The sequence below is a fragment of the Methylocapsa sp. S129 genome (assembly GCF_009765995.1).
Taxonomy (GTDB): domain Bacteria; phylum Pseudomonadota; class Alphaproteobacteria; order Rhizobiales; family Beijerinckiaceae; genus Roseiarcus.
The window spans coordinates 506,628-561,174 of record NZ_LMUI01000042.1 but is presented as its reverse complement, the minus strand read 5'-3'; the positions used below and the strand labels follow the sequence as shown (position 1 = coordinate 561,174).

Genomic DNA, 54,547 nt, shown 5'->3' with positions numbered 1-54,547 from the left:
CGACGATGGTCGCGGTCTGGAACGATGCGATGATCAGGAAGGCGGCGGCGCCAGCCGCGGCGTGAAGGGCGAGCGTGCGTTTTCGATCCCACATGCGAGGGCTCCATTGCCAGACGGACAGTCGGGAGTTACATAGTATGCAATGCAACAACATAGCAAGCTATATTTATGACCCTCGCCCGTGAAGCCTCCGCCGGATACATGACCAATCTCGCCGCGCGACTGTTCGCGCGCGCCATCGACGACCGCCTTCGCCCCCTCGGGGTCAGTTCCGGCCATCTGCCGGTTTTCTTCGCTTTGGCCAATGGCGGCGCCCTCACGCAAACCGCTCTGGCGCAGGCGGCCGCCACCGAACAGCCGACCATGGCCGCCACTTTGTCGCGAATGGAGCGCGACGGCCTGATCCGGCGCCGGCCCGATCCGCGCGATGGCCGCAGCGCGCTGATCGTCCTGACGCCGGTGGCCCTCAAGAAGGTCAAGGCGGTGGAGAACGCCGTGCAATCGGTCAACGAAAAGGCGCTGGCCAAACTCGATGAAGGCGCGCGCGACGCCTTTCTCGAAGCGCTCGCGAAGGTTGTTCGCGCGTTGGATTCGGGCGACGAGCGCGTCGGGTCGTCGCCAAGCGATCGTGCAGCCAAGCCGTCACGCGCATGACGTGAATTGGACTTACGCCTCAACGCGAAAGGCGGTCGGTGAGGCGCCGTTCGCTTGAACTCGCAATGCGCCGGTTCGGGCCGGCCATTGCCACCGGCGCTGAAACTTGCGTATCTTTTAGCGGACCGACGATCATCCGGGTGTTGTCCACGCGACAGGCGGAAGGAGCGTATGATGGCCTACGAGCCGCATAAATGGGCCTTCGGGCTGATTCCATTGGGCTTGCTCTGGATCGTCGGGACCGCCGAAGTGGTCGGACCGGTCGAATCCGATCTCTCCACGCATAGCGCTGCGGCTTTGCCCGCTGACCTGCTGGACAAGGCCGCCCTCGCCGTCGCGGGCCGCGACGTTTCGCTCTCCGGCGCCGCCTTCGCCGCGGATGGCCCGTTGACCGCCGTCCAGGCGGTTCTTGCGACGCCCGGCGTCAGGCTGGTCAACCCCGGCGCGCTCACGCTGATCCCCGAAGCCAAGCCCTATGTCTGGTCGGCGACGCGCGAGGGCGCCAAAGTCGCGCTCGCCGGCTCCGTCCCCGATCCCGCCGCGCGGGCCGACTTACTGGATGCGGCGAAGGCGATCCCAAGCGCCGATGTCGCCGACGCCTCGGTCTATCAGCGTGGCGACACGAGCGGGCTGGCGGCGGACGGCGCCTTCGCGCTCGGCGTGCTCGGCAAGCTTTCGAGCGGCGTCGCGACATTCAGCGACGGAGCCCTGACCATCACGGGAAAGACCGGCGATTCGGCCGCCTTTGAGCAGACGATGGCGGCGCTGGGCAAATTGCCGGCGGGGGTCAAGCTCGCCAAGGCCGATATCGCCGCCCCGGTCGCCGCGCCCTTCGTATTTTCCGCTTCAAGCGCGGACGGCGCCCTCAAGCTGACGGGCGCGGCCCCTTCGATCGCCGCGCGCGACGCGCTGGCGGCGACGGCGAAAACTTTGTTCCCGAACGCGAAAATCGACAATGCCTTGACGATCGCCAGCGGTCTGCCCGCCGGCGTCGATTTCGCCGCGGGCGCTGGCTTCGCGCTGACCCAACTGAAGGGGCTCGAAACGGGCGAAACGCGTTTCAGCGACGCTGATTTTTCGATCAAGGGCCGCGCGGCCGCCGCCGCGGCGGCCGATGCGGTCGAGGCGGCCGTCGCCTCTCCGCCAGCGGGGCTGAAGCTCGCCTCGGTCGCCATCGAGCGTCCCCCGCCGCCCCCCGCGCCTCCTCCGGCGCCCCCCGCGCAACCAACACCCGATCAGGCGGCGGCCGCGCCTCCGGCGCCTGCGCAACCCGCCGCCGATCAGGCCGCGGCCTCCCCTGCCCCATCAGCGCAAACCGCCGCCGCCCAGCCAGCCGCCTCTCCGCTCGCCTCGGGGCCGCCGCTCGACGTCAACGCCTGTCAGGAGGGGTTCAAGCAGCAACTCACCGGAACGCACATCGAATTCGAAACGGGCAAAGCGAATATTTCGCACGCCTCCGACGCCTTGCTGAACAATCTGGCGGGGATCGCGTTGCGCTGCGCGACCGGCCAGATCGAAATTTCCGGCCATACCGACAATACCGGAGGCGACGCCGAAAACGTGGCGCTGTCCAAAGCGCGCGCCGAGGCGGTGGTGAGTTTTCTCGTGCGCGCCGGCGTCGCGGCGAACCGCCTGAGCGCGGCCGGCTATGGATCGTCGAAGCCGGTCGCCTCCAACGATACCGAAGAAGGGCGCGCCCAGAACCGCCGCATCGAGTTTTCGGTCAAGGAATAGGGACGCCGAAAGCGCTCAAGGTCGATTGAACGTTTGGGAACAGGCGCCGGCGATCCGGCGCGGGAGCGGACGCCATGATTTACGATTTTTCGTTCCTTTGGATCTGGCTCCTGCTGGCGCTGATCGTCGGCCTCGTCGTCGGCTGGATCACCAACGCACGCGGGCCGCAAGGCCGCTGGTTTTTCGGCTGGTTCCGTCTCGCCTTGATCGTCTTCGTCATCGGCCTGCTGGTCGCCTGGCTGCATTGGCTGCCAGGACGCCTGGGCTTCTGGCTGGAGACCGCGTTGTTTTTCTTCGCGGCCTATATCGTCGGCTGCCTGATCGGCGGCTTCGTCAAGGCCAGCGTCGCGACGGAAGCCGAGCCCGCTACCGCGCCCCAACCCGTCGCGCCGGCTCCCGACAGCATTCGCGCGGCCGTGTCTCAACCGACCGTCGCGCCGACCCCGGTCCAGCCCATCGCAACGCCGACGCCACAGCCCGCTCCTGCGTTCTCCGACAGCGTATCCTCGCCCCATCCGACAGCCACGCCGACCCCGGTTCCGGAACCCGTCGCAACGCCGGTCCCACAGCCTGTCCCCGTCGTCGCAGCGGCGGCCTCAGCCGTGGCGGGCGCCGACCCTTCCGAGCCAGCCGCTATGGGGCCCGTGGAGGGTGAGGAAAAGCATGGCGGCAGCCGGCCGCCCGGCCTTGTCGGTCCGCGCGGCGGCAAGGCGGACGACCTCAAGCGGATCAAGGGCATCGGGCCGCAGAACGAGGGGCGCCTGCATGCGCTCGGCGTCTGGCATTTCGCGCAGATCGCCGCCTGGACGCCCGACAACGTCCACTGGGTCGGCAGCTATCTCGCCTTTCCCGGCCGCATCGACCGCGAGGAATGGATTGCCCAGGCCACCGCGCTCGCCGCTGGCGCCGAAACCGCCTTTTCGAAACGCGTCGAGGCCGGCGGCGTCGCCTCCAAGCATGACGACGGCTCGGCGGGTCAGTCCAACATCGCTGATCTCTCCAACATCAAGCCGCGCCATTAGCGCATAATGATTTATGGTCGAAACGGTCGAGTGTGATCCATCGTTTCGCATCAGGCTCTAGCGAATAGAATTCAACATCTGGCTCCAGCCGGTCGTGTGTGTGCTCACGCCCGCCTCAAGAAGACATAAGAGCAGATCGCCGCCGACAAGGCCCCGACGCCCCCCACAGACAGCCAGATATGGGGGCCAAATCCAGCAGCGGCGTCGCCGTGCGGATGCGGCAACACATATTCGTCGAGCCCATAGACGATCAGCGTGCTGAGCGCGGCGCCGATGAGGATGGAAGCGGCGATGCACGAGGCTCTGCCGAATGCGCGCTTCGACATGATTTCGATCGCCGCTCCCGCCCCGAAGGCCGCCGGGCCGCCGATGGGATAGGCGGCGGCGAAGATGATCGCGGCGTCGACCAGCAAAGCGGGAACCATCTCCATCAACGAGATGCGATGGTCCTGTTCGAAGAATTCGCGGAAAGCGACGCTCGCCAGAAGGAGACCTACGGCTATCGCCGCTCCGACAGGCGGACCGACAAACGCGAACCAAACAGCGGACTTCCAAATCGACCGCGACATCGATGGCGTACTTTCTGTTCAAACGACGGACGACGGATCGCCGACACGACGCAATGGCGGCCCGCTCCGAACGCAGGCGTCTGACTGGCTTACGGTCTCAGGCGTCTTGATTTCGTGGTCGTTTTTGCCGACACTCATTTTGCAATGCCTCACCCGGAGACTTCGCCATGGATGAATTGATCGCGCGTTTGACCGCCGCCGCCAACATCGGCGAGGACGCCGCCAAGAAGGCCGTCGGGATTATTTTCGGCTTCGTCGAGAAGGAAGCGCCACAGCTTCAATTGGACAAGCTTCTTGCGGCGATTCCAGGCGTCGACGATCTCGTCGCGGCGGCCGCCGCTTCCGCCGGCTCGGCTGGCGGGCTGTTTGGAAAAATCGGCGGCATGCTGGGCGGCGCTGGCGGCGATCTCGTGGCGGCCTTCGGTCGCCTGGAGAGCGAGGCGGGGCTCGACACAGGCCAGGTCGAAACCGTCGGCAAGGAGATATTCGCGTTTCTGCGCGCCAAGCTCGGCGACGACGCCGTCTCCAAGATTTTGTCGGCCGTCCCCGGCCTGAACAAATTCGCCTGAATTCGACCCGGCGCGCCGAACGCGCGCCGCTGTCGATCACGAAAAGATTATCGCCCGCTGCGCGTGTTTGCGCGGCGCGGCGATACAAGGCGCGGCGCCGGTCATTGTCAGATCGCCAATTCCTTGCAATCCTTCGCCGGCCGCCCTCGGACAGGGCCGGTCTATGTTCAGTCACAACGGGAGGGGTTCATGATCCGCAGCATTATCGTCGCGGCGGCGCTCGCGGTCAGCGTCCAGGCGGCCGTCCCGCAGAATCTCGACGTGATCAAAGAGCGCAAGCAGACGATGAAGGATAATGGCGCGGCGGCCGGCGCCACGGCCAAGATGCTGAAGGGCGATGCGCCCTTCGATTTGGCCACGGTCCAAAAGTCGCTCAACACGTTCATCAGCGCGTCTAAGAAGATGCCCTCGTTGTTTCCGGACGATTCAAAAACCGGAGGGGATACGAGGGCTTTGCCGGCGGTTTGGGCCGACAAGGCCGACGTGGACGCGCGTTTCGCAAAATTTGGGCAGGATGCGACGGACGCCCTGGCGGCGATCAAGGACGAGGCGAGCTTCAAAGCGTCTTTTCCGCCCATCTTCAAAGATTGCGGCGGCTGCCATGAGAAATATCGGGCGGCTCAAAACTGAGCGTGCTGCGAAGGGCGGCTTGCGAGACGGTTGAGATGAAGCCGTAGCGCCCGACGACGCGGGATCGCCGATGCCTGTCAGATCCACCCTGCTCGTTCTGGCTGCGCTCGCCGCGGTCGCGGCCTGTGCGCTCTGGCAGCTTACAGAACCGCGGGCCGCCTTTTCGCGCGACCAATGGCAGAGCTACGAACAAGGCGGCGACGCGGCGCGCGGCCGCATCGTCTTCGAGGCGGGCGGATGCGCGTCTTGTCACGCGACGCCGGGGCAGCCCGATCGGTTGAAGCTGGGCGGCGGCCTTCAGTTGAAATCGCCGTTCGGCAGCTTCACCGTTCCCAATATATCGCCCCATCCTGACGACGGGATCGGCGCGTGGAAGGTCGTCGATCTCGCCAATGCGATGCTGACCGGCGTGTCGCCATCACGCACGCATTATTATCCCGCCTTTCCCTACACATCGTTCCAGCGCGTGAAAATCGAAGACGTCAGGGATCTCATGACGTTCTTGCGGACGCTCGCGCCTGTCTCCGGCAAGGCTGGGGATCACGACCTTTCGTTCCCGTTCAACATCCGGCGCGGTTTGGGGCTTTGGAAGCTGCTGTTTCTCGACGGCAAGCCGCTCAAGGCCGATCCGGCGAAAACTTTGCAATGGAATCGCGGCCGCTATCTCGTCGAGGGCCTCGGCCATTGCGCCGAATGCCATTCGCCGCGCAATATACTCGGCGCCGTTGTCGCCGACCGGCGCTTTGCCGGCGGTCCCAATCTGGAGGGCAAGGGGAGAGTTCCCAATATCACGCCGGATGCGTCAGGACTCGGCCCATGGTCGCAAAAAGACATCGCCGAACTGCTGACCAGCGGCCTCACGCCCGATGGCGATTCGGTGGGCGGCGCCATGGCCGAGGTCATCCGGAACACCGCCGAATTGCCGCCGTCGGACCGCGAGGCGATCGCCGAATACTTGAAATCGCTGCCGCCGCGACAAACAAGTCCGCCTGAAAAGAAAGGATCAGGCGGATGAGTCGACCGCTAGGCGAGGCGGAGACGAGGATATTCAGGCCGGCGCAAGCCTTTTGACGTAAAAGGGTGGGCGGACGACAGAGGGCGGCAAGCCCACCCGCGTGCAACCGAAGGTTCGATCATGTCGCTTGCGGGCAGCGTGCGCTCAAGCGTCGCCGACAGCGCGTTTGAGATCAGGCGCCGAGAGAAGCGCGACGCCGACGCTCTCTTCCGCATGTTCGATCAGCCTCAGTGCCGGCAAGGCATGGTCCTGGAGCCGTTCAGCTCCGCCAGTGCGGTTCAAGCCTGGTTCGACAGCAATGGTTCCGACAATTATGAGACGGTTGCGACCATCAACGACACAGCGATCGCATTTGCCGGCTTGTTTCCCGGCCGGGGCAGCCAAAGTCACGTCGGAGGGCTGAGTCTCTTCGTTCACGACCAATTTCAGGGCCGCGGGCTTGGCGCGCTATTGATGACGGCGATCATCGCTACGGCCGATCTATTGCTCGGCCTGCGCCGCATCCAATTGACCGTCTTTTGCGACAATGAACGCGCGATCTCTCTCTATCGCAAATTCGGCTTCGAAATCGAGGGACGCCATAGCGGCTTCGCGCGTCGCGGCCATCAATTGCTCGACGCCTTCACGATGGCCAGAATCGCAGCCGGCGGACCGGCCCGGCGCCTCGACGCCGAACTACTTACCCGCGATCTCAGCGATTTGATCTCTCTTTCCCGGCGCCGTTTCAGACTCGCGTCATGAAGGACAACGTCCGCCTCTTCTCGCCGATCCAGGATCGCCCGTCGGCCGCCTTCGTCTCGGGAACAAAGACCTTGTCGAAGGAAACGCCGATATCATCGTCTTTTTTCCAGACGATATGAGCGCTGCGCGCGATCCCAGCGCGGTCGATCGTCAGTTGGAAGGGATTGGGTAGAAGGCGACCGCCCAGCACGCGCACCGCCGCCCCTTCGTCGGAAATGTTGCGCACCAGGATTTCGATCGGCTCAATCGCGGGGTCGATTGCGATTTGCGCGCCATAGCAAACGCGCCGCCGCGCGCTCGCGCGCTCCTTCATTTCCGGCGCCATCTTCGCCTCGGCGTATGGTTAGCAATGTGCTAGCGGCAGGCTATGCGCTGGCTCTAAAATAACAAAATGTATTTTAACGAAATGGTTACCATGCGGGCCGCGCCGGTTACGACTCCCGTCGCGTCGATCTCATAGGCGGCGGCCCACAAGCCATTGCGAGGATAGGGCGAATGGCATAATTTCGCGCCTGAATCCTCGCGCGAGTAGCCCGGAATTTCAATGATCTTTCTTAACCGCGAAAGACGCCTCGGGGCGGCCTTTCTCGTGAATGACGATATGGGCGCTCAGCGGTCCATCGCGAGTGAGCAGGGCTTCGCCCGAGGCCCAACTGATGGCGACGACCGCGCCGCCGCGCGACAGGACGGCATGCGTTTCGCTGATATAATCGCCGCGCCAGTAAATCCCGATGAGGTCATCGCCGGCGAAGATAATCTGCGCGCCTTGCCCCTGCTCCCAATGTCCCGCCCACTCGCCGTTCCAGCTCGATGATTGCTGCGCGTTGGCCGCCGGCAAGCCAGCAACTGCAAAACTGGCGATCAGGCTAAGACAAAGGAATCCGATCGCGACGCGCTTCATGGCCAACTCCCGCTTTCCAGCCTGTCCGTCCGACTGGCGGAAAGGTTTTACGGGATTGCACGCGCGCGAAAAACCAGGGCGGTGCGGAGCCCGTCACGTCCCTTTAGGCGTCGCCCGCTTCATCAGCGCATTCTCCATCCGCTCCGCCATTTCGCGTAAATACGGATTATGCGCTTCCCTGCCCGCGCGCCCCGCGTCGAGTTCGCTCTGGAAGCCGTCGCGCAAGGGCCAATGTTCGGCGAGCAGTTCGAAACCGGATTCTTCGATCGCCGCGATCGCATGGCTCAGTTGTTTCTCGGACCGGCCGACCTTGGAGAGCACGATGACGATGCGCCCCTCCGCGCCCTGCTTGGCGAGCTTGCGCGCGAGCGCAAGGGTCGGCCGTAGATCGTCGCTCGAGGTTCCTGTCGGCAAGAAGACGACATCGCTGTCCTCAGCGAGCTCCTTGGTCATTTCGTCGGCGAGGCCGCGCGTGTCGGCGACGATGACGTCGATCTCCTCCTCGCTCTTGTGAAGCTTCTTGAGGCTTTTGAACGGCCGCGCGTCGATCTCCGGCTCCACGCTATTGCGCATCCGCGTCGCGTTCCATTCGACGCAAGTGAGCTGTTCGAGATCGAAATCGGCCAGCAAGGTCTTGTGGCCGCGATGCGCGGCGCCCACCGCCAGCAAGCGCGCCAGCGTACTCTTGCCGACGCCGCCTTTCTGACTGACGAAGCTGATCAGACGCTTTTGCTTGTGCGCTTTGGTCATGATTTCCCCCACCGCTTGCAACAGCTAATACCAAAGCGCGGCGTTGAGCAATCGCAAGCCAAATCAGAGCGACGAACGTTTGTGCGAACCTTGCGAATCAACTAGTTTTAGAAGGCAGATCGAGGATGATTGCCCGTGTGGGTTTTGAAAAGCGCCTTTTTGGCAGCGCTGTCGTTTGCGGCTCCCACGAAAGATCGGTCTTTCGCTGAATTTCCTGGTTGTCCGCAGCCGCGGTTCGAGAAGCTGCAATACGCCCAGCCGCAATATGCGCAGCCGCGATACGCGCAACCGCAGTTCGCCCAGCCACAGTTCGCGCAGCCGCGATACGCGCAACCGCAATTCGCCCAGCCGCAATCCGCCGAGCCGAGCTTCGCACAGCCCCAATATGCGGAGCCGCAATACGCTCAGCCCCAGTATGCGCAGCCGCAATATGCTCAACCACAATATGCGCAGCCGCAATACGCCCAGCCGCAATACGCGCAGCCCTAATAGCGCCCCATCGCGCGCGGTCGCGATTCCTCTGAGGTCAAGGCGCCGCCTTATCCAATCAATGGAACTGAACGGTGGGTGAGGAATTGTCGCGCGCGCTGTTTGCCTCAGCTCCGCGCGTCCGCCACGCGCAGGCTCTCCATCAGCCGCCGATGGCCGGCCGGGATCGGCGTCGGGCGTTGCGTAGAGCGGGCGACATAGACATGGGTGTAGCGCCCCTGTGCGGCGGCAAGCGGCGCGCCTGCCTTGAACGCCGCCAAGACGTAGCGCACCGACGTGCGCCCGAGTTCTTCGACCGCGACGCCGATCTCGATCGCGTCGGGAAAAGCAAGGCTGGAGAAATAGACGCAATTGTTTTCGACAACGAGGCCGATCACATCGCTCTTGGCGGGATCGAGCAGGCCGGCTTCGATCAGAATGGCGTTCACCGCCGCGTCGAAAAAGAAATAATAGGCGGCGTTGTTGATGTGGCCATAGGGATCATTGTCCGACCAGCGCGTCGAGACCGGCACGAAGCGGGCGAAGGCCGCCCGCCCCAACGGCGCCGGCCTCTCCGCCCGCGCGCGCGTCATGATGCCGCCTCGACGTCAGGCCGCGGGGCCGCGCAGGCTCGCGACGGCGCGCCAGGCTGCGGCGACGAGCGCCCAAGCCAGCAAGGTTTTCAGCACCGTCGCCGCCACAAACGGGACGATGCCGCCGAGCCACGCCTTCTCCGGCCCGACCAGAACGGCGAGCCACGCAAAGCCAAACGCGAAAATGACAAGATGGCCAAGAACCATCACGGCGAGCAGGCGGCTGAGCGAACGATCCCAGCCGCGCTCCGCCAGCCAGCCGACCAGCGCCGCCGCGACGAGGAAGCCTAAGAGATAGCCGCCCGTCGGACCCGCCATATAGGCCGGACCGGCGCTCAACCCGGCGAACACCTGCAGGCCCATCAGGCCCTCGGCGAGATAGAGCAGGACGGTCGCGGCCGCGAGGCGCGCGCCGAACGCGGCGCCGAGCGCAAGGACCACCAGCGTCTGCAACGTCATCGGCACGGGATAGAACGGCACCTGCGCCTTGGCCGACAAAGCGAGCGCAAGCGCCCCGCCGATCGCCAGCGCTGCAAAACGAGCGATGCGCGAGGCCGTCTGTTGCGGCCAAAGCATTGCAGCAAGGGTTGGGCGCCGATTGTCGTTCATAATCCCTCCGTTAAGCCTGCGCGCGGATGTAAAAAGCGCCGCGCGATCGATCGCGCGAAGTCGCTCTTTTCGCGGTCTATGCGGTATAGAGGAGCCGTCCGCGTGGAACAAGCCGCCGCGGGCAGGCAGCGATGAAACCGTAAGAGGCCCGATGAGCGCGCCGCAGGATGACGAATTGATCTTCGAGGGGCCGTTGGACACATCGAGCGGCCGGTTGGCGCGCGTCTCTCCCCTGGTGCGCCGCCTTATCGCCAATAATCCCTCGCCGTTCACGTCGACGGGAACCTGCAGCTATCTCATCGGCGACGCACAACTCGCGATCGTCGACCCCGGTCCGCTCGACGAGGCCCATATTGAAGCATTGCTGCAAGCGGCGAACGGCGCAGAGGTGACCCATATCTTCGTCACCCATACGCATCGCGATCATTCGCCGGCGGCGGCGCGCCTCAAGGCGGCGACGGGCGCGCCCATCCTCGGCGCCCAGCCCTATCAGCCCCGCCAGGGCTCTACGGGCGCGCTCAAGGGGCTCGACGCCTCGCATGATCTGACCTATGCGCCCGATCACGTGCTGGAAGACGGCGCCGTTGTCAAAGGGCGCGGCTATACGATTGAGGCCGTCGCGACGCCGGGCCATGCCGCCAACCATCTGGCCTTCGCGCTGCGCGAGGAGAAGGCTTTGTTCTCGGGCGATCACGTCATGGCCTGGTCGACGTCGATCGTCGCGCCGCCCGACGGTTCGATGGGCGATTACATGGCCTCGCTCGACAAATTGCGCGCGCGCGACGAGACGATCTTCTGGCCCGGTCACGGCGGCCCCGTGCGCGAGCCGCAGCGCTGGATGCGCGCGCTCGCCCATCATCGCCGCCAGCGCGAAGCCTCGATCCTCACGCGCATCGAGGCGGGCGATACGGATGTTTCGCAGATCGTCGCCAGGGTCTACGACAACCTCAATCCGGCGCTGGTCGGCGCGGCGACTTTGTCGACGCTCGCCCATCTCGAAGACCTCGTCGCGAGGGGGCTTGTCGCGATGCAGGGCGAACTCGGGCCCGCGGCGCAATTCCACCGTATCACGCGATGAAAACGATCGCCGCGCGATCGCCCGCGCAGACGATCACTTCTCCTGCGCCAGCTCCTGCACCGCATCCGCGAATTTCTGGATGCGCTGGGCGTTGGCGCCAAAGTCGTGGCGCCAGATTCGCGAGGTCGAGCGGATGTCGATGCGCGTCTGGTTGGCCAGCGGTTTGATGCGGATGGCGATGTCGTCGACAAAGCCCAGGAACAGGGATTTGTCGCTCGCATCGATATGACCGACCCCTTCGCGCACGCTGGGCGCGATCGCGTCGACGATGCGCCAGCCGCGCGCCTTGGCCGCCTCGAGCGCGAGCTGATAGGCCTCGTTCGTCTCCATATCGACGAGGATGGGCTGGATTTTGGGATAGGCGCGCTGTTGCGCCTCGCGCGCCTCCGGGCTCGCCTCGGGCGGCGTGCGCCCGCCTCTCGCCTCCAGCGCCTTGACCGAACGCAGAAAGCTCGGCGGCGTCTCCAGATCGGTCGAGACGTCGTTGATGGCGGGCAGCGATATCGCCCGCCAGGACAGCCAAGCGGGATAGGCGAGCAATCCCAGCGCGAGAGCCAGCCCGACAAACGCGATTCCCGCCCCGCGCCGGCCCGTGCGCCAGATGACGATCGCCGCCGTCGCCGACAGCAGTCCCGCCAGACAGGCCAGAACGAGCGAAGCGCCAAGCACCGCCAGCGCCCCGGCCGGCTCGACCGCGCCGGCGCGCGACAGTCCCGCGCCCGTCGCCGCCACTGCGAGCGCGAAAACAGCAAGCCGCCGGCTCCAGATCGCCGCACGGGAATAGGGCTCTTCAAGGATCAGGCGTCGCATGAGTTCAATCAGCCGGGGCGCCTTTGTTCAACGACGCCGGGCGGCGCGTCAATGGCGAACGCGGCGCTTCGACGCATTGCGCCAAGGTTCTCCTGTCAGGTGCGGCGCACGCGACGGACATCGCGCGCCTTGACGATCGAGAGGAACCGTTCGCGGATCGTCGAAAATAGTCCGGGCGGCAGCATTCCATAGGCGACCGAAGCGTCGCTCGCGCCCGGCAATCGCCGCAGATCAGGGCCGGGCCAGATAAAGTCGTTCCATTCGGAAAGCACGACCCAGGAACGCGCATCGTCGAGCCGCAGCCGCTCCTTGACCTTGGCCGGAATCTCAACGGCCAGACTTCGATCGTCTGGCGGAACATGGGTTATGGGCAGCGCCAGGATGCGGATATCGCCATTTTCATCCGTGCGCAGAGCGGCGATGATCGCGCAGGGACGATCCTTTTGACCTTCGTCGCGGCCCTGCACATGCTCGCGATGCCAGAGATAGCTGTAGCGGATGACGAGGCCGGGAACCGGTTTTGGAAGCGCCGCCACCGATCACTTGAGCTCGGCGTCGAGATGGGCGAATTCATCAGCGACCTTGGCTTCGCGCACAGCTTCGATCCATTCCTCGGGAAGTTCCGTCGTCAGGCCAACCTGCCTGTCGCGCCGTTTCAGGCGCGCCCATTCCTCGGCCGCCATGACGACGAGCGAATCGCGCCCATGTTTAGTGATGATGACGGGTTCGTGTCGGGCTTTGTCGCTCAGCATTCCAAAGGCCTGCTGAAACTCACTCGCCGTCACTTTGGTGGCAGGCATGCCATAATCTCCGTTTCGGACATTATATCCAAAATGGAGATTAATTCAAGAATCCAGAGGCTATTCCCTCACGCCGTCGGCAAGCGATAATCCTTGAACGTCTCGCGCAGCTTCATCTTATTGATCTTGCCCGTCGCGGTATGGGGGATTTCCTTCACGAGCTGCATATCGTCGGGCAGCCACCATTTGGCGACGCGGCTTTGCAGGAAATTAATGACGTCGTCGCGCTGCGGCGTGCGCCCCTCCTTGGGTACGACGACGAGCAGCGGGCGCTCGTCCCATTTGGGATGGGCGATGCCGATGACCGCGGCCTCCTGGATGTCGGGATGGCCGACCGCGAAATTTTCAATGTCGATCGAGGAAATCCATTCGCCGCCCGATTTGATGACATCCTTGGCGCGGTCGGTGATCTGCATATAGCCGTTGGGATCGATGGTCGCGACATCGCCGGTGTCGAAGAAGCCGTTCTCGTCGAGAATGTCGCCGCCATCGCCCTTGAAATAGGCGCTGGAGACGGCGAAGCCCGCGACCTTGAGCCGGCCGAACTTCTTGCCGTCCCAGGGAAGTTCGTTGTCCTCGTCGTCGGTGATTTTCATCTCGACGCCGAACGGCGCCCAGCCCTGCTTCTCCTTGAGCGCCAGAAGCGTCTCGCGCGGCAGGCCGGCGACGACCGGTTTGATCGATCCCGTCGAACCGACCGGGCTCATCTCGGTCATGCCCCAGGCGTGGCGCACCTCGATGCCGTAATCGACTTCGAAGGCGCGGATCATCGCCGGCGGGCAGGCCGAACCGCCGATCCCGACCAGCTTCAACGTCGTCGGCCGCTTGTTCTCCTGCCGCAGATATTGCAGCAGCATCAGCCAGACGGTCGGCACCGCCGCCGTCATCGTCACCTTCTCGCTTTCCAGCAATTCATAGACCGAGGCGCCGTCGAGCTTGGCGCCGGGCATCACCAATTTGGCGCCGCGCATCGGGCAGGAGAAAGCAAGCGACCAGGAATTGGCGTGGAACATCGGCACGATCGGCAAGACCGAATCGGCAGACTCGATGTGCAGCCCATCGCCATTGGTGCTGGCCATCGAATGCAGGACATTCGAGCGATGAGAATAGAGGACGCCTTTGGGATTGCCCGTTGTGCCCGAGGTGTAGCAAAGCCCGGCGGCGGTGCGCTCTTCGAACTCGGCCCAGCGGAAGTCGCCGTCGGCCTCGGCGAGCCATTCCTCGTAAGGAACCGCATTGCGCAACTTGGTCGCCGGCATATGCGCGGCGTCGGTGAGGACGACATAACGCTCGACGCTCGGCAGCTTGTCGGCGAGCGCCTCCAGCAGCGGCACGAAGGTCAGGTCGACGAAGACGATGCGGTCTTCGGCGTGATTGATGATCCAGGCGATCTGCTCGGGAAACAGGCGCGGATTGACCGTGTGATAGATCGCGCCAAGGCCGACAATCCCGTACCAGGCTTCCAGATGCCGATAGCCGTTCCAGGCGAGCGTCGCGACGCGATCGCCAAGACGGACGCCGTCGCGCTTGAGGCGCTGCGCGACGCGCAGCGAGCGATCGCGAATCTGGCGATAATTGCTGCGATGCATCGGCCCTTCGATGGTGCGCGACACCACCTCGCGGCCGCCATGCTGGATCGCCGCGAAGTCGATGATCTTGTGCAGCAGCAGCGGCCAGTCCTGCATCAACCCGAGCATAACATCCTCCCTTGTCGCCTGCGTCGTCGTTGCAGGTGCGCGTTCCCTCCCCCCTTGTGGGGGAGGGTTAGGGAGGGGGGGTCAGGCCGGACTATCAAGCAAAGAGCGCTCCGCCCTTCTTGATAGGTCAGCGCGACCCCCCTCCCCATCCCTCCCCCACAAGGGGGGGAGGGGGCGTATCTCTTCCGACGCAGAACCCTTTGCAAATCTGTCGTGGCTCCAAGCATGGCGCCCGGCGCCCGGCTTGGCAAATTGCCGGACGCGCCATGTGTCGATAGCATGAACGCGCGAGGCCGCAAGGGATTCGCTGGGGAAAAAGGCGTTGCTTATGGCCGATCAGACAGGCGCGAGCGACCCGTTGCGGGTCTGGTTCCGATTGATGCGGCTGGAGACCCGCATGCGCACCGCCGTCGCCGAAGGCCTGCGCCAGATCGGTCTGTCGGTGCCGCAATGCGACGTGCTGACGACGCTGACCGAACAGGAGGGCGTGAGCCAGCAGGATCTGGCCAAGCGCCTCTATGTCACCAAAGGCAATATATCCGGATTGATCGATCGCCTCGTCGCGGCGGGCCTCGTCGAGCGCCGCGCGATCGCCGCCGACAAGCGCCAGCATGCGGTTTTTCTCACTCTGGCGGGCCGCGCTTCGGCCGAACAGGCGATCGCCTGCCAGCGCCGCTTCGTCGCCCGCACGATCGGCCGCCTGCCGGCGGAGGATTTATCGTCGCTGGAGCGCCTGCTGGTGGCGACGCGCGATCTCGTGCGCGCGCCGGGGGAGTGAGGCCGCCATGCCGACAAGCCCAAAGGGCGCCAAACGCCAATCCGCTGGGAGCGGCGCCCCCGCCTACGACGTCAGCGCCATCGCCGGCTGGCTGGTCGACGGCGCGCGCTCGGCGTCGAAATCCGAGGACGTGCTCACCGAAATGTGCGTCCGCCTCAGCGCCTGCGGCCTGCCTTTGTGGCGGGTGGCGGTCTATGTCAACACGCTGCATCCGCAGATCCTGGCGCGCCGCTTTCTCTGGCGCCCGGGCGCCAATGCCGGCGTCGACGAGGCGCCTTTCGCATTTGCGACCAATGTCGGCTATCGCGACAGCCCCATCGTCCGCATCAGGACGACCGGCGAGGCGATCCGCCGCACGCTCGCCGACCCCCATTGCCCGATGGATTTCGAAGTCCTGAAGGAGCTGCGCGAGGAAGGGGTGACGGATTATCTGGCCGCGCCGCTGCGCTTCACCAATGGCGAAATCCATTCGGCCTCTTTCACGACACGGCAGGCGGGCGGCTTCTCGCAGGCTCAGATCGACGCGCTCGAGGCGATCCTGCCGCCGCTCGCGCGGGTCGCCGAAGTGCGCGCGCTGCGGCGCACCGCCGTCAATCTTCTGGACGCCTATGTCGGGCATGACGCTGGCGAACGGATTCTGGCGGGGCGTATCCGGCGCGGCGACACCGAGACGATCCGCGCCGCGATCTGGCTCTCCGATATGCGCGGCTTCACCAGGCTCGCCGACACGATCGCGCCGCAGGCTTTGATCGAGCGGCTCAATCTGTTCTTCGACTGCCTCGTGCCGGCGATCGAGGCGGAAGGGGGCGAAGTGCTCAAATTCATGGGCGACGGCCTGCTCGCGATTTTCCGCTTCGCCGATGAGACCGGGGTCGACGTGGCCTGCGCCCGCGCCTTGCGCGCGGGCCGGCAAGCGCAAGCGGCGATCGAGGCGCTGCCCGCGACGAGCGATGACGAAAACCAAGCGCGCCTGCGTTTCGGCCTCGCTCTGCATCTGGGCGAGGCGCTTTATGGCAATATCGGCGGCGGCGGCCGTCTTGATTTTACCTGCATCGGCCCGGCGATCAACATGGCGGCGCGCTTGGAGAAGATCGCCTCGAAGCTCGGCCGCGTGATCGTCGCGTCCACGGCTTTCGCGCAGCGCCTGCCCGATGATTTCACGGCCCTGGGCGATTTTGAGCTCGCGGGGTTTCGCAGCGCGCAGACGGTGTATGGGCTGCGGGAGGATGGCGCGGGCGCGTGAATTTCTGACCGCGTACCGCGAATGGCGGTTGTATTTCCACCAGAGATGCCGATAATTCCCTCGATTCTGGGGGATCCTTATCGGCGGCGCCGCGTATCAGCATGCGCGCTTCCGGTCATGCCGTAAACAATCAGGGAAAGCATATGAACATCCGTGTCGATGCGATTCAGCGCGCGAGCCGCGCATGATGACGGCTGTCCTCGCCTTTTTGTCGGTCGGCGGATCGGTGTTGTTCGCCATTGTCGGCGTCCTCGTCGGACGCCGATTTGTTCACCATCATGTCGCCGAGGGCCACAACGACGTGCTGGTGCCGTTGTTCCTGACCGCCGGCGTGATTTACGCGGTGCTGTTGGGCTTCATGGTCGTCGGCGAATGGGAGAGCTATGATTCCGCCAAGGCGAACACCGCGGAGGAAGCCGCCCTGCTCGTGCCGCTGTATCGACAGAGCAAAGTCATGGCCCCGGACAAGGGCGATGAGATGCGCAAGACAATCCGTGAATATTCAGAGGACGTCGTCAAGGGCTGGGATGGCTTCGTGGCGGGCGAGAGAAACCGCAAGGCTGGTCACGACGTCCAGGAGATGTTCAGGATTTTGGGCGCATTGACCGCGGACGCCAAGCCGCAGGAAGCGATCGCGGCCCAGCTCCTGACGACGGTCAATCAAATGCTTCTCGACCGCAACAAGCGCTATATGCAGGCTGGGGAATCGTTGTCGTGGATCATGTGGGCGGCCGCCATTGGCGGGGGCGCCGTGACGGTGAGCATGAGCTTCATCCTCTACATGGATAGGAGGTGGCCGCATGTGTTCGCAACGAGCGTCATGGCGGTGCTGATCGGTTCGTTGTTGTTCACCATGGCGGTGCTGAGCAGACCGTTCGTCGGCCCACTGGCGATTGACCCACAGCCCTTCGAGAGATCATCCGCCGTTTTCGACGACGTTGACAACGGCTATTAGGAGAAGGCGATGCGCGTAACCTGCTTGAACACTCTTGCAGAGGGAAGTGAAGATCTCGGCGTCGTCTACGCCTCGGTTGAAGGCGTCAACGAGAATTCCTTTCATGAATGTCTTGAGGAACTGACCCACAAGGCCAAGGCGCTTGGGGCGACGGGCTTGATCGCGCTGCAACTGGTGCAGAGTCAGTTTCAGTGGAACCAACGCACCAGCCTGCTGGCGACGGCGATCAAATAAAGCCAATCGGCAATGCGGCGCCTGCGCGACGCCGCCGGTTCAGGCGCCCGACGGTCGGCTGGCCGCCTAAAAGAGATTGCCTCGCGCCATTGGCGCGCGCTGACGATAGCGCGCGAAGCCAGCCGCAGGATGGACTTCATAGGACTTTACAAAATACAAAATGGAGGGCGGAATCCTTCATTGTTCGCTCGGCGGAGCTGGCGCGACGCCCATCGTGCGTGCGCCGCATCTCAAAAGAATCCGCCGGGCGCCGATCAAAGCTCGGCCGCGAGGCCGGTCGCTGCAAGACGCCGGACGAACCGTCCGTTCAAAGAAGCGAGGGAATGCCGATGTGCAAGACTTGCGAACTCGAGGGCGCGGCTCGATGCGCGCGACCGTCACGCCGTGTTTTTTTGGCTTCGTTCTCCGCCGCCGCGGCCACCTTGCCCGTGGCGGGCGCCGCATGGGCGAAAGACGCCGCGCCGCCGCCCAAGCCGCAAAACGCCGTTTCGCCCGATGGCGCTCTGGAATTGCTGCACAAGGGCAATGATCGCTATGTCGACGGCGTGTCGAAGAGGCACGATTTCAAGAATGAACGCGAGGCGCTGACCGCCGGACAGAACCCTTACGCCGCCATCCTGAGCTGTGCCGATTCACGCATTGCGCCCGAATATGCTTTCGACAGCGGGAGGGGCGATCTGTTCGTCTGCCGGGTCGCGGGGAATTTCGCCAATGACGACACAATCGCCAGTTTCGAATATGCCGTCGCCAATCTGAACGTGCCGCTGATCATGGTGCTCGGTCACGATAGCTGCGGCGCCATCAGCGCGACAATCAAGTCGCTCAACGACAAGTCGACGCTGCCGGGCCATCTCCCTTCGCTCGTTGCGCGCCTCGCCTCAGCGGTGAAGGCGGGGGCCGAACATGCCGGCGATCCGTTCGCCAACGCGATTCGGCAGAACGTCATCGACACGGTCGCCGCCCTTAAATCGGCCACGCCGATCCTCGACGCGGCGGTCGCCCAACAGAAGTTGAAGATTGTCGGCGGAATCTATCGGCTTGCCACCGGCCGCATCGAAATGGTGGCTTGAATCGCCGCCATGCGCACTCATGAACGATCAACGTCCAGAATCCTGGACATCGGATAATCCGGTATCCCGAATTTGAAGGGCGCCGGCGCGTCCTCGATATAGCCGGCGGCGCGATAGAAGCGCCGCGCGGTTCCGGTGCTCGTCAATCTGCAGCGCGCATTGCCGCGCTCGCGCGCGCGCTCTTCAAGCGCCTTCAGCATGGCCCGGCTGATCCCGCGAAATCTGGCGTCGGGCGAAACATAGTTCAGATTGATCTCGCCCGTATCCGTGACGCAGCCCACGGCGAGGATGACGTCGCCCTCGACGGCGACGAGCACGCAATTGCTTGGCCGCGCGATCCAGGCGAGGAAATTTTCCGGCGTTTTGTTGCCGAGCCAGCGCGCCAGCATCGCAGCATCGTTTTGGTGATCGGCGACGCAAAGCTCAGCGATCGACCGCCGCATGACCACGCAGGCCGCCGCTGCATCGTCGTCCGTGGCGTTCCGGATTTCCATCGTTGCATGTTGCCATTCGCGCATGAACCCTCGCAACGGAAATCGGCTGCGCCGATGGATGCTGCGCCCTCGATCGGAGCCGATCGGCCCGACGACCTCGTCATCGCAATAGAAAAGCCTTATTGAGCGGCGAGGACGAAATCAGCTTTCCTCAAAAAACACGCAACAGGGAGCCCTATCCGTGCCCATCGTGAGCAATCGTCGCGCCTTCCTCGCCGGTTTGACTGCAATCCTAACGTCCGCTCGGGCGCAAGCGGCCGAACCGGTCTCCGCGGATGCGGTGAAACGCGCCAATGATGAGATCGCTGCGCTGGAGGCGCGCGAGGGCGGCCGCCTCGGGGTCGCCGTGCTCGATAGCGCCAGCGGCCTCTCCCTCGCCCATCGCGCGGAAGAGCGTTTTCCGATGTGCAGCACGTTCAAACTGCTCGCCGCCGCCGCCGTGCTGAGCCGGGTCGATGCGGGAAGCGAACAACTCGACCGGAAAGTCCCCTATGGAGCCGCCGACCTGCTCGAATATGCGCCGGTAACCAAGGCGCATCTCGCCGACGGCGGCATGAGCGTCGGCGACCTCTGCGCCGCGGCGATCGACTGGAGCGACAACACCGCCGCCAATTTGCTGCTTCAGATCATCGGCGGTCCGGCGGGATTCACTGGATATGCCCGCTCGCTCGGCGATTCGGTCACCCGTCTCGACCGCAATGAGCCGACTTTGAATACGTCCATTCCCGGCGATGAGCGCGATACGACGACGCCGCTCGCCATGGCGCGCGCGATGCAAGCCGTGTTGCTCGACAAGAAACTTTCCGAGGCTTCCCGTCGCCAGCTCGAAGCCTGGCTGATGGGCGACAAGGTCGGCGACAAGCGAATCCGCGCAGGACTGCCGCCATCATGGCGCATCGGCGACAAGACGGGCAGCGGCGACAATGGATCGACGAATGCGATCGCGATCATCTGGCCCCCCGATCGCGCGCCTCTCCTTGCGACCGTCTATTACACCGGCTCGACGGCGTCGGTCGACGCGCGCAATGGCGTGCATAAGGACATCGGCGCGATCATCGCCAAGACGTTCTAGCGGCGCCCTAGCTGCTTGCCGCCAGCCCTGCGAAAAACGCCGGCAGCGCGCCAATGTCCTCGACGATATGATCGGCGTGCGGCGCCAGTTCTTCGCGCGGCGCGGGGCCGCTCAGCACCGCCACCGCCAGGGCGCCGGCGGCGCGCGCGGCGTGGAGATCATGGATGGAATCGCCGACCATCGCGATCCTGCGCGGCTCCATGCCCAGATGCCGCGCGAAGGCGAGCACCATCCCGGGCTCGGGCTTGCCGCCATGGCCGGAATCGTAGCCCGCGATGAATTCGATATGCAGCAGGCCCAGAGCCTCCACATGGCGGCGCGCGCTCGCCTCCGAATCATTGGTGGCGACGCCCAGGCGCAGGCCCTGCGCGCTCAACGCGGCGAGCGCTTCGAGCGGGCTCCCGATCGGCGCCAGCGCCTTGAGCGACTCGACCGCGCTCAGCGAATCGATCTCCTGTCTCAGCGCCGCATAATCGTCGCGCCCGATCGCCTGCCCCCAGATCTCGCCATATTGCGCCGAAGAGCCCGCGATGATCGGCGAGGTCGGGCGAAAGCGTTTCTCCTCCAGCGAAAAATGCAGGGCGTCGGCCTGGGCGCGCATGGCGCTCTCGTCGCCCTTGGCCAGAGCTTGGATGACGGCATGAAAGGCGGGGCCCCATGTTCCGTCGAAATCGATAAGCGTTCCATCCTTGTCAAACAGGACGGCGGCGATGGACATGGGGCTCTTTCGTCAGAGGCGGCGGAGGCGATGCGATAGCAATTCCGCGATCCGCCGTCGAGCGACGCGACCCTTCTCCCGAGAATCGGGAGAAGGTGGCCCGACGAAGTCGGGTCGGATGAGGGCCTATCGGCGTGATGGCGCGAAAAGGGATGCGACGATCGGGGTCGAGTCCAGGGCAACCGCCCTCATCCCACGGCGAATGCGAAGCATTCGTCCGGATGCTTCGCATGACACCTTCTCCCGCTCGCGGGAGAAGGGATCCGCGCGCCTTTGTGAACAACCCTCGACATTGCACCCGCGCCAATCTACGGAGCCCCCCATGGATGACCTGCTTCTCCTTCCCGCGACGCGCCTGCGCGAGAAATTGCGCGCGCGCGAGATCTCTACCGTCGAACTGACGCAGGCCTCGTTGGCGCGCATTGATGCGGTCAATCCTGCGCTCAACGCGCTCATCGCGCTTGATCCCCAGGCGGCGCTCACCGCGGCGGCCGAATCCGACCAGCGCCTTGCGCGCGGCGAGGGGCGCGCGCTGGAAGGCCTGCCGGTCAGCGTCAAGGACGCCTTCAACGTCGCGGGCTTTACCGCCAGCGCCGGCGCGCCGGCGCTTAAGGAGCGGCGCCCGGAAGCCGACGCTCCCGCCGTCGCCAGGCTGCGCGCCGCCGGCGCGATCATCCTGGGCAAATCGAATACGCCGGTCTTCGCCAGTGATTTTCAGACCTATAATCCGATCTATGGCGTGACGAACCATCCGCGCGATCCCGCTTTTTCGCCCGGGGGCTCTTCAGGCGGCGCGGCGGCGGCGATCGCCAGCGGCATGTCGGCGCTGGAGCTTGGCTCCGATCTCGGCGGCTCCTTGCGCTGGCCCGCCCATGCCTGCGGCATCTTTGGCCATAAATCGACCTGGGGCCTCGTCTCGACGCATGGCTCCGTTCCGCCCCCGCCTCACAAGATTCTGCTGCGCGACGCCGATTGCCTTGTCGCCGGCCCGCTGGGGCGATCGGCGGAGGATCTCGCGCTGATGCTCGACGTCATCGCCGGCCCGCGCGTCGGGCCGCGCCGGACCGCGCTGAAGCCGGCGCGGCGGCGCGAGGCGAAAGGCTTGCGCGTCGCGCTTTGGGCGAACGATCCCTTCGCCGCGACCGATTCCAGCGTCCGCGCCGCGGTTGAAGAAGCGGCGCGCCGGCTCGCGGCGCTGGGCGCCGAGATCGACGAGACGGCGCGGCCCGGCTTCAGTTTCGCCGAAGCGTTCGAGCTTTTCGCGCTCTATAATCACGGGATCATCGCCTATGGCCTGCCCGTCAAGCTGCGCAACCGGCTCGCCGCGACCGTCTCGCAATATGCCAAAGGCGGTCTGTCGCATCAGGCGCTGCAGGCGCGCGGCGCTTGGCTGACGCCGGGCGATTACCGCGACATGGAGCTTCGACGCCGCGCCTTGCAGCGCCATTGGGCGCGGTTCTTCGAGCGCTTCGACATCGTGCTCTGCCCGCCGGCGCCGGTCGGCGCGATAAGGCACGATCATCGCCCCGACGTTCATCAGCGCACGCTCGACGTCGACGGAATCGCGCGGCCCTATCTCGATTTCCTGCACTGGTCGGCTTTATCAAGCGGTCCCGGCCTGCCCGCGACCGCCGCGCCGGTCGGCTTGGGCCCCGACGGCATGCCGCGCGGCGTTCAGATCATCGCCGCGATGGACGAGGATCTGACCGCCATCGCCGCCGCCGCGATGATCGCGCCATCGGCGGCGCCACGGCCTTAAGCGCGTCTTAACTCCATTCGTCCAATTTGAAGCGGTCTCGCGCCAAGCGAGGCGGTTAATCGTCGCGTTCCCGCGTTTTTAGAGAGCGTTTCCATGCGTCAGGACCTTCCCGCCGATCCCCCGATCCTTCAGCAGCGCGCCGGTCAGAGCAAGCTGCTGTCCCGTATTTATCGCGATGTCGGCCTGGCCGCCGTCGCCGCCGAGCTCGATCTGCAGCTCAATGCGCTTGAACCGGAAATGGCCGACGCTGTTCAACGGGGTGCTTGCGTGCTGCTGGCGCCGCATCGCACAATCCTTGCGGCTTAGCGGTCCGCACTCTATAGACGGGGCTCCGGGGGCGCTCTCAAACGCCAGGCGTTTCAGATGTTTATGGTTAATCGGCGCCGTTTTTTAACGGGCGCTGGCGCTCTGGCCGCCGGCATGGCTGGCCTTGGCGGCTATGCGACCGCCTATGAGGCGGGCATGCGGCTCGACCTGACCTCCTACGACCTGTCCTCGTCCCATTGGCCCGCCGATCTCCCGATCAAAATCGCCGTCATCTCGGATATTCACGCCTGCGAGCCCTGGATGCCCGCCGAAAGGATCGGCGCGATCGTCGATCTGGCCAATGCGCAGAAGCCCGACCTCACGGTGCTGCTTGGCGATTTCGTCGGCACGCAGCATTTTGTCACCCGCTATGTCGCGCCCGGCGCCTGGGCCGAGCAACTCGCCCGACTCGAAGCGCCGCTCGGCGTCTACGCCGTGCTCGGCAATCACGATTGGTGGTCTGCGGCCATGCCGACCGATCCGCCCGACAATGCGCAAAGCGTGCGCAAAGCGCTTGCCGGCGCGCATATACCCGTTCTTGAAAACGCCGCCGTCTCGCTCAGCCTCAAGGGCCGCCCGTTCTGGCTCGTCGGCCTCGGCGATCAGCTCGCGTTTCGCTATGGGCGGCGCCATGCCTGGGGCACCGACGATCTGCGGGGCGCCCTGCGCGAGATCAAGGACGACGCTCCCGCGATCCTGCTCGCGCATGAGCCGTTCATATTTCCCAAAGTACCTGATCGGGTCGCGCTGACGCTCTGCGGCCACACCCATGGCGGACAGGTCAACCTGCCGTTTATCGGTGCGCCTTTCGTGCCGACCAAGCGGGGCGTCAAACGCTATGTCTATGGGCTCTACCAGGAGGGGGAGCGCCAGCTCATCGTGTCGGGCGGCCTTGGCACGTCGAACCTTCCGGTACGCTTCAATCGCCCGCCGGAAGTCCTATCCGTCGCCCTGCGCGGCGCGTAGAGCCTGTTGCGCTTCGATTGAAGCGCAACAGGCTCTAGATCCCTTGAAAACGCGCGCGATTTGCGAAAAACCTGCATCCACTTTTTCGCCGCGCGCTGGGGCGCCTGAGCGCCCCGGCGCCGCGTCAATCAGGCGCCTTCGACCGAAAAATCAATCTCGATATTGTCGCGCGTCGCGTGCGAATAGGGGCAGATCTTTTCGTGCGCCTCTTTGACGAATGCGTCCAGTTCCGCCGTCGGCAGCGAATGATCGACGACATTCATCTTGACGGCGATGCCAAAGCCGCCGGCGTCGCGCGGACCGACGGAAACGGAGCAGGTCACTTTGGCTTTCGCCGCATCCTTCTTGTGGCTCTTGGCGACGAAGTCGAGCGCGCCGCCAAAACAGGCGGCATAGCCGGTCGCAAAGAGATGTTCGGGGGTTGTCGTGCCGGGCTTGCCGGGGCCGCCCATTTCCTTGGGAACCGACAGGTTGACGCTGACGCTTCCGTCGGTCGTCTCGCTATGGCCATTGCGTCCGCCGACGCAGCTCGCGGTCGCGGTGACGAGAGGCTTGATCTTGGAAATCATGACGGCTCCGAGGTTTGAGAGAGGAGCCGGATATAAACGCCCGTGAGCGAACGGCCAAGGGCGCGATGGGAAAGTCCGTCTTCAATCGGATCGTTGGGGCGATGAAGAACGGGCGACGAAAGCATCCAGCGCGGCGATCTCCGCCTGCCCATCGGCCTGGGCGGCGACCCAATGCCGGCAAAGCGCCGCCATCCCTTCGTAAATATGCCGGGCGGCGGGATCGTCGCCCAGGAATTCAGCGATCTCGTCCATCTCGGCGGCCCAGCGGTAAATTTTCGGATACATGTCCGGTATCGACCGGGCGAGGCGGCCCAAAAGCTGCGGCTGGCTTTCCGATAATTCCGCGTGCAGCGCCTCGGCGGCTCCGGCGCGCGTCGCGCCAAGAATCATCGCGGCGGCCAGAAGCGTGACGCCCTTGTTGATCCCGGCATAGGACATTTTGAGCGCGGAGGCGCCGCCAACCGGCGCCGTCATCACCCGCACCTTCAGGCCGAAATCGGCGAGCCTCGCCAAAGCCTGGGCCGGTTCGCCGGAAAAATAGAAGGTGGGATCGCTAGCTGGCCCTGGCGGCGACCCGATGATGCCGCCATCGACAAAGGGAGCGCCGGTAGGCGCGATGACGGACGCAATTCGCCTGACGGTCTCGACATTGACGGCGTTGCAATCGGCGAAAATTGGCTTGCGCCGGGCGCGCGACAGCGGCCCCGCGAAACGCTCCGCTAGCGCAACCGCCTCGGCAGGCGGCACGATCGACAAGATAACATCGGCCTCGACAATGGCGCCGTCATCGACGCCGACCATGCCGGTGGCCTCCGCCCGGCGGATCGTCTCAGCGCTTCGCCCGGCCAGCGACGTCAGCACTGTCGCGCCGCGTTCGCTCAAGCGGTGCGCCACGGCGGCGCCCATAGCGCCGGGCGCAATGATGGCGATTGCCGACATCATGAAGCGGCCTCAAGAAAATCTAGACGAAGCCGACCGCCCGACCTGTTATTTGACGACGACTTTCGTGCCGATATGGACGCGATTGTAGAGGTCGATCACATCAAGGTCGCGCATGCGAATGCAGCCGGAGGAAACGCTCTGGCCGATCTCGCTGGGCTCATTCGTGCCATGAATGCGATAGAGCGTGTCGCGATTGCCCTGATAGAGATACAGAGCGCGCGCGCTCAGCGGATTGTCATAGGCGCCGGCCAACGGACCGTGGGCGCGATAGGCCTGAAATTCCGGCCAGCGCTCCATGATCGAGGCCGTCGGCATCCAGGTCGGCCATTCGACCATGCGCCCGACCGTCGCCTCCCCGGTCCAGCCATAGGCTTCGGCGCCGGTGGCCACACGATATTCGATCGCCTGCTTGCCCGGCAGCACAAAATAGAGATTGCGCGCGGTCGTATCGATCACGATCGTTCCGGGAGCCTCCCCGGTCGGGTCGGAGACCTGATAGCGCGCGATCGGGATTCTCGCCTCATCGGGCGGCGCCAGGGCCATCATTTCCCTGTCGCGCGCGGTGAGCTTCGGATCAGGCACGCTTGTGCCGATCAGCGTATTTTGGCATCCCCCCAGGAGCGCGCCAGACAATAACACGGCGGCAATCGCCAAAGATTTCAGAGCCATCACAGTCTCACTCAATTCTCGATAAGGTTTCGATTACCATAACGCCGGTTTCGTTAATCGATTCTTGCGCGAATGGATTCGAGGCTAGATTGTGGCGTTCATGCCACCGAACCGCCGAATTGTGAACCCCGAAATTACCGTTTCGTTCCACGTCTCGCAAACAATTGACCAGCGTGTCGTCACGGCAACGCGCTATTACGGGACGATGCCTAATGGGCCGGACAGAATCGCCGCGAACGCCGCCGGCGCGCTTGCGCGGCGCCTGAAGCCTGTCTATAACGCAGCAACGTCGCCTCATAAAGCGTCGTCGTCGGAGTGTAGCGCAGCCTGGTAGCGCACCTCGTTCGGGACGAGGGGGTCGGAGGTTCGATTCCTCTCACTCCGACCAAATATTTCAATAAATTAGCGCCGCCGATCCCGAGAGCGTGGCCGTCTCGCCCGCTCTCCGGAGCGTTCGGGCTGGCGGTGCGCCGCCCGAGCAGAAGCAACCGGCACGGTCGCGATCCCGCGGAGACGCTTGATTAAGCATCCCGGCGCATCCTGCGGCGATGTTGAAACCTATCGACGCCGAAGCCCTGCTCGCTCTTCTCCCCGCCGCGCCCGATTTGAGCGCCAAAGTGAGCGCGTGGTTGCGTCATCTGGGCGTCGAGCGGCGGCTTTCGCCTCACTCGCTGGACGCCTATGGCCGCGATGTCAGGCAATTCCTCGGCTTTCTCGCCGCACGATTTGAGGCGCCGCCGACCATCGCCGATTTCGTGAGTCTCGCGCCCGCGGATTTGCGCGCCTTTCTCGCGCGCCGCCGCGCCGACGGGATCGAGGGCCGCTCGCTGATGCGTGCTCTGGCGTCGCTGCGCTCGCTCGCGCGCTACCTTGAGCGCGAGGGCGCCGGCCGCGCCTCGGTTTTTTCCGCGATCCGCGCGCCGCGCCTCGCGCGCAGCCTGCCCAAGCCGCTGGGCGCGGCCGACGCCATAGCGATGACCCAGACGCAAACCCGCGAGGGGGAGCTGCGCGATCCTTGGATCCTGGCGCGCGACGCGGCCGTTCTCGCTTTGCTCTATGGCGCGGGTCTGCGCATCGCCGAAGCTTTATCGATCCGCCGCAAGGATGCGCCGGTCGGCTCCATCGACAGCGTGACGATCGTCGGCAAGGGCCGCAAGACCCGTTCGGCGCCGGTGATTAAGCGCGTGCGCGACGAGATCGAAAACTACCTCAAGCTTTGCCCGTATGCGCTCAAGCCCGAAGGGCCGCTTTTCGTCGGCGCCAAGGGCGGTCCGCTGTCCCCGCGCATCATCCAGCTCACGGTCGAGCGCCTGCGCGGCGCGCTCGGCCTGCCCGACAGCGCGACGCCGCATGCGCTGCGCCACTCTTTCGCCACGCATCTCTTGGGGCGCGGCGGCGATCTGCGCACGATCCAGGAATTGCTGGGCCACGCCTCGCTTTCGACCACGCAGATCTACACCGCCGTCGATGGCAAGCGATTGATGGAAGCCTATCGCGCCGCCCATCCCCGCGCCCGATCGACCGCGCCCTAACTCTGGCGCGCGTTGAGCCGCGCCCAGTAGCCGCGCGCCCAATCGCGCAAGGCGCGCATTTCCCGCAGGACCGCCGCCTTGTAGGGCTCGACGAGCGCATGGGCATAATCGTGGAAAGCGAGAAATTTCTCATAGACCCAGACGAACCATGGCATCGACAGCAGCTTGTCGCGGGTCAGGTCAAAAGCCACCGCGACAAGGCCGACGCCGGCGAACTGCATCACGATCCACCCCAGCGCGCCTAGAATAGGGTGGCCGACCGCGATCAACCAGATCGCGACAACCTTGAACGGCTCGACAATCGCCAGCGGAATCAAGAAGATAATCAGCGCGACGGGCGCCGGCATCAGCGCGATGAAGGCGGCGATGCGGGCCTTCAGCCGCGTCCAGGGAATGAGGGCGATGATTTGCCGCCCCAGCGCGACGCATCCCTGCCAGACCCAGGCCTCGACAAGGAAGCCGATCGCCAGGAGGAGCATCAGGGGTCTTGGCGGAGGTCGTTTTTCCATTTCGGATCCTCAGCAGTGTATCTGCACGGTCACTATGTCCAATCGATGAACGCAGGCGGCCACAATCTTGTCTTTACCGTCCGTCCCGCCCCATTGCCGCCATCAACGCACGCTTAACCATGCGCGTCATTGACGTGAATGCAATGCATCGCGGCAACAATTCAGCAAGGTTGACGGAACCTTCTCTTAACCGTTCGCGCCTAAGGCTCAGCCCGGGTGGCGTTGTTGTCAGGAGTATCATCATGCACGGTTTGACGAGCGCGCGCGCGTTCAAATTCGGGGCGGCCCTGTTGATCGGCCTCGCCCTTGGCGCCTGCGCCAAAAACAACGCGGATGGCGCGGACGCCCTCAACGGCGCCGCGGCCGGAGCGCCCGGCAGCTACCAGGATTTCGCCAGCAATGTCGGCGACCGCGTGTTCTTCGAGACCGACCAGACCGAATTGACCCCCACCGGGCAAGCGACGCTCGACAAGCAGGCCGCCTGGCTCAATCAATATGGGCGCTACACCTTCACGGTCGAGGGCCATGCCGACGAACGCGGCACGCGCGAATATAATTTCGCCCTCGGCGCCCGCCGCGCCGAATCGACCAAGAACTATCTTGTCGCCAAGGGCGTATCAGCGGCGCGCATCAAGACAATCAGCTATGGCAAGGAGCGGCCCGTCGCCGTCTGCAACGACATTTCGTGCTGGTCGCAAAACCGCCGCGCCGTCACCGTTCTCGCCGGCGCCCCGACCTCGTAAGCGATGGGGCCGCCCACGGCCCCTGTGGAACCGGCGCGCGACCCGTCTATCGAGCCGGTCCGCCCCGCCTTGGCCAAAGCTTCGCCAAATTTTTGGCTGAAGCGGCGCTCTATGCTAGGGAGCGCGTTGATAGCGCCTGGCCCCGCCAGGCGCCTGTCCAATAGGGGCTGAAGGTTTGACTTTATCCGTTTCATGGCAGGGCTTAGGTTTGGCCGCCGCGATCCTCGCTATCTCAGGCGCATCGAGCCCTCGCGCCGACGAGATCGGCGCGACGCGCGCGCCGCTCATGCAGATGGCGCAATCCAGCCTGCCGCCGGGCGACATTCCGGGCGCTTCGGACCAGGGCTCGGACGCCGGCGCTCTGGTTGTGCGCATGGACAGGCTTGAGAACCAGTTGCGCGCCGCCAACGGCGCGATCGAGGAATTGCAGAACCAGCAGCACAGGCTGGAAGAGCAGTTGAAGCGTTTTCAGGAAGATGTGGAATTCCGGCTGAATGGCGGCAAGGGCGCGGCCCCGATTGCGGAAGCGCCGGCCCCCGCCAAACCAGTCAGACGTTCTGACGCCTTCGATCCTGGCGCCGATCCAAGCGCCGCTGGCGCGCCCCGTCCGTTAGGGACGACGCCGCCAAGCGCACCGCTGGCCGCCGCTCCCTCCTCTCCCAGCGCGCCGCTCGAATTGTCGCGCAACAACGCCAGCCCAACCCTCCCCGTTGGCCCCCTCGCCAACGCCGAGCCTGCGGTCATCCCGGGCATCGATGCGCCGCCCGACGATCCGCGCATGCAATATAATGCGGCTTTGGAAGCCTATCGCGTCGGGCAATACGAGCAGGCCGAGCAACAATTGCGCGCCTTCCTCGCCAAAAACGCCGGCAACCGGCTGACGGCCGATGCGATTTTCTACCTCGGCGAGAGCTTTCTCAAGCGATCGCGGCCGCGTGAGGCGGCCGAACAATATCTCAAACTATCGACCGACTATGCAAAATCGCCGCGTGCGCCTGAAGGCATGTTGCGCCTTGGCCAATCGCTGGCGGCGCTCGGCAACAACGATCAGGCTTGCGCGACTTTCGGCGAAATCGGCCGCCGTTATCCGACCGCGGCGGGCGGCGTGAAAAAAGGCGTCGAGCTCGAGATGCAAAAGGACCATTGTTGAGAAGAAAGGCGCCTCAGATCGGCGCGGCGATTTCGCCGGCGCGGATCGATGAGCTGTTTGCGCCATTTGCAAATGCCCACAGCCTGCTTCTCGCGGTATCGGGCGGTCCCGATTCAACAGCGCTGCTGATGATGGCGGCGCTTTGGGCCAAAGGGGCCCGGCGCCCAAGAGTCGAAGTCGCCACCGTCGACCACGCAATGCGGGCCGGTTCGCGCGAGGAAGCGGAAGCCGTCGGAGCGCTGTCGCGACGCCTCGGCCTGACCCATCATTTGCTCCAATGGCGGGGCCCCAAGCCGCGCAGCCGGATTCAGGAGCGCGCCCGCGAGGCGCGCTATCAATTGCTCGGCGCCTGCGCGCGGGAAATCAGGGCGGACTTTCTCGTCACCGCTCATCATGCCGACGACCAAGCCGAAACCGTGCTGTTTCGCCTGATTCGCGGCTCCGGCATTGGCGGCCTCAGGGGCATGGAAAGCGTCGCCGCAAAAGGGAGGTTGACGCTCGCACGGCCCCTGCTCGGCCTGCGTAAAGCCGAGCTCGTCGCTTTCTGCCAAGCCGGCGGCGAAGAATACGCGCGCGATCCTTCGAACGCCGATCCGCGTTTTGCGCGAACGCACCTGCGTCAATTGGCGGATTTGCTGGCGGCCGAAGGCCTGGGCGTCGATGAAATCGCGCGCCTGTCGCGCCGCGCTGCGCGCATGGAGGCGGCCGTCGCCATCCAGGCGCAGGCGGCGGCGGAGCGCCTGGGCTGGACCAACGCGCAGCCGACGCGCGACGCCAAGGCGCTGCTCGATGAGCCGCAGGAGATCGTCCAACGCCTGCTGACGGCGGAAATTGCGCGGATCGCAGGCAAGGAGCCGCGGCAAATTCGCCTCGACGCGATCGAGACATTGGCGCAGGCGTTGCGGAATGCGCGCGCTGAGAACAAGGCCTTGCGCGCCAATGTCGGCGGCGCCAGCGTTCATCTGAGCGCCAAAGGCGCGCTGAGCGTCAGCCCCGAGGCGCCGCGCCGGGCGCGCGCGGAACGTAAAGAAAATTTGGCGGGCGACGCGCGGACCACCGGTTTGGCGGCGACAAATTTTTGAGGCGCCGCGGCTGAAGATTGTCCAGTTTTTTTCGTCGGCGCATTTGGCGGGACAAGTCGCGCTGATAGGGTGACGCCGCCGCCAAACGGCGACCCTCAGTTTGCGAGCCCACATGCCAGACATAACTCCGAAAACACTTCCCGGCGAGACGATGTCGGGCGGCATGGCGATCGCTTCGGCGCTGATCGCCAATGGCGTCGACACAGTCTTTGGCCTTCCCGGCGCGCAAATGTATCCGTTTTTCGACGCGCTCCAGCAAAGAAGCGATCGCATCCGCACAATCGGCGCGCGCCACGAACAGGCTTGCGGCTATATGGCGTTTGGCTATGCCCGCTCGACGGGGCGTCCGGGCGTCTTCTCGGTCGTGCCGGGTCCAGGCGTTCTCAACGCAAGCGCAGCTTTATGCACGGCGCTCGGCTGCAACGCGCCGGTGCTGTGCGTGACGGGCCAGGTGCCGACGCCATTTATTGGACGCGGGCGCGGCCATCTGCATGAATTGCCCGATCAGCTCGCCACATTGCGCGGATTCGTCAAATGGGCGGCGCGGATCGAACGGGCGGCGGACGCGCCGCGCGTGATCGACGAAGCGTTCCGGCAAATGCTATCCGGCCGTCCCGGTCCCGTCGCCGTCGAAATGGCGTGGGACGTCATGGCGGGATCCGAATTCGTCACGCCGCTGCCCAGGGCCAGGATCGAACCGGCGCTGGCGCCGTCGCCGCAAGACATTGAAGCCGCCGCGCACGCGCTCGTCGCCGCGCGCCAGCCGATGATCATGGTCGGCGGCGGCGCGCAGCATGCGAGCGAGGCGGTGCTGGCGCTGGCGGAAGAACTCGGCGCGCCGGTCGCCGCCTTCCGTGGCGGGCGCGGCATCGTTGCGGAGGACCATGCCCTCGGCCTTTCCTCCTACGCCGCCTTCCGGCTCTGGCCGCAAGTCGACGTTCTGATCGGCATCGGCTCGCGGCTCGAAATGCCTTATATGCGCTGGTCGGGCATGATGAAGCTGATCGATCGTCCGCCGGCGCCGCCCCATCTCATCCGCATCGACATCGACGCGAGCGAAATGCATCGCCTCGCGCCGCATACGCCTGTCGTCGCCGATTCCGCCGTCGGCGCCCGGGCCCTGCTCGACGCGGTCAAAAGACTGCGCGCGCAAAAAACCGACAGCATGGCCCGCCCCGACCGCGCGCCGATCTCTACAGCGAAAGCGGAGGCCGCGAGCGCCATCCGCAAAGTCCAGCCGCAGATGGATTACCTCGACGTCATCCGCGCGGCGCTGCCGCGCGACGGGCTGCTTGCCGAAGAGTTGAGCCAGGTCGGATTCGCCTCTTACTTCGGCTATCCCGTCTACGAACCGCGCACCTACGTATCCTGCGGTTACCAGGGCACGCTCGGGTTCGGCTTCCAGACTGCGCTCGGCGTTAAGGCGGCCCATCCGGGCAAGCCTGTCGTCTCGATCACCGGCGATGGCGGCTTCATGTTCGGCGTGCAGGAACTCGCCACCGCCGCGCAATATAATATCGGCCTCGTCACGCTCCTCTTCAACAACAATGCCTTTGGCAATGTCTTGCGCGACCAGCGCATCGGTTTTGGCAATCGTGTGATTGGCGCGGCGCTCGAAAATCCCGATTTTATGCTGCTGGCCAGGGCCTTCGGCGTCGAGGGCCATCGCGTAGCGTCGCCCGCCGCTCTGGCGCCGGTGCTGGAGCAGGCGCTCAAAAGCGACAGACCCGTGCTCATCGAGATCGTCGTCGCGCAGGGCAGCGAAGTCTCGCCCTGGGAATTCATCCACCCGACGCGCTGAACCGTCACCCCAAGGCGCAGCAAACAGGCCGCTCATATGATCATCCGCGGCTGCGGATCTTTGTCCGCATGCGCGGCGACGAAACATCGTCGTCAACGCGCGGCGACATCGGCTTCTGACGACACGCCGCCGGCGCGGCGAAGCAGGAGCGCCGATAACATGCGCCGCGTCGGCTCCTCGAACCAGAGTGTCAGACAAACCGCTGCGACCAATGTCGCGAGCAATGCGACGCCGATCACGAATGGCGAAGCGGTCGAATCTCCCCGCGCATTTGCCAGAGTCGTGACGAGGCTGAAAATCGGCCAATGCAGACAATAGAGCGGATAGGAAAGCCAGCCCAGCAAGCTGCAGAAGCGCGCCGGACCTCCGCCAACCTCGATGCGCGCGCCCACGAGAACAATGAACGGCGCGAGGAGAAGGCCGAGGGGATAGGCGAGGATGAAGGGTTGCGAGAATAGCCAGATCAGCAAGACGGAGAGAGCCAGGGCTTGGAACAAGCCAGACGCGCGAGATATCTTAAGCTCGCCTAACGCGCCCTCTCGATGGCGCAGCGCCTCATGGACCGCCACGCCGGCGAAAAACCCATAAAGAACGCGCGGCGCGCCGCCCCAAAAGTTGCTGGCGGCCCAGCCTGGCTGTGCGCCGAACGTCATCATGTAGGCGAGATAGGCGAGCAGCGAGGCGGCGACCAACGCAACAAGGTATTTGCGGCCTAACGAGGCGCAGTAGGCAAATACGATATTGACCGCCAGTTCGAAAAACAGCGACCAGGCGGCGACATTCTCCGGAAACAACGCTCCCCGCGCCCGATAACCGAATGTGACGATCGTTCGGTCGTTAAACCAGGGCAGAAATATGAGATTGTTCCGCAGCGCGCCGAACAGATCAGCGGCTGAATAATCCGTCTCGTTGGCCGCCGACTTGAGGCAAAGCGCAACGAAACCGATCGCAAGTCCCGCGAAGTAAAGCGGATAGAGCCGGATAAATCGGCGCAGCATGAATTGGCTTGCTGGCATGCCCTCGCTCAGCCGGCGCTGATAAGTGCGCGCCAGGATAAAACCGCTGAGGCAAAAGAACAGGTCGACGGCAAAATAGCCCATCCTTGCGATCGGAAAGGCGCCTCCCAATGTAAAATGGTAAAGGAGGACGGCAATCGCCGCGAGGCCGCGGACGCCGTCGAGAAAGACAAGGCGCTGGGTGTCGGCGCCCCGTTCGGCCGCCTGCTTCAAATATTCGCTCCCATGCGCTGAACGGCGGGACCTCGCCGGCCGAAGCATCCTCAAGTCCGTCCTAGATAGCGGGGATTGCATAACGAAGCGCTAAGCTCCCCTATCTGATTGGGGCGCTTGAATCGGAATTCCCCGGATTGCCGCCCGTCAGCCGCCTTTCAAATCGAACGCCGCGCGCGACTCAAACGCTGGCCGGTCAACCTCCGCGACGTATTTCACTGCGCGGCATGTGTTTTGCTGGCCTGAGTCGTCGCCTGAAGCGAAGGTCGATCGACGAAAAACGCCGCGCTCCTCAAGACGGCCTTATCTTCACTCCAAATTCAGACAAATGCGCTTCCCTTGGCAATTGGGCCGCGTGCGCTTAAATGGTGGTTTGCAGCAACTGGAGCCGCCGCGAGGCGTCGGGCTTCGACAGGCTGCGGTGGGATGGCTATGAACCCTAATTTTCGGAATTTCGCGCTTTGGGTGATTATTTTCCTTCTTGTGCTCGCCTTGGTGACTCTGTTCCAGAGTCCGGGGCAGAAAACGCCGAGCAGCGAAATCACCTTTAGCCAGCTCCTGTCCGAGGTCGATCAAGGCAATGTTCGTGAAGTGACGATCGCCGGCGCCGACATTTCCGGCCGCTTCACCGACAATCGCCCCTTCATGACCTACGCGCCCAGCGACCCTTCGCTGGTCGATACGCTCTACAAAAAGAAGGTCTCGATCACCGCCAAGCCGCCCTCCGACGGCAATTCGTGGCTGATGACCCTGCTGGTCAACGGCCTGCCGCTGATCGCGTTTCTTGGCGTGTGGATATTCCTGTCGCGCCAGATGCAGGGCGCGGGCGGCAAGGCGATGGGTTTTGGCAAATCCAAGGCCAAACTGCTCAACGAGGCGCATGGCCGCGTGACGTTCGAGGACGTCGCGGGCGTCGACGAGGCGAAGGAAGATTTGCAGGAGATCGTCGAATTCCTGCGCGATCCCCAGAAATTTCAGCGTCTGGGCGGGCGGATTCCGCGCGGCGTTCTGCTTGTGGGCCCTCCCGGCACGGGCAAGACCCTGACCGCCCGCGCGGTGGCCGGGGAAGCCAACGTCCCCTTCTTCACGATTTCGGGTTCCGACTTCGTCGAAATGTTCGTCGGCGTCGGCGCGAGCCGCGTGCGCGACATGTTCGAGCAGGCGAAAAAGAACGCGCCCTGCATCATTTTCATCGACGAAATCGACGCGGTCGGCCGCCATCGCGGCGCGGGCCTGGGCGGCGGCAATGACGAGCGCGAACAGACGCTCAATCAATTGCTCGTCGAGATGGACGGCTTCGAGCAGAACGAGGGCATCATCATCATCGCGGCGACCAACCGTCCCGATGTTCTCGATCCCGCTTTGCTGCGGCCGGGCCGTTTCGACCGCCAGGTCGTGATCTCCAATCCCGATTTCATCGGCCGCGAAAAGATCCTCAAGGTTCATGTGCGCAAAGTGCCCCTGGCCCCCGACGTCGATCTCAAGATCGTCGCGCGCGGCACGCCGGGATTCTCCGGCGCCGACTTGATGAACCTTGTCAACGAATCGGCCTTGCTCGCCGCGCGTCGCGGCAAGCGCGTCGTCACGCGCGCGGAATTTGAGGATGCGCGCGACAAGATCCTGATGGGCGCGGAACGCCGCACCCTGATGATGACCGAGGACGAAAAGAAGCTGACCGCCTATCACGAGGCGGGCCACGCGCTTGTCTCCGTGACTATGCCGGCGAGCGTTCCCATCCATAAGGCGACGATCATTCCGCGCGGACGCTCGCTCGGCATGGTGCAGTCGCTGCCCGAGCGCGATCAGATTTCGCAGAGCTTCGAGCAATTGACCGCACTGCTCGCGATGTCGATGGGCGGGCGCGTCGCCGAAGAGCTGGTGTTCGGCAAGGACAAAGTGACGTCGGGCGCCGCCAGCGACATTCAGCAGGTGACCAAGATCGCCCGCGCGATGGTCACGCGCCTCGGTTTCTCGGAGAAACTCGGCACCGTCATGTATGGCGAAAATCAGGAAGAAGTGTTCCTGGGCTATTCGATGGGCCGCACGCAGAACATTTCGGAAGCGACCGCCAATACGATCGACGCGGAGGTGCGCCGTCTCGTGCAGCAGGGCTACGACACCGCGACGCGCATTCTCACCGAGCGGCGTGACGACCTGGAGACGCTGGCCAAGGCGTTGATGGAATTTGAGACCTTGTCGGGCGACGAACTTGTCGGTCTGTTGCAAGGCGTGCGGCCGGTGCGCGACACCGGCGACAAGGAGCCGCCGGCCGCCCCGCGCGCCGCCGTTCCCGCCTCCGGCAAGAGCCGGCCGGCAATGGGCCCGGACGCGGGCGGCCTGGAGCCTCAGCCGCAAACGTGAAGAGAACAGTCGTCGTCCATTGCGGGCGGCGCGCGTCAGAAAAAAGCGGCGGGGCTTGTCCCCGCCGCTTTTTTTTTGGGCGGGTTTGTCGGCGTTGCTTCGACCGGCTTCAGGAATGAACCGAATATCGCCGCGGCGCCCTCCAGACCACCCCCGCCACCACCGACATAGACTTGCGGCAGCCTGAGATTGGCGACGAGTTCGGGGTGGCCGGCGAGCAATTCGAGAAAGAGCTTGAGCTGCTGCAGCTTCAGGACGCTGTCCTTACCGAGCACCTCGGCCTGCGCCGTTTGGCCCGCCGCCTGTTCCTCCAGGTAGAGACGCTCGGCGTGACCTTCGGCCTGCCTGCGATCCTGCGCGAGCAAGGCGACCTTCACCGCGGTCTGCGCCGTCACGATGTCGCGCTGCTGGTCAGCGGTGGCGCGCGCCTGCTCGGTCTTTTGACGCTGCTCTTGCGCCGTCTGTTCCTGAATGTAGGCCGCGCGCAATTGGCCGGCCAATTGCTCACGCTGGCGTGCGAGCAGGAGTTCCGGCGGTATTGCTGATTCGCCCAGGCGGATCTCCTTGATGTCGACGCCGGCGCGGCGGCCGTCGATTTGCGCACGCTCCAGAATCGCCTGTTCAAGAATCGTACGATTTTCGATGGTGTCGAGCACGCGGGTCGGGCGCGTGACATCGATGAGCGCGCCCTTATCGTCGCGTTCCTTCACGAGAATCGAGCCGCCATAGACGTTGCGGACAAGCGAGCGGATCGAAGGCACCAGAATGCGTTGATCGACTTCATCCTGACCGCCCACCGCCGCCACGACGATCGGCGCGTTCTCCGGCGTGATCTGGACGATCGCGCGCAATTCCTGCGGGATTTCCCATCCCTCGATCTTGGTGTTGATCGCAGAATCGGCGGCGTCCTTGGGCTGGGGGAAAGTCGCGGTGCGTTCGGTCTGCGTGAAGTCGCCCTTGGCGTCGACCTTCAGGTCGAGATAACGACGGGTGAAGCCGCCCTTGAACTCCAGCGCGGTCACACGCGTCGAGACCAGCGTGACATCATAGGCGTCGCGGTTGAGATAATAATCATTAGGCGGCAGCGACATGTCCCAGACGCCCTTGCAATATTGCGTCACTAGTTCGGCCGTCAGGCCGCCCTCGTCCGTCTTGGCGGTTCGCGCCTTGCAATCGATGCCATTGCCCTGCACGCTTGAGCGCACGACGCCGACCGAGCCGGCCGGCACGCGGGTGATCGACGTGTCGAGCGGCGTCTCCTCTTTCGTCAGCCCGCGCAGATCATAGACGTCGTCATTGTCGGCCACGATATCCTTGTTGTTTCTGATAAAGCCGATCTTGACCTGGAAGAGCGCCAGATTGAGCGGATAGACGCCGGGTTTCAGAACGCTGAGTTGCAGGCCCTTCTGGCCGCCGTGAGTCATGAAATATTGAGCGTCGAGGAATTTCTGGTAATCGGCTTCGGGCCACGCGTCCGCCATGATCTGGCCGGCGTTCAGGGGTTGGCCGTCATTGGCGACGATGCGCCCGTAAAAGCCGCTGGGGACGATGACCACCGGCAGCAGATCGACGCGATTGAGCACGTTGAAGAAGATCGAGATGCGGAAGGTTCCGGGCGGAATGATTTCGGCCTGATAGCCGGTCTCGCCCTGCGCCGCGACAATATGGCCGGGCGCGATATTGTCGAACCCGTAGATTTTGCGCACCACCCCGACCTCATTGGCCGGGATCGAAACGATGCTGGTCGCCAAGACCTCATAAAGCGCAACGAGCGCGAAAATGAGCCGCAGCCCCGCAATGGCGCCTGTCCGGCGCCATCCCGCCAGGGCGTCGGGCACGACGCGAGAGGCGAAAATGGCGGCGAGAATAGCCGCCGCGGCGATCAGGACTTCGGACATGGCGCGAACCTCTCGTCAGAGCGGATTGACTTGGCGCGCCGCCCCGGCCGGCGCGAAACAAGCCGTAGTCTACGACCAAACGGGCCATTCGCCTCCGCTTTTCGCGGTTGCTTTTGCTCGAACCAGGCGGCGGGCCGCCGTCAGGGGCATTTACGGTATGAAATGATTTTTGAACGTTCCAGGGTGTAGAATGGGATAAATGGATGCAGGCGGCGCGTCGAGAACGCGCCGACGAGGATTGTGACATGGCAGGCAAATATTTTGGCACCGACGGCATTCGCGGTCGCGCCAACGGCAAGATCACCGCGGAACTGGCGATGAAAGTCGGCCAGGCCGCCGGGTTGGCCTTTCAGCGCGGCGATCATCGCCATCGCGTCGTCATCGGCAAGGATACGCGACTGTCGGGCTATATGATCGAATACGCCCTGGTCGCCGGATTCACATCCGTCGGGATCGAGGTCTTGCTGCTAGGCCCCGTGCCGACGCCCGCCGTCGCGATGCTGACAAGGTCGATGCGCTGCGATCTCGGCGTGATGATCTCAGCCTCGCATAATCTGTTCGAGGACAATGGCATCAAGCTGTTCGGCCCCGACGGCTACAAGCTGTCCGACGAGATTGAATCCGACATCGAGACGCTGATGGACAGCGAGATCGCGCCGCGCCTGTCGAAATCACGCGATCTTGGCCGCGCCAAGCGCATCGAAAGCGTCCATGCCCGCTACATTGAGTTCGCCAAGCGCACGTTGCCGCGCAATCTGTCGCTCGAAGGCCTGCGCATCGTCGTCGATTGCGCCAACGGCGCCGCTTACAAAGTCGCGCCCGAAGCTTTATGGGAACTGGGCGCCGAAGTGTTCTCGATCGGCGTCGAGCCGGACGGCTTCAACATCAACAAGGATGTCGGCTCGACAGCGCCAGAAGCGCTCGCCGCCAAAGTGCGCGAAATGCGCGCCGACATCGGCATTGCGCTCGACGGCGACGCCGACCGCGTGCTGATCATCGACGAAAAAGGTCATATTGTCGACGGCGACCAATTGATGGCCGTCGTCGCGCAAAGCTGGCAGGCGGACGGACGGTTGGCGCAACCTGGCATTGTCGCCACCGTTATGTCGAACCTCGGCCTCGAGCGGCATCTGGCGAGCATTGGCCTGGCTTTGGAGCGCACCGCGGTCGGCGACCGCTATGTGCTCGAGCGTATGATCGAGAAGGGCTATAACGTGGGCGGCGAGCAATCGGGCCACATCATCCTGTCCGACTATGCGACGACCGGCGACGGCCTCGTCGCCGCCCTGCAGGTGCTCGCCGTCGTCAAGCGGCAGCAAAAGCCGGTCAGCGAAATCTGCCATCGCTTCGAGCCGCTGCCGCAGATTCTCAAGAACGTCCGCTACAAGGGCGGCCGCCCGCTGGAAACGGCGTCGGTGATCTCGGCCATCGCGTCCGCCCGGACCCGGCTTGGCGCGACCGGGCGCCTCGTCATTCGCCCCTCGGGCACCGAGCCGGTCATCCGTGTGATGGCCGAAGCGGACGACCGCCAGCTCGTCGAGAGCCTGGTCGACGACGTCTGCGACGCCGTGGCGTCAGCGGCGGCGGCGGCCTGAGGCGCTATCGGCGAATGAGCTTCAACTCATCCAGTTGCCGCCATCGACATTGAGCGTCTGCGCGACGACGTAATCGGCGTCGGCGGAAGCGAGGAAGACGGCGGCGCCGGTATGGTCTTCGGGAAGACCCATGCGGCCGAAGGGAACGGCCTCGCCGACGAGGCGCTTCTTCTCGCCCGGCTTGCGGCCCTCGTATTTGGCGAACAGCGCATCGACATCGTCCCACATCGGCGTGTCGACGACGCCCGGCGCGATGCCGTTCACGTTGATCTTATGTTTGATGAGATCGAGACCGGCCGACTGGGTGAGGCTGATGACCGCGGCCTTGGACGCGCAATAGACCGAAACCAGAGCTTCTCCGCGACGTCCCGCCTGCGAGGCCATATTGATGATCTTGCCGCCCTGCCGGCGCGCGATCATGTGGCGCGCGACGGCTTGAAGGGAAAAGAAGAGGCCCTTGACGTTGACGGCAAAGAGCTTGTCGTAGCTCGCCTCGGTCACCTCGACGATGGGCGCGAGGTCAAACACCGCCGCGTTGTTGACGAGAATATCGATGGCGCCCCAATGCGAGACGACATCGGCGACCATGCGATCGATCGAGGCGCAGTTCGCGACATTCACTTCAAGGCCATAGGCCTTGTCGCCAAATTTCTCCGCCAGTTCGCGCGCCTGGCCGACGGAAAGATCGGCGATGGCGACGCGGGCGCCTTCGGCGACATAGCGCTCCACGATCGCCTGCCCGATGCCTCGCGCACCGCCGGTGACAACGGCCACCTTTCCCGCCAACTTCATCCTTCAACACCTTTCACCGAGCGAGCGTGACATCGTCCCGCCCATGCCATCCGCAGTCGTCGGCTCAGGGCGAGCCAGACAGGTAATCCTCCAACGTGGAGCGAACCCCTCGCGCCCACAATTGCGACAGCGCGCCGGAAAACGCGGCGATATAGGCTCTGTCTTGCGAAAGCTCGCCGAAAATGTCGCGCATCTCAAGGAATTTCTGCGGCGCATCTTTCGCGAGTTTTGCAGCGGCCCGCAAGCGCCCCCAACTTGGGTCGTTCGGGGCGATCGTTTGACCGCTTTCCGTTTCGCCATAGCAATAGCGGCACCAAAGAGCGGAAACAAGCGCCAGCCCCTTGATCGCGCGCCCCTTCTTCAAGCGATCCATAACAGTTGGGAGGATGAATTTGGGCTGCCGGTTGGAGCCATCGAAACAAAGACGCGAAATGGTGTCGCCAATCTTCGGATTGGCGAAACGCCGCGCGATCAGATCGCGGTACTGTTCAAGATCGGTCCCTGGAGGCGGCGGAACGGTAGGAATGATTTCCTCTCGCGTCAGCTTCTCCAGAAAATCGCGCACCAGCGAATTCGCCATCGCTTCGTGAACGAAGTGGATATCGAGGAGAGCGGCGGGATAAGCGATCGTGGCGTGGCCGCCGTTGAGAATGCGAATCTTCATCAGCTCATATGGCGCAACGTCCGAAGTGAACGTCACGCCAACTTTTTCCAGCGCCGGCCTGCCTGCGGGAAATTTGTCCTCAAGAACCCATTGCCGGAACTCTTCGCAAAACACCGGCCAGTTATCATCCAGGCCAAATCCATCGTGCAGAAGCGCGCGTTCGCGATCCGTGGTCGCGGGCGTGATTCGATCGACCATGGAATTGGGAAAGGCCACGCTTTGCCTAATCCACGATGCGAGTCCAGGGTCAATGAGATTGGCGAGGCCGGCGACGGCGTTTTCGGTCACATGGCCGTTTCCAGGAATATTGTCGCACGACATCACAGTGAATGGCGCAACGCCCGCGGCGCGACGGCGCATAAGCGCTGCGACGATCAGGCCGAAAACAGTCTTGGGGGCGTCGATATGGCGCGCATCGGCGAGGATATCCGGATTGGCGGCGTCGAACGCCTGCGTCGCGGGCGAGATGTAGTAACCGCCTTCGGTGATCGTGAGCGAGACGATGCGAATCTCTGGACGGTCGAGGAGAGCGAGCGCCGCTGCGACATCGCCGGGCTTAACGAAATCGATCATGGAGCCGATGACGCGAGGCCTAGTCGAATCCGCCTCTTGCTCGACAACCGTCGTCAACCAATCCTGGTCGCCGAGCTTTTCACGAACCGGAATGTCGGCATCGCGAACGCCAGCGCCGACGATCGCCCAGTCGCGATCCGATCCCGCGATAAAAAGATCGTCCAGATAGACCGCCTGATGAGCGCGGTGAAAATTGCCCACGCCGAAATGAACAATGCCCGCTCTCAGATCGGACCGGCCATAATTCGGTCGGGATATCTCGCGCGGCAGACGCGCAAGGGCGCTGGCCGAAAGTTTGACGCTCATGATCATGCCCACCGAATTTGCATGGTCGTCCTCAGTCGACGTCATCAAGACAGGCGTCGCAATAGACAACCGCTTCGAGAATGACGCTTGCGGCTTGCCGCTGGCGTCGCCATCGTTTCACCAGGTCACTGCTCAGTCGATCTCGTCTTCGCTGTCTCAGTTCGACAATCCCGTCACGCGCCTATCATGCCCTTCATCCGCCGACCCTCAGTCCTTGCTGGTCGAACCGATGGATGCGCGGTTCCTGCGGCGTCACGAATATGCGCTGTCCCGGCTGATTGGGCGCCTCGCCGCCAAGGCGGACCGTCATAGGGCCGATATCGTCGACTTCGACATGCACATAAGTGTCGGAGCCAAGATGTTCGGCGAGACGCACCTTCGCGGGCCATTCGCCCGCCGTCGCGGACACATCGACATGTTCGGGCCGAATGCCGATCGTCGTCGCGCCGCGTTTGGCGGCCGATGGGCCGGTGGCGATATTCATCGTGGGAGAACCGATGAAGCGCGCGACAAAAAGATTCTGCGGCCGGTTATAGAGTTCGAGCGGCGAACCGATCTGCGCCACCTCGCCCTTATTGAGAACCACAATCTTGTCGGCCATCGTCATCGCCTCGACCTGATCATGCGTGACATAGATCATCGTCGTCTTCAGGCTTTGATGGAGATCGCCGATCTCAAGCCGCATCTGCACGCGCAAGGCGGCGTCGAGATTCGATAGCGGCTCGTCGAACAGGAACGCCTTGGGTTCGCGCACGATGGCGCGCCCAATCGCGACGCGCTGACGCTGGCCGCCCGACAATTGACGCGGCTTGCGCTCGAGATAATCGGTCAGGTTGAGAATGCCCGCGGCTTTCTTGACCTTCTGCTCGATCACATCCTTGGGCTGTTTGGCCATCTTCAACGCGAAGGCGATATTGTTGCGCACGCTCATATGCGGATAGAGCGCATAGGACTGGAACACCATCGAAAGCCCGCGCTGCGAGGGGCCGACGCGGCTCACATCCTTGCCGTCGATGAGCACCTGGCCGGAGGAAATATCCTCAAGCCCGGCGATCAGGCGCAGCAAAGTCGACTTGCCGCATCCCGACGGTCCGACAAAGACGGTGAATTCGCCGTCCTCGACCTTCAGGTCGACGCCATTGATGACGGCGAAGCCTCCGAAGTCTTTGCGCACTTTAACCAGTTCGATGCTGCCCATTGTCGTTGCCTTCGTTTGAATCTTGAAACTATTTCACCGCGCCGAAAGTCAGGCCGCGCACGAGTTGTTTCTGGCAGAACCATCCAAGGACCAGAATCGGCGCGATCGCAAGCGTCGAGGCCGCGGAGAGCTTGGCCCAAAACAGGCCCTCAGGACTCGAATAGGACGCGATGAACGCGGTCAGCGGCGCGGCATGGGACGTCGTGAGATTGAGCGTCCAGAAGGCTTCGTTCCAGGAAAGAATAATGCAGAGCAACAAGGTCGAGGCAATGCCGGGAATCGCCATCGGCGTCAACACATAGATGATTTCGTTGACCAACGAGGCCCCATCCATCCGCGCGGCTTCAAGAATGTCGACCGGGATTTCCTTGAAGTATGTGTAAAGCATCCAGATCAGGATCGGCAAATTCGCCATGAACAGGAGGAAGCCGATGCCGATTCGATTGTCGAGCAGGCCGAGATATTGGAAAATGAAATAGACCGCCGCGAACACGCCGACGCCCGGCATCATCTTGGTCGACAACATCCACAGCAACAGATCTTTGGTCCGTTTGGTCGGCGCGAACGCCATCGACCAGGCCGCCGGCACGCCGACAATCAATCCGACCAGATTGGCGCCGACCGACAGGATGATCGAATTCCACGCAAAGGAGAAATAGTCCGAGCGCGATTGCACTTCCGCGTAATTCTCCGTCGTCCAATGGAAGAACAGGAATTTCGGCGGCAGCGAGAAAGCGTCGAGCTCGCTCTTGAAGCTGGTGAGGAACGTCCAGAGGATCGGAAAGAAGATCAGGAAGCCGACGATCCAGGCGAGCGCCGTCATGCCAACGCGCTTGCCTACTGTTTGTTGAAGCGCCATGGCTCAATTCTCCAGGTTCTTGCCGACGACGCGGACAAGGAAGAAAGCGACGATATTGGCCAGAACAACCGCCACGATGCCGCCCGCCGAAGCGCCGCCGACGTCATAGCTGTGTTGGGCGAGTTCGTAGACGAGGAACGGAATATTGGTGGTGGACGGCCCGCCGTTCGTCGTCACGTAGATTTCGGCGAACACGCTGAGCAGGAAGATCGTTTCGATGAGGATGACGACCGTCATGGCGCGCGCGATATGCGGCAGCACGATATAGAAGAAGAATGGAATGGCTCCGACGCCATCGAGGGCGGCGGCTTCCTTCTGCTCTTCGTCCAGGGATTGCAGCGCCGTGAGCATGATCAGACTGGCGAACGGCAGCCATTGCCACGATACGATCAGGATCACGGAAAGCATCGGGGCGTTGGTAAACCAATCGATCGGCGTCAACCCGACGGACTGCGCGAGCCATGCGAAAAGTCCGGAGACCGGATTCATCAGCATGTTTTTCCAGATCAGGGCGCTGACGGTCGGCATGACGAAGAATGGCGCGATCACCATCAGCCGCACGATTGACTGGCCGTAAATCTGCTGATCCATCAAAAGCGCGACGAGCGTTCCGCCAACGACGCTGATGACCAGCACGGATCCGACGAGGACGAGCGTATTGCGCAGCGCTCCCAAGAAGTCGGGATCCGAAAGAAAGTCGATATAGTTCTGGAGTCCGATGAAGCTGCGGGAATCGGGATCCGTCAGGATGAAATGCAGGGTGGAAAAATAGATCGTCATCACCAGCGGCACGATCATCCAAAGGAAGAGGAGGATCACCGATGGCGCCACCAGGAGGCGGCCCGCTGTCGTTGTCTGTTGCGTCGCCATGACCAGAATCCCTTGACCGATCTTTTAGCGGCGGCGCGATCTTAACGCCGCTGCGCCGAAGAGATACATCTACCCGATTGCCCGGCTCCATCTGAAGCCGACAAAACTATTGCGTGCAAAATCCTTCGGTATCGCGCCTCTCGCGGCTCCCCTCCCCGCGAACGGGGAGGGGGTAAGGGACAGGGAGGATTGCCCCTCTAGTCGCCACGCGACTTTCTCGAGGTGCGCTTCCGCGCCTTATTTGACGTAACCGGCCTTCTTCATCGCCGATTCCGTGCTGGCCTGCGCCGCGGCCAAGGCCGCGTCGACCGTCTCAGTCCCAGCCAATGCCGCCGAGAACTGCTGGCCGACGTTGGTGGCAATGCCCTGGAATTCAGGAATGGCCACGAACTGCACGCCAGTGTACGGCACGGGCTTCACGGTGGGATGCGTCGGATCGGCCGCGTCGATCGAATCCAGCGTCATCTGAGCGAACGGCGCTGCCTTCAGATAGTCGGCATTCTTGTAAAGCGAGGTGCGCGTGCCCGGAGGAACGTTGGCCCAGCCTTCCTTGCCGGCGACCACTTCGGTATAATGCTTGCTCGTCGCCCAGGAGACGAACTTCTCGGCGTCGGCCGTCTTCTTGGAGCCGGCGGGAATCGCCAGCGACCAAGCCCACAGCCAATTGCCGCGCTTGCCAAGGCCGTTGTCCGGCGCGAGCGCGAAGCCGACCTTGTCGGCGACCTTGGACTGTTTCGGATCGCTGACAAACGAAGCGGCGACCGTCGCATCGATCCACATGCCGCACTTGCCGTCGTTGAACAGAGCAAGGTTCTCGTTGAAGCCGTTTGAGGAAGCGCCAGGAGGACCGTCGGCCTTCATCAGCGGAACGTAGTAATCCAGCGTCGCTTTCCATTCCGGCGTGTTGAATTGCGCATTCCACTTTTCGTCGAACCAGCGCGCGCCAAATGAATTGGCGGTTGCGCTGAGGAAGGCCATGTTCTCGCCCCAGCCCGCCTTGCCGCGCAGGCAGATGCCATAAACGCCCGCGGCCTTGTCGGTCATCTTGTCTGCAGCTTCCTTGATGAAGGTCCAGGTCGGCGCGTCGGGCATTTTGAGCCCGGCCTTGTCCATCAGATCCTTGCGATACATCACCATCGAGCTTTCGCCGTAGAACGGCGCAGCGAACAATTTGCCATCGACAGTGAGGCCGGAGCGAATGGCGGGCAACAGGTCGTCGACGTCATAATCGGCGCCGAGATTGTCGAGCGGCACGAGCCAGCCCTTCTTGCCCCAGATCGGAACCTCATAGGTGCCGATGGTCAGAACGTCGAACTGGCCGCCTTTGGTGGCGATGTCCGTCGTCACCTTCTGGCGCAGGGTGTTCTCTTCGAGCGTCACCCAGTTGAGTTTGATGTCTGGATTCTTGGCGGTGAAATCATCCGTGAGCTTCTGCATCCGGATCATGTCGCCATTGTTGACGGTGGCGATCGTCAACGTCTCCGCATAGGCGGACAGCGAGAACCCAGCCAGGGCGCAAGCCCCGAGCAGGCTCTTCATGAGAACCTTCATGTCGTTTCCTCCATTGGCAATGCCTGAGCATTTGCTTGTCGTGCGGGCGAATATTCAGCCGAAAGCTTGCGAAGAGTCAACAGTAAATCGTCGCTGCAGCGCAATATTTGCACTGCAACAAGTCACTAAATGGCTGATATAATTATCATTAATCACTATATTTGCTCATCGTTGCAGCAAATGCTCAGCGGTTGCTTCATCGGTGACCAGGCCGGAAATCAGCTTACCGGCGAGCGCGCCGCGAAGCGCGGCGCGGCGCGACACGCCCATGGCGACGCCGATCATCAACCGATTGGTCGGTCGCAGCGGCGCGCTGGCCACGCGATCGTTGATCGATCCCTCGAGGAGGCGTCCACGCGAATCGAAAGCCCAGCCGGTGATCTCGCCGACTGCCCCCGCCTCGCGTAAGCCTTCGGCTTCCTCACGCGTGACGATGCCGTCCTGAACAAGCGCCGCATTATCGCTGACGGCGCCGACGCCCACGAAGCTGACGTCGGCGCGCTCGATCAGCGCAAGCACGCTGCGCACGGATGGGAGGCTGGTCAGCAATTGGCGCTCCTCAACCGAGCGCGCAATGACGGGAAGCGGCATCGGATAATGAGGCGCGCGAACGGTGTCGGAAACGCGAATGATGACATCGTAGAACGAAGCCGATCCGTCGATTTTGGTGGTGCCCACCAACGCCACGAACTTATGTTGCGGACATTCCATCGCCGGCAATTGGTCGGCGACCGCCCGCATCGTACGTCCCGTGCCGATGCCGATGATGGCGGGCTCGGGATTGCGCAGCCAGCGCTCCAGTTCCGCCGCAGCGACCTGGGCGATGCCCAGCGTCGAGGACGTAGAAGCCGGATCGGTCGGCGCGACTTCGCAAAAGCGCAGATCGAATCTCATTTTCAGCGCGGCGCCGAGTTCGAGACATCGCGCGATCGGATGATCGAGCCGGACCTTGATGAGGCGCTCGCTGATCGCCAGCGAAACCAGACGTTGCGCCGACTGGCGCGAAATGCCGAGCTTGCGGGCGATCTCGTCTTGCGTATTGCCCGCGACGTAATAGAGCCAGCCGGCGCGGGCCGCCTCGTCAAGCCTGCCGTCTTCCGCTTCGGTCTTCCTGGCCATTGCACCGTCAACCTATTCTCATAGCGGCCGCGCGCAGCGTCCCACCTGGCGCGTCAACGAAGCGAAGCGGAATTGGCCTGATCCTCGCGCAGACGCTGCGCGATTATTTCCGGCAATTGACTCATATCGCTGAAAATCAGCAAGGCCCCCGCCCCTTTGAGGCGCTCGCCTTGCGCCGCGCCCGGAGAAAAGTGGCTTCCCCCGACAAAGCCAAACACGTCCATTCCCGCGCTGACCGCCGCGAGGACGCCGGGCGCGCTGTCTTCGATAACGAGGCATCGATCGGGCGAAGCCCCCATCTCATGCGCCGCGTGAAGAAACAGGTCCGGGTGCGGCTTGCCGCGCGGCGCCATGGTCGCCGAAAAAATATGAGGCTCGAATAGTCCGCCATAACCCGCGACGGACAGCGCCAGCCGAATGCGCTCGGGCGGGCTTGAAGACGCGACACAGACCCGGCAGTGCAGGCCTTCGACGGCTTGCCTGACGCCCTCGATACCCTTCAACTCGCTCGCAAAGCGCGCCAGAATATCGCGTGAAAGGTCGTTGCGGAAATCGGCAGGCAGCGCGCCAGCCAAATCCGCCTCGGCTTTTTGCACAATGGAATCAAGGCTAAAACCAAGGAACCGATCGATCGCCTGCGCATGAGTGAGCGGCAATCCAGCCTCGCCGAGCGCTTGGCGCGTTTGTCCCAGCGCGATCAACTCGCTGTCGACAAGCACGCCATCGCAATCGAATATGACGAGTTCAGGCCATTGCATGACTTTTGCGCGTCCCGCCTCCCTATGGGCGCGCACGCTAACATGACAGCGCCGTAAATGACAAACATCTGCCCGTATCATGGTCAAATGCTCACTCATCGCGCCGTCGACGCCGTGCAAGACAGCTCACGAGGCCATAATTTCACGGATGCCTCTTTCCGCCCCCTGCATCAGATCGAAAGCGCGGCGCTTCCTGTGATGAAAGCGCGCGATTTCGCCGCCCTGCGGCATGATTTCGTCCGACAGCCGCGACATCGCCGACATGGCCGATCCCATATCGTGTTTTCCCGCCGCGACCGCGCCGAGCATGGCCGCGCCCAGCAATACCGGTTCGCTCGTCTCGGGCGCTCCGACGGGCTTGCCCGTCGCGTCGGCGATGATCTGGCGCACCAGCGGACTGCGCCCGGCGCCGCCGCTCACGACCAGCATATCGAACGCATAGCCGCCCGCCTCCAATGTGCGGATGATCTGCGCGACGCCATGCGCAAGTCCGGTAAGCGCGGCGACGTAGAGTTCGAGAGCGCTCGCGCGATCGGCGCGCAAATCGAGGCCGACAAGGACGCCGCGCACGTTGGGATCGGCCAAGGGCGAACGATTGCCGAGGAAATCGGGCAGGACGTGAATGTTTTCGGCGAGCAAGGCCGCACGCGACAATGAACCGGCCCGCGCGAGAATATCCCGCTCCATTTCTTCATAGGCGTTGTCGCCTGCGCGCTGCGAGGCGTCGGAAAAGGCGGGGTGCCGACGCATCAGGCGATCGATCGCTGCGCCAAAAGCCGATTGACCGCCCTCGGTGAGCCATCGATTGGGCGTCAACGCGGAAAAATAGGGCCCCCAGACGCCATCGACAAAACGTGGCTGATCGGAAACCGCCATGCAGCAAGCCGATGTCCCCAAAATAAGCGCAAGCCTGGTGCTGGGGTCGGCGTGGGCGCCGCCCAGACTCGCCGACAGCGTGCCCACCGCCCCGGCATGCGCGTCGATCAATCCCGCGCCAACCTTGACGCCCGCCGGCAGACCCATCGCGGCGGCGGCCTCGGGAATCAGTCCGTCGCCAAGCGGCGTTCCCGGTTCGACGACATCGGCGCCGATCCGCGCAAAGCCGTCCGAGGCCAGATCCCGCAAGCCCAGACTCTCGAAGAAATCGCGGGCCCAGCGGCGTTCATGCGCGAGATAAGTCCACTTGCAGGTCAGCGTGCAAACCGAGCGGCGACGGGAGCCCGAAGCGCGCCAGGTCAGGTAATCCGTCAGGTCGAAGAAATGGCCGGCGCGCCTGAATGTCGCCGGCATATGTTCGGCGAGCCACATCAGTTTGGGGACTTGCATCTCCGGCGAGATTTTTCCCCCGACATAGCGCAGGACTTGGTGGCCGCCGCCGTTGATCCGATCGGCCTCGCCCGTGGCGCGATGATCCATCCAAACGATCACGTCGCGCTGCGCGTCGCCGCTCGGGCCGACCGGCAGCGGGGCGCTTGTGGCGTCAAGCACGACAAGCGAACATGTCGCGTCAAAACCGATGCCGGCGAAAGCCTCCTGCGGCAAGCCCGAAGCGACGACGGCCTCGCGCACGGCGCCGGTCGTCGCCCGCCAGATGTCCTCCGACGATTGTTCGACAATCTCGCCCGCTTCGCGCCAGATGGCGATCGGCCTCTTGGCGCTGGCGAGCAATCGCCCTGCGCCGTCGAACACACCCGCGCGCGCGCTGCCTGTGCCGACATCAACGCCGATATACGCTTCGCCCATGCGGTTCCCGCCCATTTCGATTGCCTTACAATCCCATTATGGGCGTTGCTTTGGCAAGGACGGCGGCGGCAATTATCTGGCGAGCGGAGACGCGACGAAAGCCGACCGAACCAGCGGCGGCGGCGAATGGGCGTCGCTCAATGTTTGGCCCGCCAAGATCGGGAGTACCGGTCGGCTCGAACTATGAATTCTGGCGGAACCGCCGCAGCCGCCTTTTGGTCAGGCGTCCGCCATCGCGGGATAGTCCGTATATCCCTTCTCGCCGCCGCCGTAGAGCGTTTCCTTCGCGACTTGATTGAGCGGCGCGCCGACGCGCAGGCGTTCGACCAGATCGGGATTGGCGATGAAGGGGCGCCCGAACGCGATAAGATCGGCGTCGCCCCGCTCGATCGCCTCGATCGCCATAGTCCGGTCATAGCCATTGTTGGCGATATAGGCGCCACGGAAAGAATGGCGCAGAGCGACGAAATCGAAGGGATGATTGTCGCGCGCGCCGCCAGTGGCGCCCTCGACGACATGGATATAGGCAAGCCCGCGCGCGCTCAGCTTTTCGACGAGTTCGCCAAACAGCGCGGTCGGATTGGAATCCTGGATGTCATTGGCGGGGCTGACCGGCGCAAGCCGGATTCCGACGCGCGATTTGCTCCAGACTTTCGTGACCGCATCGACAACTTCCAATGCGAAGCGCGTGCGGTTCTCGATTCCTCCTCCATACGAATCGTCCCGCTTGTTGGAGCCGTCGCGCAGGAACTGGTCGATCAGATAGCCGTTGGCGGCATGAACCTCGACGCCGTCGAAACCGGCCTTTTTCGCGCTTTCCGCGGCATGCGAATAATCGCTGAGGATATGCGCGATCTCGTGCGTCTCCAGCGCGCGCGGCTCGGACACTTCCGTAAAGCCCGATTCCAGAACCGTCTTGGTTTTGGCGCGGATCGCAGAGGGCGCGACGGGCGCTCGTCCGCCCGGTTGCAGTGAAACATGCGAGACGCGCCCGACATGCCAGAGCTGAACGAAAATGCGTCCCCCCGCCGCATGAACGCTGTCCGTCACCTTGCGCCAGCCCTCGACCTGCGCCTGGCTGTAGCTGCCCGGCGTCCAGATATAGCCTTGGCCCTGCTGGCTGATTTGCGAAGCTTCGGAGATGAGCAGCCCGGCGCTCGCGCGCTGGCGATAATAGAGCGCATTGAGATCGTGCGGCGCGTCGGTCCCACGCGCCGCGCGATTGCGCGTTAGCGGCGCCATGACAATCCGGTTGGGCAATTCGAGATCGCCAAGTTTGAAGGGCGCAAACAGCGCGGCGGCGTCATCACTCATGGAAAATCCTTCTCTGTAAAGTCATGCTGGAAGCGTCAGCAGGCCGGCGCCGCCGCTATCCAGGCCGAAAGCCAGGCGAGCGCCGATCGCATCCCAGATCAGAGCGGTAACGGCGCCGTCGCCCACGCGTGGTTCGCGCACGAGAATCTCGGCGGCGTCGCCGAGCCGGCAAAGCAGGATGAAGCCGTCCTCATAACCGACCGCGACGACCAGCGTGCGCGGATGGAACGCAACCTGCGAAACCTTGGCGGCGCGCACGCCGCATTCGCGCGGCGCCTTGCCCATTGGTCCATCCTTGTCGCGGAACGGCCAGACGATGCAGGCGTCGGCGCCTGATGTCGCAAGCCAATGACCGTCATGCGACCAGGACAGCGAACGGGATTTCTTGGGATAGCCGGACATGCGCATGTTTCTGGCGTCGCTGATGCGCCAGCCGTGCAGGCTATTCTCCTGCATCGACGAGACGACGAAGCGGCCGTCCGGCGACGCGACGACATCGAGATGCGATCCCTTCCATTCGAGCAAGGACGGCGACGCCGCAGCATTGGGGAACCAGAGCGAGACGCCGTTGTAATGGCTCAGCGCGAGGCGATAACCCTTGGGCATGAAGCAAAGGCCGCGCACTGTGGTCGGCGCCGAATAGGCCTTGACGGCGCCCGCGCTGTCGCGGACGCGAACCTCGCGCCCCGCCCCCCAGGCCACATTTCCCGCGCGCATCGCCAAAGCATCAATCCAGCGGCCTTTCTCATGGGCGATCTCGCGCATGGCGCCATCGGCCGATGTCGCGACGACCCGCCCGTCATCGCCGCCCGTCACCAGCAGCTTGCCGTCGCTGACCGCCGACAGAATCGCGCCGCCGGGATGAGCTGCGATGCGGTTCGCTGATCCGGGCTCGCCGAGCACAGCGACGCCGTCACCCAGCGCGAACACCGGCGCCTCATCGAGAAAGCCGACGGCGGTGACATGCGCGCCGGCGTCGAAGAACTGGACGTTCTTCGTGAGCGAGGAAGTGGGCTCGGTCATGCTTACGCCGCGCAGGCGAGGAAACCCTTACGGATATCCTCTTCCTTCAAGTCGCGCCCGATGAAAACGACTTTCGACTCGCGCTTTTCGTCCGCTTTCCATTCGCGCTGCGGCTCGCCGTCGAGCATCATATGCACGCCCTGGAAGACGAAGCGCTTGGGGTCGTCGGCGAAAGCGACGATGCCTTTGCAACGCAGGATATTAGGGCCCTGCGCCTGCGTGAGTTCGTTGATCCAGGGCATGAACTTGCCCGGATCGACGTCGCCGTCGAGCCGCACCGAGATCGATTGCATGTGCTCGTCGTGATAATGCTTCAGCCCGTGGCCATGCGCGTGATCATGGTGGTGATGATCGTGGTCATGATGGTCATGGTCATGATCGTCGACTTCGAGGAAATCAGGTTCGATTTCCATGATGCGGTCGAGATCGAAAGCCTTGCGCTCCAGCACGTCGGCGATCGCCACATTGCAACGCTCGGCGCGGTGCAGCTTGGCGTAGGGGTTGATCGCGCGAATGCGCCCCTCCACTTCGCGCAATTCGGCTGGCGAGACGAGGTCGGTCTTGTTCAGAACGATGACGTCGGCAAAGGCGATCTGATTTTTGGCCTCCGGCGCGTCGCGCAATCGCGCCGCCAGCCATTTGGCGTCGGCGACGGTGACGACAGCGTCGAGCCTGGCGAGATTTTGCACATCCTGGTCGACGAAAAAAGTCTGCGCGACGGGCGCGGGATCGGCAAGGCCGGTCGTCTCGACGATGATCGCGTCGAAACTGCCCTTGCGCTTCATCAGACCTTCGATGATGCGGATGAGATCGCCGCGCACGGTGCAGCAGATGCAGCCGTTGTTCATCTCAAAGACTTCCTCGTCGGCCCCGACGATGAGTTCGTTGTCGATCCCGATCTCGCCAAATTCGTTGACGATCACGGCGTAGCGCTTGCCATGCGGCTCGCTGAGGATCCGGTTGAGCAACGTCGTCTTGCCGGCGCCGAGATAGCCGGTGAGAACGGTGACCGGGATTTTGTCCTGGGCGGCGGCGGCGCGGACGGCGGAAAGGGAATTGGAATCATTCATCGGTCTTGAATCCTCCTGGCGCCCGGTCAAGGCAGGCGCAAAGCGCCCCCGATATAGGCCGGCTTTGGCGAATTGATAAGAGGCCGACTGGCATTCACAGCCAGCCCGACAATTCCCGCTGGACCACGTTCTGAATGACGCGAACGCCTTCCGCGCTGTCATTGAGGCAGGAAATAGCCGCAAATTTCTCGCCGCCCGCGGCGCGGAAATAACCGGCGTTTTCAACGCCGATTTCCTCGATCGTCTCCAGGCAATCGGCTGCGAAACCCGGCGTTACGATGGCGAGGCGTTTGATTCCACGCGCCGCCAGGGCCTTCACCGTCACATCGGTATAGGGCTGCAGATATTCGGTCGGCCCGAAGCGCGACTGAAAGGTCAGTTGGAACCGCTCG

Annotated in this window: 57 protein-coding genes and 1 tRNA gene (2 of these 58 only partly in view); 25 read left to right on the top strand and 33 right to left on the bottom strand. The window is 63.7% G+C overall.

What is annotated here, in order from left to right; all coding sequences use genetic code 11:
- On the bottom strand, positions 1–94 hold the start of the coding sequence (locus GSQ90_RS23310; protein WP_158817318.1) for a hypothetical protein. The gene continues 392 nt to the left of window position 1, outside the view; only the first 94 of its 486 coding nucleotides appear in the window; the start codon lies at positions 92–94; its stop codon lies off the left edge, out of view.
- Positions 95–168: 74 nt separating this feature from the next.
- Between GSQ90_RS23310 and GSQ90_RS23305 the strand changes: the two genes are divergently transcribed.
- From GSQ90_RS23305 to GSQ90_RS32030, 3 genes are all read left to right on the top strand, one after another.
- A complete protein-coding gene (locus GSQ90_RS23305) occupies positions 169–654 on the top strand; it encodes a MarR family winged helix-turn-helix transcriptional regulator (RefSeq protein ID WP_158817317.1) in 486 nt (161 codons plus the stop codon).
- Between the two features lie 171 nt (positions 655–825).
- Positions 826–2,388, top strand: coding sequence for an OmpA family protein (locus GSQ90_RS23300; RefSeq protein WP_158817315.1), 1,563 nt, complete (start codon positions 826–828; stop codon positions 2,386–2,388).
- Positions 2,389–2,462: 74 nt separating this feature from the next.
- Positions 2,463–3,410, top strand: coding sequence for a hypothetical protein (locus GSQ90_RS32030; protein ID WP_174247522.1), 948 nt, complete (start codon positions 2,463–2,465; stop codon positions 3,408–3,410).
- A gap of 104 nt (positions 3,411–3,514) precedes the next feature.
- On the opposite strand, the gene GSQ90_RS23290 is transcribed toward GSQ90_RS32030, so the two are convergent.
- Positions 3,515–3,979, bottom strand: a complete 465-nt coding sequence (locus GSQ90_RS23290) for a hypothetical protein (protein WP_158817313.1) — start codon at positions 3,977–3,979, stop codon at positions 3,515–3,517.
- Between the two features lie 167 nt (positions 3,980–4,146).
- On the opposite strand from GSQ90_RS23290, the gene GSQ90_RS23285 reads away from it, so the two are divergent.
- From GSQ90_RS23285 to GSQ90_RS23270, 4 genes are all read left to right on the top strand, one after another.
- Positions 4,147–4,548 carry a DUF2780 domain-containing protein gene (locus GSQ90_RS23285; RefSeq protein WP_158817311.1) on the top strand — a complete coding sequence of 134 codons (402 nt, stop codon included), beginning with the start codon at positions 4,147–4,149 and terminating at the stop codon, positions 4,546–4,548.
- Positions 4,549–4,737: 189 nt separating this feature from the next.
- The gene (locus tag GSQ90_RS23280) at positions 4,738–5,178 is read left to right on the top strand and encodes a cytochrome c (RefSeq protein WP_158817309.1); all 441 of its coding nucleotides are present in this window, start codon (positions 4,738–4,740) and stop codon (positions 5,176–5,178) included.
- Positions 5,179–5,248: 70 nt separating this feature from the next.
- A complete protein-coding gene (locus GSQ90_RS23275) occupies positions 5,249–6,193 on the top strand; it encodes a cytochrome c (RefSeq protein ID WP_158817307.1) in 945 nt (314 codons plus the stop codon).
- A gap of 120 nt (positions 6,194–6,313) precedes the next feature.
- Positions 6,314–6,934, top strand: coding sequence for a GNAT family N-acetyltransferase (locus tag GSQ90_RS23270; protein ID WP_158817305.1), 621 nt, complete (start codon positions 6,314–6,316; stop codon positions 6,932–6,934).
- Here the strand turns inward: GSQ90_RS23270 and GSQ90_RS23265 are convergent.
- From GSQ90_RS23265 to GSQ90_RS23240, 6 genes are all read right to left on the bottom strand, one after another.
- The gene (locus GSQ90_RS23265; protein WP_158817303.1) at positions 6,918–7,259 is read right to left on the bottom strand and encodes a hypothetical protein; all 342 of its coding nucleotides are present in this window, start codon (positions 7,257–7,259) and stop codon (positions 6,918–6,920) included. The two genes, GSQ90_RS23270 and GSQ90_RS23265, sit on opposite strands and share 17 nt — an antisense overlap.
- Positions 7,260–7,475: 216 nt before the next feature.
- Entirely contained in the window at positions 7,476–7,835 is a 360-nt protein-coding gene (locus GSQ90_RS23260; protein ID WP_158817302.1) for a hypothetical protein, read from the bottom strand.
- A 93-nt stretch (positions 7,836–7,928) separates the two neighbouring features.
- Positions 7,929–8,585: a ParA family protein gene (locus tag GSQ90_RS23255; RefSeq protein ID WP_158817301.1), complete on the bottom strand. Its 657-nt coding sequence runs from the start codon at positions 8,583–8,585 to the stop codon at positions 7,929–7,931.
- Positions 8,586–8,648: 63 nt separating this feature from the next.
- Positions 8,649–9,059, bottom strand: coding sequence for a hypothetical protein (locus GSQ90_RS23250; RefSeq protein WP_158817300.1), 411 nt, complete (start codon positions 9,057–9,059; stop codon positions 8,649–8,651).
- A 122-nt stretch (positions 9,060–9,181) separates the two neighbouring features.
- Entirely contained in the window at positions 9,182–9,646 is a 465-nt protein-coding gene (locus tag GSQ90_RS23245; protein WP_158817298.1) for a thioesterase family protein, read from the bottom strand.
- Between the two features lie 15 nt (positions 9,647–9,661).
- Positions 9,662–10,255 (bottom strand): biotin transporter BioY, encoded by a 594-nt coding sequence (locus tag GSQ90_RS23240; RefSeq protein ID WP_246731726.1) that lies wholly within the window; start codon positions 10,253–10,255, stop codon positions 9,662–9,664.
- A 151-nt stretch (positions 10,256–10,406) separates the two neighbouring features.
- Between GSQ90_RS23240 and GSQ90_RS23235 the strand changes: the two genes are divergently transcribed.
- A complete protein-coding gene (locus GSQ90_RS23235) occupies positions 10,407–11,333 on the top strand; it encodes an MBL fold metallo-hydrolase (protein WP_158817296.1) in 927 nt (308 codons plus the stop codon).
- Between the two features lie 33 nt (positions 11,334–11,366).
- On the opposite strand, the gene GSQ90_RS23230 is transcribed toward GSQ90_RS23235, so the two are convergent.
- The 4 genes from GSQ90_RS23230 to GSQ90_RS23215 all read right to left on the bottom strand — a co-directional run bounded on the left by GSQ90_RS23230 (position 11,367) and on the right by GSQ90_RS23215 (position 14,640).
- Entirely contained in the window at positions 11,367–12,143 is a 777-nt protein-coding gene (locus tag GSQ90_RS23230) for a DUF1499 domain-containing protein (protein ID WP_158817294.1), read from the bottom strand.
- Positions 12,144–12,238: 95 nt separating this feature from the next.
- Positions 12,239–12,679: a hypothetical protein gene (locus GSQ90_RS23225; protein ID WP_158817292.1), complete on the bottom strand. Its 441-nt coding sequence runs from the start codon at positions 12,677–12,679 to the stop codon at positions 12,239–12,241.
- A gap of 3 nt (positions 12,680–12,682) precedes the next feature.
- Positions 12,683–12,943 (bottom strand): type II toxin-antitoxin system prevent-host-death family antitoxin, encoded by a 261-nt coding sequence (locus tag GSQ90_RS23220; RefSeq protein ID WP_158817290.1) that lies wholly within the window; start codon positions 12,941–12,943, stop codon positions 12,683–12,685.
- A 68-nt stretch (positions 12,944–13,011) separates the two neighbouring features.
- Positions 13,012–14,640 carry a long-chain-fatty-acid--CoA ligase gene (locus GSQ90_RS23215; RefSeq protein WP_158817288.1) on the bottom strand — a complete coding sequence of 543 codons (1,629 nt, stop codon included), beginning with the start codon at positions 14,638–14,640 and terminating at the stop codon, positions 13,012–13,014.
- Positions 14,641–14,968: 328 nt separating this feature from the next.
- On the opposite strand from GSQ90_RS23215, the gene GSQ90_RS23210 reads away from it, so the two are divergent.
- The 5 genes from GSQ90_RS23210 (at position 14,969) to GSQ90_RS23190 (ending at position 18,920) form a co-directional block, all read left to right on the top strand.
- Positions 14,969–15,418 carry a MarR family winged helix-turn-helix transcriptional regulator gene (locus GSQ90_RS23210; protein ID WP_158817286.1) on the top strand — a complete coding sequence of 150 codons (450 nt, stop codon included), beginning with the start codon at positions 14,969–14,971 and terminating at the stop codon, positions 15,416–15,418.
- Positions 15,419–15,425: 7 nt separating this feature from the next.
- Positions 15,426–16,661: an adenylate/guanylate cyclase domain-containing protein gene (locus GSQ90_RS23205; RefSeq protein ID WP_158817284.1), complete on the top strand. Its 1,236-nt coding sequence runs from the start codon at positions 15,426–15,428 to the stop codon at positions 16,659–16,661.
- Positions 16,662–16,845: 184 nt separating this feature from the next.
- Positions 16,846–17,616, top strand: a complete 771-nt coding sequence (locus GSQ90_RS23200) for a DUF4239 domain-containing protein (protein ID WP_158817282.1) — start codon at positions 16,846–16,848, stop codon at positions 17,614–17,616.
- A gap of 9 nt (positions 17,617–17,625) precedes the next feature.
- Positions 17,626–17,850 carry a hypothetical protein gene (locus GSQ90_RS23195; RefSeq protein WP_158817280.1) on the top strand — a complete coding sequence of 75 codons (225 nt, stop codon included), beginning with the start codon at positions 17,626–17,628 and terminating at the stop codon, positions 17,848–17,850.
- A gap of 329 nt (positions 17,851–18,179) precedes the next feature.
- Entirely contained in the window at positions 18,180–18,920 is a 741-nt protein-coding gene (locus GSQ90_RS23190) for a carbonic anhydrase (protein ID WP_158817376.1), read from the top strand.
- A 17-nt stretch (positions 18,921–18,937) separates the two neighbouring features.
- On the opposite strand, the gene GSQ90_RS23185 is transcribed toward GSQ90_RS23190, so the two are convergent.
- Entirely contained in the window at positions 18,938–19,438 is a 501-nt protein-coding gene (locus GSQ90_RS23185; protein ID WP_246731725.1) for a GNAT family N-acetyltransferase, read from the bottom strand.
- A 157-nt stretch (positions 19,439–19,595) separates the two neighbouring features.
- Between GSQ90_RS23185 and bla the strand changes: the two genes are divergently transcribed.
- Positions 19,596–20,486: a class A beta-lactamase gene (gene bla, locus GSQ90_RS23180; protein ID WP_158817278.1), complete on the top strand. Its 891-nt coding sequence runs from the start codon at positions 19,596–19,598 to the stop codon at positions 20,484–20,486.
- A gap of 7 nt (positions 20,487–20,493) precedes the next feature.
- On the opposite strand, the gene GSQ90_RS23175 is transcribed toward bla, so the two are convergent.
- Positions 20,494–21,204 (bottom strand): HAD family hydrolase, encoded by a 711-nt coding sequence (locus GSQ90_RS23175; RefSeq protein ID WP_158817276.1) that lies wholly within the window; start codon positions 21,202–21,204, stop codon positions 20,494–20,496.
- A gap of 322 nt (positions 21,205–21,526) precedes the next feature.
- Between GSQ90_RS23175 and GSQ90_RS23170 the strand changes: the two genes are divergently transcribed.
- The 3 genes from GSQ90_RS23170 to GSQ90_RS23160 all read left to right on the top strand — a co-directional run bounded on the left by GSQ90_RS23170 (position 21,527) and on the right by GSQ90_RS23160 (position 24,235).
- Complete coding sequence (locus tag GSQ90_RS23170) at positions 21,527–22,963, top strand: amidase family protein (protein ID WP_158817274.1); 1,437 nt, start codon at positions 21,527–21,529, stop codon at positions 22,961–22,963.
- A 93-nt stretch (positions 22,964–23,056) separates the two neighbouring features.
- Entirely contained in the window at positions 23,057–23,269 is a 213-nt protein-coding gene (locus GSQ90_RS23165) for a hypothetical protein (protein WP_158817272.1), read from the top strand.
- Positions 23,270–23,332: 63 nt separating this feature from the next.
- A complete protein-coding gene (locus tag GSQ90_RS23160; protein WP_158817374.1) occupies positions 23,333–24,235 on the top strand; it encodes a metallophosphoesterase in 903 nt (300 codons plus the stop codon).
- A gap of 128 nt (positions 24,236–24,363) precedes the next feature.
- On the opposite strand, the gene GSQ90_RS23155 is transcribed toward GSQ90_RS23160, so the two are convergent.
- The 3 genes from GSQ90_RS23155 to GSQ90_RS23145 form a co-directional block, all read right to left on the bottom strand.
- The gene (locus GSQ90_RS23155; protein WP_158817270.1) at positions 24,364–24,804 is read right to left on the bottom strand and encodes an Ohr family peroxiredoxin; all 441 of its coding nucleotides are present in this window, start codon (positions 24,802–24,804) and stop codon (positions 24,364–24,366) included.
- Between the two features lie 81 nt (positions 24,805–24,885).
- Positions 24,886–25,746 (bottom strand): NAD(P)-dependent oxidoreductase, encoded by an 861-nt coding sequence (locus GSQ90_RS23150; RefSeq protein WP_158817268.1) that lies wholly within the window; start codon positions 25,744–25,746, stop codon positions 24,886–24,888.
- 45 nt (positions 25,747–25,791) lie between these two features.
- Positions 25,792–26,415 carry a L,D-transpeptidase gene (locus tag GSQ90_RS23145; protein WP_158817266.1) on the bottom strand — a complete coding sequence of 208 codons (624 nt, stop codon included), beginning with the start codon at positions 26,413–26,415 and terminating at the stop codon, positions 25,792–25,794.
- A gap of 311 nt (positions 26,416–26,726) precedes the next feature.
- Here GSQ90_RS23145 and GSQ90_RS23140 point away from each other — a divergent pair.
- Positions 26,727–26,803: transfer RNA gene (locus GSQ90_RS23140), tRNA-Pro, on the top strand.
- Between the two features lie 160 nt (positions 26,804–26,963).
- Positions 26,964–27,947, top strand: a complete 984-nt coding sequence (locus tag GSQ90_RS23135) for a tyrosine recombinase XerC (protein WP_158817264.1) — start codon at positions 26,964–26,966, stop codon at positions 27,945–27,947.
- On the opposite strand, the gene GSQ90_RS23130 is transcribed toward GSQ90_RS23135, so the two are convergent.
- Positions 27,944–28,456 carry a hypothetical protein gene (locus GSQ90_RS23130; RefSeq protein ID WP_158817262.1) on the bottom strand — a complete coding sequence of 171 codons (513 nt, stop codon included), beginning with the start codon at positions 28,454–28,456 and terminating at the stop codon, positions 27,944–27,946. The genes GSQ90_RS23135 and GSQ90_RS23130 overlap by 4 nt on opposite strands.
- A gap of 242 nt (positions 28,457–28,698) precedes the next feature.
- Between GSQ90_RS23130 and pal the strand changes: the two genes are divergently transcribed.
- From pal to GSQ90_RS23110, 4 genes are all read left to right on the top strand, one after another.
- A complete protein-coding gene (gene pal, locus GSQ90_RS23125) occupies positions 28,699–29,199 on the top strand; it encodes a peptidoglycan-associated lipoprotein Pal (protein WP_158817260.1) in 501 nt (166 codons plus the stop codon).
- A 175-nt stretch (positions 29,200–29,374) separates the two neighbouring features.
- Positions 29,375–30,349, top strand: coding sequence for a tol-pal system protein YbgF (gene ybgF / locus GSQ90_RS23120; RefSeq protein WP_158817253.1), 975 nt, complete (start codon positions 29,375–29,377; stop codon positions 30,347–30,349).
- A complete protein-coding gene (gene tilS / locus GSQ90_RS23115) occupies positions 30,346–31,431 on the top strand; it encodes a tRNA lysidine(34) synthetase TilS (protein WP_246731724.1) in 1,086 nt (361 codons plus the stop codon). Before ybgF ends, tilS begins: the two co-directional genes overlap by 4 nt.
- Positions 31,432–31,543: 112 nt before the next feature.
- The gene (locus GSQ90_RS23110) at positions 31,544–33,232 is read left to right on the top strand and encodes a thiamine pyrophosphate-dependent enzyme (protein ID WP_158817251.1); all 1,689 of its coding nucleotides are present in this window, start codon (positions 31,544–31,546) and stop codon (positions 33,230–33,232) included.
- 92 nt (positions 33,233–33,324) lie between these two features.
- Here GSQ90_RS23110 and GSQ90_RS23105 read toward each other — a convergent pair whose 3' ends face one another.
- Entirely contained in the window at positions 33,325–34,461 is a 1,137-nt protein-coding gene (locus GSQ90_RS23105; protein ID WP_158817249.1) for an acyltransferase, read from the bottom strand.
- Positions 34,462–34,893: 432 nt separating this feature from the next.
- Between GSQ90_RS23105 and ftsH the strand changes: the two genes are divergently transcribed.
- Complete coding sequence (ftsH, locus tag GSQ90_RS23100; protein WP_158817372.1) at positions 34,894–36,822, top strand: ATP-dependent zinc metalloprotease FtsH; 1,929 nt, start codon at positions 34,894–34,896, stop codon at positions 36,820–36,822.
- A gap of 35 nt (positions 36,823–36,857) precedes the next feature.
- On the opposite strand, the gene GSQ90_RS23095 is transcribed toward ftsH, so the two are convergent.
- The gene (locus GSQ90_RS23095) at positions 36,858–38,720 is read right to left on the bottom strand and encodes a hypothetical protein (RefSeq protein WP_158817247.1); all 1,863 of its coding nucleotides are present in this window, start codon (positions 38,718–38,720) and stop codon (positions 36,858–36,860) included.
- Positions 38,721–38,965: 245 nt separating this feature from the next.
- Between GSQ90_RS23095 and glmM the strand changes: the two genes are divergently transcribed.
- Positions 38,966–40,315 (top strand): phosphoglucosamine mutase, encoded by a 1,350-nt coding sequence (glmM, locus tag GSQ90_RS23090; protein WP_158817245.1) that lies wholly within the window; start codon positions 38,966–38,968, stop codon positions 40,313–40,315.
- A 21-nt stretch (positions 40,316–40,336) separates the two neighbouring features.
- On the opposite strand, the gene GSQ90_RS23085 is transcribed toward glmM, so the two are convergent.
- The 13 genes from GSQ90_RS23085 to hemH form a co-directional block, all read right to left on the bottom strand.
- Positions 40,337–41,107, bottom strand: a complete 771-nt coding sequence (locus tag GSQ90_RS23085; protein WP_158817243.1) for an L-iditol 2-dehydrogenase — start codon at positions 41,105–41,107, stop codon at positions 40,337–40,339.
- A 64-nt stretch (positions 41,108–41,171) separates the two neighbouring features.
- A complete protein-coding gene (locus tag GSQ90_RS23080) occupies positions 41,172–42,650 on the bottom strand; it encodes a mannitol dehydrogenase family protein (RefSeq protein WP_158817241.1) in 1,479 nt (492 codons plus the stop codon).
- A gap of 193 nt (positions 42,651–42,843) precedes the next feature.
- Complete coding sequence (locus tag GSQ90_RS23075; RefSeq protein WP_158817239.1) at positions 42,844–43,848, bottom strand: ABC transporter ATP-binding protein; 1,005 nt, start codon at positions 43,846–43,848, stop codon at positions 42,844–42,846.
- A 28-nt stretch (positions 43,849–43,876) separates the two neighbouring features.
- Positions 43,877–44,707, bottom strand: a complete 831-nt coding sequence (locus GSQ90_RS23070) for a carbohydrate ABC transporter permease (protein ID WP_158817237.1) — start codon at positions 44,705–44,707, stop codon at positions 43,877–43,879.
- 3 nt (positions 44,708–44,710) lie between these two features.
- Positions 44,711–45,577 carry a carbohydrate ABC transporter permease gene (locus tag GSQ90_RS23065; RefSeq protein WP_158817236.1) on the bottom strand — a complete coding sequence of 289 codons (867 nt, stop codon included), beginning with the start codon at positions 45,575–45,577 and terminating at the stop codon, positions 44,711–44,713.
- A gap of 237 nt (positions 45,578–45,814) precedes the next feature.
- The gene (locus tag GSQ90_RS23060) at positions 45,815–47,116 is read right to left on the bottom strand and encodes a sugar ABC transporter substrate-binding protein (protein WP_246731736.1); all 1,302 of its coding nucleotides are present in this window, start codon (positions 47,114–47,116) and stop codon (positions 45,815–45,817) included.
- Positions 47,117–47,293: 177 nt separating this feature from the next.
- Entirely contained in the window at positions 47,294–48,247 is a 954-nt protein-coding gene (locus GSQ90_RS23055) for a sugar-binding transcriptional regulator (protein WP_158817232.1), read from the bottom strand.
- Positions 48,248–48,300: 53 nt separating this feature from the next.
- On the bottom strand, positions 48,301–49,005 hold the full coding sequence (locus tag GSQ90_RS23050) for an HAD family hydrolase (RefSeq protein WP_158817231.1): 705 nt from the start codon (positions 49,003–49,005) through the stop codon (positions 48,301–48,303).
- A gap of 126 nt (positions 49,006–49,131) precedes the next feature.
- Positions 49,132–50,748: an FGGY-family carbohydrate kinase gene (locus GSQ90_RS23045; RefSeq protein ID WP_158817371.1), complete on the bottom strand. Its 1,617-nt coding sequence runs from the start codon at positions 50,746–50,748 to the stop codon at positions 49,132–49,134.
- A 219-nt stretch (positions 50,749–50,967) separates the two neighbouring features.
- Entirely contained in the window at positions 50,968–52,062 is a 1,095-nt protein-coding gene (locus GSQ90_RS23040; RefSeq protein WP_158817229.1) for an alkene reductase, read from the bottom strand.
- A 21-nt stretch (positions 52,063–52,083) separates the two neighbouring features.
- Positions 52,084–53,085, bottom strand: coding sequence for a WD40 repeat domain-containing protein (locus GSQ90_RS23035; RefSeq protein ID WP_158817227.1), 1,002 nt, complete (start codon positions 53,083–53,085; stop codon positions 52,084–52,086).
- Positions 53,086–53,087: 2 nt separating this feature from the next.
- Positions 53,088–54,155 (bottom strand): GTP-binding protein, encoded by a 1,068-nt coding sequence (locus tag GSQ90_RS23030; protein ID WP_158817226.1) that lies wholly within the window; start codon positions 54,153–54,155, stop codon positions 53,088–53,090.
- A gap of 94 nt (positions 54,156–54,249) precedes the next feature.
- On the bottom strand, positions 54,250–54,547 hold the final stretch of the coding sequence (gene hemH, locus GSQ90_RS23025) for a ferrochelatase (RefSeq protein WP_158817224.1). 770 nt of this gene lie beyond the right edge of the window; only the last 298 of its 1,068 coding nucleotides appear in the window; its start codon lies beyond the right edge, outside the window; its stop codon occupies positions 54,250–54,252.

What these genes read in the sequence shown, in the direction of transcription:
- GSQ90_RS23305 (WP_158817317.1), top strand. Translation starts at nt 169, where the DNA reads ATGACCCTCGCCCGTGAAGCCTCCGCCGGATACATGACCAATCTCGCC.
- GSQ90_RS23300 (WP_158817315.1), top strand. Translation starts at nt 826, where the DNA reads ATGATGGCCTACGAGCCGCATAAATGGGCCTTCGGGCTGATTCCATTG.
- GSQ90_RS32030 (WP_174247522.1), top strand. Translation starts at nt 2,463, where the DNA reads ATGATTTACGATTTTTCGTTCCTTTGGATCTGGCTCCTGCTGGCGCTG.
- GSQ90_RS23290 (WP_158817313.1), bottom strand. Translation starts at nt 3,979, where the DNA reads ATGTCGCGGTCGATTTGGAAGTCCGCTGTTTGGTTCGCGTTTGTCGGT.
- GSQ90_RS23285 (WP_158817311.1), top strand. Translation starts at nt 4,147, where the DNA reads ATGGATGAATTGATCGCGCGTTTGACCGCCGCCGCCAACATCGGCGAG.
- GSQ90_RS23280 (WP_158817309.1), top strand. Translation starts at nt 4,738, where the DNA reads ATGATCCGCAGCATTATCGTCGCGGCGGCGCTCGCGGTCAGCGTCCAG.
- GSQ90_RS23275 (WP_158817307.1), top strand. Translation starts at nt 5,249, where the DNA reads ATGCCTGTCAGATCCACCCTGCTCGTTCTGGCTGCGCTCGCCGCGGTC.
- GSQ90_RS23270 (WP_158817305.1), top strand. Translation starts at nt 6,314, where the DNA reads ATGTCGCTTGCGGGCAGCGTGCGCTCAAGCGTCGCCGACAGCGCGTTT.
- GSQ90_RS23265 (WP_158817303.1), bottom strand. Translation starts at nt 7,259, where the DNA reads ATGGCGCCGGAAATGAAGGAGCGCGCGAGCGCGCGGCGGCGCGTTTGC.
- GSQ90_RS23260 (WP_158817302.1), bottom strand. Translation starts at nt 7,835, where the DNA reads ATGAAGCGCGTCGCGATCGGATTCCTTTGTCTTAGCCTGATCGCCAGT.
- GSQ90_RS23255 (WP_158817301.1), bottom strand. Translation starts at nt 8,585, where the DNA reads ATGACCAAAGCGCACAAGCAAAAGCGTCTGATCAGCTTCGTCAGTCAG.
- GSQ90_RS23245 (WP_158817298.1), bottom strand. Translation starts at nt 9,646, where the DNA reads ATGACGCGCGCGCGGGCGGAGAGGCCGGCGCCGTTGGGGCGGGCGGCC.
- GSQ90_RS23240 (WP_246731726.1), bottom strand. Translation starts at nt 10,255, where the DNA reads ATGAACGACAATCGGCGCCCAACCCTTGCTGCAATGCTTTGGCCGCAA.
- GSQ90_RS23235 (WP_158817296.1), top strand. Translation starts at nt 10,407, where the DNA reads ATGAGCGCGCCGCAGGATGACGAATTGATCTTCGAGGGGCCGTTGGAC.
- GSQ90_RS23230 (WP_158817294.1), bottom strand. Translation starts at nt 12,143, where the DNA reads ATGCGACGCCTGATCCTTGAAGAGCCCTATTCCCGTGCGGCGATCTGG.
- GSQ90_RS23220 (WP_158817290.1), bottom strand. Translation starts at nt 12,943, where the DNA reads ATGCCTGCCACCAAAGTGACGGCGAGTGAGTTTCAGCAGGCCTTTGGA.
- GSQ90_RS23215 (WP_158817288.1), bottom strand. Translation starts at nt 14,640, where the DNA reads ATGCTCGGGTTGATGCAGGACTGGCCGCTGCTGCTGCACAAGATCATC.
- GSQ90_RS23210 (WP_158817286.1), top strand. Translation starts at nt 14,969, where the DNA reads ATGGCCGATCAGACAGGCGCGAGCGACCCGTTGCGGGTCTGGTTCCGA.
- GSQ90_RS23205 (WP_158817284.1), top strand. Translation starts at nt 15,426, where the DNA reads ATGCCGACAAGCCCAAAGGGCGCCAAACGCCAATCCGCTGGGAGCGGC.
- GSQ90_RS23200 (WP_158817282.1), top strand. Translation starts at nt 16,846, where the DNA reads ATGATGACGGCTGTCCTCGCCTTTTTGTCGGTCGGCGGATCGGTGTTG.
- GSQ90_RS23195 (WP_158817280.1), top strand. Translation starts at nt 17,626, where the DNA reads ATGCGCGTAACCTGCTTGAACACTCTTGCAGAGGGAAGTGAAGATCTC.
- GSQ90_RS23190 (WP_158817376.1), top strand. Translation starts at nt 18,180, where the DNA reads ATGTGCAAGACTTGCGAACTCGAGGGCGCGGCTCGATGCGCGCGACCG.
- GSQ90_RS23185 (WP_246731725.1), bottom strand. Translation starts at nt 19,438, where the DNA reads ATGCGCGAATGGCAACATGCAACGATGGAAATCCGGAACGCCACGGAC.
- GSQ90_RS23175 (WP_158817276.1), bottom strand. Translation starts at nt 21,204, where the DNA reads ATGTCCATCGCCGCCGTCCTGTTTGACAAGGATGGAACGCTTATCGAT.
- GSQ90_RS23170 (WP_158817274.1), top strand. Translation starts at nt 21,527, where the DNA reads ATGGATGACCTGCTTCTCCTTCCCGCGACGCGCCTGCGCGAGAAATTG.
- GSQ90_RS23165 (WP_158817272.1), top strand. Translation starts at nt 23,057, where the DNA reads ATGCGTCAGGACCTTCCCGCCGATCCCCCGATCCTTCAGCAGCGCGCC.
- GSQ90_RS23160 (WP_158817374.1), top strand. Translation starts at nt 23,333, where the DNA reads ATGGTTAATCGGCGCCGTTTTTTAACGGGCGCTGGCGCTCTGGCCGCC.
- GSQ90_RS23155 (WP_158817270.1), bottom strand. Translation starts at nt 24,804, where the DNA reads ATGATTTCCAAGATCAAGCCTCTCGTCACCGCGACCGCGAGCTGCGTC.
- GSQ90_RS23150 (WP_158817268.1), bottom strand. Translation starts at nt 25,746, where the DNA reads ATGATGTCGGCAATCGCCATCATTGCGCCCGGCGCTATGGGCGCCGCC.
- GSQ90_RS23145 (WP_158817266.1), bottom strand. Translation starts at nt 26,415, where the DNA reads ATGGCTCTGAAATCTTTGGCGATTGCCGCCGTGTTATTGTCTGGCGCG.
- GSQ90_RS23135 (WP_158817264.1), top strand. Translation starts at nt 26,964, where the DNA reads ATGTTGAAACCTATCGACGCCGAAGCCCTGCTCGCTCTTCTCCCCGCC.
- GSQ90_RS23130 (WP_158817262.1), bottom strand. Translation starts at nt 28,456, where the DNA reads ATGGAAAAACGACCTCCGCCAAGACCCCTGATGCTCCTCCTGGCGATC.
- pal (WP_158817260.1), top strand. Translation starts at nt 28,699, where the DNA reads ATGCACGGTTTGACGAGCGCGCGCGCGTTCAAATTCGGGGCGGCCCTG.
- GSQ90_RS23110 (WP_158817251.1), top strand. Translation starts at nt 31,544, where the DNA reads ATGCCAGACATAACTCCGAAAACACTTCCCGGCGAGACGATGTCGGGC.
- ftsH (WP_158817372.1), top strand. Translation starts at nt 34,894, where the DNA reads ATGAACCCTAATTTTCGGAATTTCGCGCTTTGGGTGATTATTTTCCTT.
- GSQ90_RS23095 (WP_158817247.1), bottom strand. Translation starts at nt 38,720, where the DNA reads ATGTCCGAAGTCCTGATCGCCGCGGCGGCTATTCTCGCCGCCATTTTC.
- glmM (WP_158817245.1), top strand. Translation starts at nt 38,966, where the DNA reads ATGGCAGGCAAATATTTTGGCACCGACGGCATTCGCGGTCGCGCCAAC.
- GSQ90_RS23085 (WP_158817243.1), bottom strand. Translation starts at nt 41,107, where the DNA reads ATGAAGTTGGCGGGAAAGGTGGCCGTTGTCACCGGCGGTGCGCGAGGC.
- GSQ90_RS23080 (WP_158817241.1), bottom strand. Translation starts at nt 42,650, where the DNA reads ATGAGCGTCAAACTTTCGGCCAGCGCCCTTGCGCGTCTGCCGCGCGAG.
- GSQ90_RS23075 (WP_158817239.1), bottom strand. Translation starts at nt 43,848, where the DNA reads ATGGGCAGCATCGAACTGGTTAAAGTGCGCAAAGACTTCGGAGGCTTC.
- GSQ90_RS23070 (WP_158817237.1), bottom strand. Translation starts at nt 44,707, where the DNA reads ATGGCGCTTCAACAAACAGTAGGCAAGCGCGTTGGCATGACGGCGCTC.
- GSQ90_RS23065 (WP_158817236.1), bottom strand. Translation starts at nt 45,577, where the DNA reads ATGGCGACGCAACAGACAACGACAGCGGGCCGCCTCCTGGTGGCGCCA.
- GSQ90_RS23060 (WP_246731736.1), bottom strand. Translation starts at nt 47,116, where the DNA reads ATGAAGAGCCTGCTCGGGGCTTGCGCCCTGGCTGGGTTCTCGCTGTCC.
- GSQ90_RS23055 (WP_158817232.1), bottom strand. Translation starts at nt 48,247, where the DNA reads ATGGCCAGGAAGACCGAAGCGGAAGACGGCAGGCTTGACGAGGCGGCC.
- GSQ90_RS23050 (WP_158817231.1), bottom strand. Translation starts at nt 49,005, where the DNA reads ATGCAATGGCCTGAACTCGTCATATTCGATTGCGATGGCGTGCTTGTC.
- GSQ90_RS23045 (WP_158817371.1), bottom strand. Translation starts at nt 50,748, where the DNA reads ATGGGCGAAGCGTATATCGGCGTTGATGTCGGCACAGGCAGCGCGCGC.
- GSQ90_RS23040 (WP_158817229.1), bottom strand. Translation starts at nt 52,062, where the DNA reads ATGAGTGATGACGCCGCCGCGCTGTTTGCGCCCTTCAAACTTGGCGAT.
- GSQ90_RS23035 (WP_158817227.1), bottom strand. Translation starts at nt 53,085, where the DNA reads ATGACCGAGCCCACTTCCTCGCTCACGAAGAACGTCCAGTTCTTCGAC.
- GSQ90_RS23030 (WP_158817226.1), bottom strand. Translation starts at nt 54,155, where the DNA reads ATGAATGATTCCAATTCCCTTTCCGCCGTCCGCGCCGCCGCCGCCCAG.